At 73.1% G+C, this 57671-nt stretch carries 46 protein-coding genes and 1 pseudogene (1 of these 47 running past the window's edge); 22 read left to right on the top strand and 25 right to left on the bottom strand.

Features of this window, described 5'->3' with window-relative positions; genetic code table 11:
* Positions 1–314 precede the first annotated feature (314 nt).
* From AB0H82_RS29280 to AB0H82_RS29290, 3 genes are all read left to right on the top strand, one after another.
* Positions 315–2540, top strand: coding sequence for an acetate--CoA ligase family protein (locus tag AB0H82_RS29280; RefSeq protein ID WP_362997951.1), 2226 nt, complete (start codon positions 315–317; stop codon positions 2538–2540).
* A 67-nt stretch (positions 2541–2607) separates the two neighbouring features.
* Positions 2608–3429 carry an enoyl-CoA hydratase-related protein gene (locus AB0H82_RS29285; RefSeq protein ID WP_362997953.1) on the top strand — a complete coding sequence of 274 codons (822 nt, stop codon included), beginning with the start codon at positions 2608–2610 and terminating at the stop codon, positions 3427–3429.
* A gap of 43 nt (positions 3430–3472) precedes the next feature.
* On the top strand, positions 3473–4099 hold the full coding sequence (locus tag AB0H82_RS29290; RefSeq protein WP_362997955.1) for a flavin reductase family protein: 627 nt from the start codon (positions 3473–3475) through the stop codon (positions 4097–4099).
* Between the two features lie 22 nt (positions 4100–4121).
* Here AB0H82_RS29290 and AB0H82_RS29295 read toward each other — a convergent pair whose 3' ends face one another.
* Positions 4122–5435 (bottom strand): MFS transporter, encoded by a 1314-nt coding sequence (locus AB0H82_RS29295; RefSeq protein ID WP_362997957.1) that lies wholly within the window; start codon positions 5433–5435, stop codon positions 4122–4124.
* A 71-nt stretch (positions 5436–5506) separates the two neighbouring features.
* On the opposite strand from AB0H82_RS29295, the gene AB0H82_RS29300 reads away from it, so the two are divergent.
* Positions 5507–6496: a helix-turn-helix domain-containing protein gene (locus AB0H82_RS29300; RefSeq protein WP_362997959.1), complete on the top strand. Its 990-nt coding sequence runs from the start codon at positions 5507–5509 to the stop codon at positions 6494–6496.
* Here AB0H82_RS29300 and AB0H82_RS29305 read toward each other — a convergent pair.
* From AB0H82_RS29305 to AB0H82_RS29320, 4 genes are all read right to left on the bottom strand, one after another.
* Positions 6428–7597: an MFS transporter gene (locus AB0H82_RS29305; protein WP_362997961.1), complete on the bottom strand. Its 1170-nt coding sequence runs from the start codon at positions 7595–7597 to the stop codon at positions 6428–6430. The two genes, AB0H82_RS29300 and AB0H82_RS29305, sit on opposite strands and share 69 nt — an antisense overlap.
* Before the next feature lie 1075 nt (positions 7598–8672).
* Entirely contained in the window at positions 8673–9722 is a 1050-nt protein-coding gene (locus AB0H82_RS29310) for a Zn-dependent alcohol dehydrogenase (protein ID WP_362997963.1), read from the bottom strand.
* Positions 9723–9734: 12 nt separating this feature from the next.
* Entirely contained in the window at positions 9735–10970 is a 1236-nt protein-coding gene (locus AB0H82_RS29315; RefSeq protein ID WP_362997965.1) for an acyl-CoA dehydrogenase family protein, read from the bottom strand.
* Positions 10971–10982: 12 nt separating this feature from the next.
* A complete protein-coding gene (locus AB0H82_RS29320; protein ID WP_362997967.1) occupies positions 10983–11894 on the bottom strand; it encodes an SDR family NAD(P)-dependent oxidoreductase in 912 nt (303 codons plus the stop codon).
* An 83-nt stretch (positions 11895–11977) separates the two neighbouring features.
* On the opposite strand from AB0H82_RS29320, the gene AB0H82_RS29325 reads away from it, so the two are divergent.
* Positions 11978–12904 carry a cyclase family protein gene (locus AB0H82_RS29325; RefSeq protein ID WP_362997969.1) on the top strand — a complete coding sequence of 309 codons (927 nt, stop codon included), beginning with the start codon at positions 11978–11980 and terminating at the stop codon, positions 12902–12904.
* Positions 12905–13496: 592 nt separating this feature from the next.
* Here the strand turns inward: AB0H82_RS29325 and AB0H82_RS29330 are convergent.
* The 3 genes and pseudogenes from AB0H82_RS29330 to AB0H82_RS29340 all read right to left on the bottom strand — a co-directional run.
* A pseudogene (locus AB0H82_RS29330) lies at positions 13497–13913 on the bottom strand (ATP-binding protein); the annotation flags it as partial.
* Positions 13914–14377: 464 nt separating this feature from the next.
* The gene (locus AB0H82_RS29335) at positions 14378–15253 is read right to left on the bottom strand and encodes an acyl-CoA dehydrogenase family protein (protein ID WP_362997971.1); all 876 of its coding nucleotides are present in this window, start codon (positions 15251–15253) and stop codon (positions 14378–14380) included.
* An 8-nt stretch (positions 15254–15261) separates the two neighbouring features.
* On the bottom strand, positions 15262–16404 hold the full coding sequence (locus AB0H82_RS29340; RefSeq protein WP_362997973.1) for an acyl-CoA dehydrogenase family protein: 1143 nt from the start codon (positions 16402–16404) through the stop codon (positions 15262–15264).
* Between the two features lie 160 nt (positions 16405–16564).
* Here AB0H82_RS29340 and AB0H82_RS29345 point away from each other — a divergent pair, with 160 nt between their 5' ends.
* Positions 16565–18142 (top strand): AMP-binding protein, encoded by a 1578-nt coding sequence (locus AB0H82_RS29345; protein WP_362997975.1) that lies wholly within the window; start codon positions 16565–16567, stop codon positions 18140–18142.
* Positions 18143–18170: 28 nt separating this feature from the next.
* Here the strand turns inward: AB0H82_RS29345 and AB0H82_RS29350 are convergent, their stop codons facing one another.
* The gene (locus tag AB0H82_RS29350; RefSeq protein ID WP_362997977.1) at positions 18171–18683 is read right to left on the bottom strand and encodes an EF-hand domain-containing protein; all 513 of its coding nucleotides are present in this window, start codon (positions 18681–18683) and stop codon (positions 18171–18173) included.
* A 141-nt stretch (positions 18684–18824) separates the two neighbouring features.
* Positions 18825–19199 carry an STAS domain-containing protein gene (locus AB0H82_RS29355; protein WP_362997979.1) on the bottom strand — a complete coding sequence of 125 codons (375 nt, stop codon included), beginning with the start codon at positions 19197–19199 and terminating at the stop codon, positions 18825–18827.
* A gap of 287 nt (positions 19200–19486) precedes the next feature.
* On the opposite strand from AB0H82_RS29355, the gene AB0H82_RS29360 reads away from it, so the two are divergent.
* Both AB0H82_RS29360 and AB0H82_RS29365 read left to right on the top strand, forming a co-directional pair.
* Positions 19487–20083 (top strand): sigma-70 family RNA polymerase sigma factor, encoded by a 597-nt coding sequence (locus AB0H82_RS29360; protein ID WP_362997981.1) that lies wholly within the window; start codon positions 19487–19489, stop codon positions 20081–20083.
* Entirely contained in the window at positions 20080–21402 is a 1323-nt protein-coding gene (locus AB0H82_RS29365; protein WP_362997983.1) for a zf-HC2 domain-containing protein, read from the top strand. The genes AB0H82_RS29360 and AB0H82_RS29365 overlap by 4 nt, the downstream gene beginning before the upstream one ends.
* A gap of 19 nt (positions 21403–21421) precedes the next feature.
* Here the strand turns inward: AB0H82_RS29365 and purU are convergent, their stop codons facing one another.
* Positions 21422–22303 (bottom strand): formyltetrahydrofolate deformylase, encoded by an 882-nt coding sequence (purU, locus tag AB0H82_RS29370; protein WP_362997985.1) that lies wholly within the window; start codon positions 22301–22303, stop codon positions 21422–21424.
* Between the two features lie 86 nt (positions 22304–22389).
* Positions 22390–22890 carry a hypothetical protein gene (locus AB0H82_RS29375; RefSeq protein ID WP_362997987.1) on the bottom strand — a complete coding sequence of 167 codons (501 nt, stop codon included), beginning with the start codon at positions 22888–22890 and terminating at the stop codon, positions 22390–22392.
* Between the two features lie 118 nt (positions 22891–23008).
* Between AB0H82_RS29375 and AB0H82_RS29380 the strand changes: the two genes are divergently transcribed.
* Positions 23009–24283, top strand: coding sequence for an ABC transporter substrate-binding protein (locus tag AB0H82_RS29380; protein WP_362997989.1), 1275 nt, complete (start codon positions 23009–23011; stop codon positions 24281–24283).
* Between the two features lie 15 nt (positions 24284–24298).
* Here AB0H82_RS29380 and AB0H82_RS29385 read toward each other — a convergent pair whose 3' ends face one another.
* Together AB0H82_RS29385 and AB0H82_RS29390 are read right to left on the bottom strand one after the other, a co-directional pair.
* A complete protein-coding gene (locus tag AB0H82_RS29385; RefSeq protein ID WP_362997991.1) occupies positions 24299–27097 on the bottom strand; it encodes a hypothetical protein in 2799 nt (932 codons plus the stop codon).
* A gap of 158 nt (positions 27098–27255) precedes the next feature.
* Positions 27256–28647 carry a transcriptional regulator gene (locus AB0H82_RS29390; RefSeq protein WP_362997993.1) on the bottom strand — a complete coding sequence of 464 codons (1392 nt, stop codon included), beginning with the start codon at positions 28645–28647 and terminating at the stop codon, positions 27256–27258.
* A gap of 315 nt (positions 28648–28962) precedes the next feature.
* Here AB0H82_RS29390 and AB0H82_RS29395 point away from each other — a divergent pair, with 315 nt between their 5' ends.
* The 4 genes from AB0H82_RS29395 (at position 28963) to AB0H82_RS29410 (ending at position 33867) form a co-directional block, all read left to right on the top strand.
* Positions 28963–29622: a bifunctional DNA primase/polymerase gene (locus tag AB0H82_RS29395; protein WP_362997995.1), complete on the top strand. Its 660-nt coding sequence runs from the start codon at positions 28963–28965 to the stop codon at positions 29620–29622.
* 81 nt (positions 29623–29703) lie between these two features.
* Positions 29704–30480 (top strand): ABC transporter ATP-binding protein, encoded by a 777-nt coding sequence (locus AB0H82_RS29400; protein ID WP_362998084.1) that lies wholly within the window; start codon positions 29704–29706, stop codon positions 30478–30480.
* Positions 30477–32075: a transporter gene (locus AB0H82_RS29405; protein ID WP_362997997.1), complete on the top strand. Its 1599-nt coding sequence runs from the start codon at positions 30477–30479 to the stop codon at positions 32073–32075. The genes AB0H82_RS29400 and AB0H82_RS29405 overlap by 4 nt, the downstream gene beginning before the upstream one ends.
* A 400-nt stretch (positions 32076–32475) precedes the next feature.
* Positions 32476–33867 carry a PAS domain-containing protein gene (locus AB0H82_RS29410; RefSeq protein ID WP_362997999.1) on the top strand — a complete coding sequence of 464 codons (1392 nt, stop codon included), beginning with the start codon at positions 32476–32478 and terminating at the stop codon, positions 33865–33867.
* Positions 33868–33873: 6 nt separating this feature from the next.
* Here the strand turns inward: AB0H82_RS29410 and AB0H82_RS29415 are convergent, their stop codons facing one another.
* Entirely contained in the window at positions 33874–34638 is a 765-nt protein-coding gene (locus tag AB0H82_RS29415) for an SIS domain-containing protein (RefSeq protein WP_362998001.1), read from the bottom strand.
* Positions 34639–34798: 160 nt separating this feature from the next.
* On the opposite strand from AB0H82_RS29415, the gene AB0H82_RS29420 reads away from it, so the two are divergent.
* Together AB0H82_RS29420 and AB0H82_RS29425 are read left to right on the top strand one after the other, a co-directional pair.
* Complete coding sequence (locus AB0H82_RS29420; protein WP_362998003.1) at positions 34799–35491, top strand: metal-dependent transcriptional regulator; 693 nt, start codon at positions 34799–34801, stop codon at positions 35489–35491.
* Positions 35492–36549: 1058 nt separating this feature from the next.
* Positions 36550–37413 carry an alpha/beta hydrolase gene (locus AB0H82_RS29425; RefSeq protein ID WP_362998005.1) on the top strand — a complete coding sequence of 288 codons (864 nt, stop codon included), beginning with the start codon at positions 36550–36552 and terminating at the stop codon, positions 37411–37413.
* Here the strand turns inward: AB0H82_RS29425 and pdxH are convergent.
* Positions 37403–38038: a pyridoxamine 5'-phosphate oxidase gene (gene pdxH / locus AB0H82_RS29430; RefSeq protein ID WP_362998086.1), complete on the bottom strand. Its 636-nt coding sequence runs from the start codon at positions 38036–38038 to the stop codon at positions 37403–37405. The two genes, AB0H82_RS29425 and pdxH, sit on opposite strands and share 11 nt — an antisense overlap.
* Positions 38039–38276: 238 nt before the next feature.
* Here pdxH and AB0H82_RS29435 point away from each other — a divergent pair, with 238 nt between their 5' ends.
* On the top strand, positions 38277–39377 hold the full coding sequence (locus AB0H82_RS29435) for a citrate synthase 2 (RefSeq protein WP_362998006.1): 1101 nt from the start codon (positions 38277–38279) through the stop codon (positions 39375–39377).
* A 124-nt stretch (positions 39378–39501) separates the two neighbouring features.
* On the opposite strand, the gene AB0H82_RS29440 is transcribed toward AB0H82_RS29435, so the two are convergent.
* The 9 genes from AB0H82_RS29440 to AB0H82_RS29480 all read right to left on the bottom strand — a co-directional run bounded on the left by AB0H82_RS29440 (position 39502) and on the right by AB0H82_RS29480 (position 52633).
* A complete protein-coding gene (locus tag AB0H82_RS29440; protein WP_362998008.1) occupies positions 39502–40110 on the bottom strand; it encodes a TetR/AcrR family transcriptional regulator in 609 nt (202 codons plus the stop codon).
* Positions 40098–40832, bottom strand: coding sequence for an enoyl-CoA hydratase family protein (locus tag AB0H82_RS29445; RefSeq protein ID WP_362998010.1), 735 nt, complete (start codon positions 40830–40832; stop codon positions 40098–40100). Before AB0H82_RS29445 ends, AB0H82_RS29440 begins: the two co-directional genes overlap by 13 nt.
* 22 nt (positions 40833–40854) lie before the next feature.
* On the bottom strand, positions 40855–42021 hold the full coding sequence (locus AB0H82_RS29450) for an acyl-CoA dehydrogenase family protein (RefSeq protein ID WP_362998012.1): 1167 nt from the start codon (positions 42019–42021) through the stop codon (positions 40855–40857).
* Complete coding sequence (locus AB0H82_RS29455; RefSeq protein WP_362998014.1) at positions 42018–43886, bottom strand: biotin carboxylase N-terminal domain-containing protein; 1869 nt, start codon at positions 43884–43886, stop codon at positions 42018–42020. The genes AB0H82_RS29450 and AB0H82_RS29455 overlap by 4 nt, the downstream gene beginning before the upstream one ends.
* A gap of 12 nt (positions 43887–43898) precedes the next feature.
* Complete coding sequence (locus AB0H82_RS29460; protein WP_362998016.1) at positions 43899–45497, bottom strand: carboxyl transferase domain-containing protein; 1599 nt, start codon at positions 45495–45497, stop codon at positions 43899–43901.
* 16 nt (positions 45498–45513) lie between these two features.
* Positions 45514–47262 (bottom strand): acyclic terpene utilization AtuA family protein, encoded by a 1749-nt coding sequence (locus tag AB0H82_RS29465; protein WP_362998018.1) that lies wholly within the window; start codon positions 47260–47262, stop codon positions 45514–45516.
* Positions 47263–47578: 316 nt separating this feature from the next.
* A complete protein-coding gene (locus AB0H82_RS29470) occupies positions 47579–48376 on the bottom strand; it encodes a TIGR03084 family metal-binding protein (protein WP_362998020.1) in 798 nt (265 codons plus the stop codon).
* 137 nt (positions 48377–48513) lie between these two features.
* A complete protein-coding gene (locus tag AB0H82_RS29475) occupies positions 48514–49539 on the bottom strand; it encodes an EamA family transporter (protein WP_362998022.1) in 1026 nt (341 codons plus the stop codon).
* A 229-nt stretch (positions 49540–49768) separates the two neighbouring features.
* Positions 49769–52633 (bottom strand): FAD-binding and (Fe-S)-binding domain-containing protein, encoded by a 2865-nt coding sequence (locus AB0H82_RS29480; RefSeq protein WP_362998024.1) that lies wholly within the window; start codon positions 52631–52633, stop codon positions 49769–49771.
* A gap of 157 nt (positions 52634–52790) precedes the next feature.
* Here AB0H82_RS29480 and AB0H82_RS29485 point away from each other — a divergent pair, with 157 nt between their 5' ends.
* From AB0H82_RS29485 to AB0H82_RS29510, 6 genes are all read left to right on the top strand, one after another.
* Positions 52791–54413, top strand: a complete 1623-nt coding sequence (locus AB0H82_RS29485) for an ATP-binding protein (RefSeq protein ID WP_362998026.1) — start codon at positions 52791–52793, stop codon at positions 54411–54413.
* Positions 54410–54856, top strand: a complete 447-nt coding sequence (locus AB0H82_RS29490; RefSeq protein WP_362998028.1) for a roadblock/LC7 domain-containing protein — start codon at positions 54410–54412, stop codon at positions 54854–54856. The genes AB0H82_RS29485 and AB0H82_RS29490 overlap by 4 nt, the downstream gene beginning before the upstream one ends.
* The gene (locus AB0H82_RS29495; protein WP_362998030.1) at positions 54853–55209 is read left to right on the top strand and encodes a DUF742 domain-containing protein; all 357 of its coding nucleotides are present in this window, start codon (positions 54853–54855) and stop codon (positions 55207–55209) included. The genes AB0H82_RS29490 and AB0H82_RS29495 overlap by 4 nt, the downstream gene beginning before the upstream one ends.
* Positions 55210–55276: 67 nt before the next feature.
* The gene (locus AB0H82_RS29500; protein ID WP_362998088.1) at positions 55277–55897 is read left to right on the top strand and encodes an ATP/GTP-binding protein; all 621 of its coding nucleotides are present in this window, start codon (positions 55277–55279) and stop codon (positions 55895–55897) included.
* Positions 55894–57168 carry a cytochrome P450 gene (locus AB0H82_RS29505; protein WP_362998032.1) on the top strand — a complete coding sequence of 425 codons (1275 nt, stop codon included), beginning with the start codon at positions 55894–55896 and terminating at the stop codon, positions 57166–57168. Before AB0H82_RS29500 ends, AB0H82_RS29505 begins: the two co-directional genes overlap by 4 nt.
* A protein-coding gene (locus tag AB0H82_RS29510) for a cytochrome P450 (RefSeq protein ID WP_362998034.1) crosses the window boundary here: on the top strand, positions 57165–57671 show its 5' portion. It continues 711 nt past the right edge of the window; 507 of the gene's 1218 nt are visible here — the first part of the coding sequence; the start codon lies at positions 57165–57167; its stop codon lies beyond the right edge, outside the window. Before AB0H82_RS29505 ends, AB0H82_RS29510 begins: the two co-directional genes overlap by 4 nt.

The following is a 57671-nucleotide window of genomic DNA, read 5'->3' on the forward strand; positions in this document are numbered from 1 at the left end:
GGTCACTCATGACCACCAGCCCTCACTGTGCATAGTCGGTGCCTCGTCCGTCCCTTGGCCCGTACCTGGCCCGCGCCCGGCCACCGGGGCCCGAGGCCCAAGGCCGATTCGCGACCTTGGCACCGCACGGATTCTGCGCTTCCGTAGACGAGACGAGGCACAAGAGCAAGCAACCGCCCCACCACCGCCCGCACAGCCTTTACGTGCAGCACCGTTCCTGACACGGCGTCAGTTCAGTAACCTGACTGGGCGTCAGATAAAGGGCGCCGGGCAAGGCGCCAGGTATGTGCTGTCACACAGGAGCGGGCGGACCGATGCTTGGATCGACTCACGGCACCTTCACCACCGACCCCCGCCGCGCCCATGTGGTGGCCTGCGGCGAACTCCCTCCCGGCGCCGTCCACGGCCGGGCCGTCACGGCGGACGACCTGGACGTCAGCGGGCGGCCGCTCTACTCCGGCGTACCCGATCTGGACCGCTTCTTCCGCCCGAACTCCGTCGCCGTCGTCGGCGCCTCGGACACCGAGGGGCGCCCCAACACCGGCATCACGCGCCAGCTCATCGCCTGGGCCGAGCGCGTCGGCGCGCGCCTGCACCCGGTGCACCCCACGCGTCAGTCGGTCTTCGGCATCCCCTGCTTCCCTTCCGTCGCGGACCTGCCGGAACAGGTCGACCTGGCCGTCCTCCTGGTCGGCGACCCGCTGCCCGTCATCGAGCAGCTCGCCGAGGAGAAAGTGCGCTTCGCCGTCGCCTTCGCCTCCGGGTTCGCCGAGACCGGCGAGGAGGGCGCGGCCGCCCAGGCGCGCCTCGCCGCCGCCGTCCAGCGCTCGGGCCTGAGACTGCTCGGCCCGAACACCAACCTCAACGCCTTCGAGCACTTCCGTGAAGACCTCGAAGGACCCGCCATCGCGCTCATCACCCAGTCCGGCCACCAGGGTCGCCCCGTCTTCGCCCTGCAGGAGCTCGGCGTCCGCCTCTCCCACTGGGCGCCCACCGGCAACGAGGCCGACCTGGAGACCTCCGACTTCCTCTCCTACTTCGCCGAACGGCCCGAGGTCGGCGCCATCGCCTGCTACGTCGAGGGACTCAAGGACGGCCGCGCCTTCCTGCTCGCCGCCGACCGGGCGGCCCGGCGCGGCGTGCCCGTCGTCGCCGTGAAGGTCGGCCGCACCGAGACCGGCGCCCGCACGGCCGCCTCACACACCGGCAAACTGACCGGCACCGACGCGGTGGTGGACGCGGCGATGCGGCAGTTCGGCGTGATCCGCGTCGACGGACTCGACGAACTCCAGGACACCGCCGCCCTGTTGGCGCGGGCCCGCAGGCCACGGGCGGACGGGGTCGTCGTCTATTCGATCTCGGGCGGCACGGGCGCGCACTTCTCGGACCTGGCGACGGAGGCCGGCCTCTCCCTGCCCACGCTGTCCGCCGCCAAGCAGGCGGAGCTGCACCAGTGGATACCCGACTACCTGAACGTCGCCAACCCCGTCGACAACGGCGGGCACCCCGTCGGCGACTGGCGCGGCCGCAGGATCATCGACGCGATCCTCGACGACCCGCAGGTGGGGGTGTTGATCTGCCCGATCACCGGCCCCTTCCCGCCGATGAGCGACAAGCTCGCGCAGGACCTGGTGGACGCGGCGGAGCAGACGGACAAGCTGGTGTGCGTGGTGTGGGGCTCGCCCGTCGGCACCGAGGACGCCTATCGCAAGACGCTCCTCGGCTCGTCCCGCGTCGCCACCTTCCGCACCTTCGCCAACTGCATCACGGCGGTGCGCGCGCATCTGGACCACCACCGCTTCACGACCGGCTACCGCTCCCCCTTCGACGAGGCGCCGCGCACGCCGTCCCCCTCCTTCCGCAAGGCGCAGGCCCTGATGCGGCCCGGCCAGCAGCTCAGCGAGCACGCGGCGAAGCAGCTGCTGCGCGCGTACGGCATCAGGGTGCCGCGGGAGCAGCTGGTGACCAGCGCGGCGGCAGCCGTCCGGGCGGCCGGACTCGTCGGCTACCCGGTCGTCATGAAGGCGTCGGGGCCGCAGCTCGCGCACAAGACCGAGCTGGGCCTGGTGAAGATCGGCCTGACCTCGGCGAGCCAGGTGCGGGACGCCTATCGGGAGCTCACGGACATCGCCCGCTACGAGGACGTCCCGCTGGACGGCGTCCTCGTCTGCCAGATGGTCGAGCCGGGCGTCGAAATGGTCGTCGGCGTCACGCACGACCCGCTCTTCGGGCCGACCGTGACGGTCGGTCTCGGCGGCGTACTCGTCGAGGTGCTGCGGGACGCGGCCGTGCGGGTGCCGCCCTTCGGGGAGGACCAGGCGAAGGCGATGCTGTCCGAGCTGCGCGGGCGCGCGCTCCTCGACGGGGTCAGGGGGGCGGCTCCCGCCGACGTCGACGCGCTCGTGGAAGTCGTCCTGCGGGTGCAGCGCATGGCACTCGAACTCGGGGACGACATCGCGGAGCTGGACATCAACCCCCTGATGGTGCTGCCGCGGGGGCAAGGAGCCGTCGCCCTCGACGCACTCGCCGTCTGCCGGTGACCCACGGCGTGCCCACGCCCGCACCCATCCCAGCACCCGCCCCCGTACAAAACGGAGCCACTCCCCCATGACAGCCTCCCCCGAACCCGCCGAACCCCTCGACTCATTGATACGGCACACCACTGACAACGCCGTCTCGTGGATCACGCTGAACCGGCCGGAAACCCTGAACGCCCTCACCCCTGACCAGCGCGAACGCGTCATCACGCTGCTCGGCGAGGCCTCCGACGACCCCGCCGTGCGAGCCGTGGTGATCACCGCGACCGGCAAGGGTTTCTGCGCGGGCGCCGACCTGCGCGGGTCGTCCGGCGACCCCGGCGAGCGCGTGGCCGGGGACGTCGCCCGCACCATCCGGCAGGGCGCGCAGCGGCTGATCGCGGCGGTCCTCGACTGCGAGAAGCCGGTGATCGCCGCGGTGAACGGCACGGCGGCCGGCATCGGCGCGCATCTGGCGTTCGCCTGTGACCTGGTCATCGCCGCCGAACCGGCGCGATTCATCGAGGTGTTCGTGCGCCGCGCCCTCGTGCCGGACGGCGGCGGCGCCTATCTGCTGCCCCGCCTCATCGGACCGCAGCGGGCGAAGGAACTGATGTTCTTCGGGGACTCCGTGTCCGCCGCAGACGCCGAACGGATGGGGCTCGTCAACCGCGTCGTACCGGCCGACGAGCTGGAGAAGACGGCACGTGAGTGGGCGCAGCGGCTCGCGGCCGGGCCGACCCGCGCCCTCGCCCTGACCAAGCACCTGGTCAACGCGTCCCTGGAGTCGGACCGCGCGACGGCGTTCGCGGCCGAGGCGGCGGCCCAGGAGATCAACATGACCACGGCGGACGCGAACGAGGGCGTCACCAGCTTCGTCACCCGCCGCACCCCGTCGTACCGGGGCCGCTGACCCCTTCCCATCTGACACCTCGTCAGCTTCAATGGGTGATGTGATGGGACACGCAGGGATGGCGGCCACCGCTGTTCGATACCTCAGGTCGGTCGGGGCCCGCACCACCACGGCCCCCGTCGAGGCGCTACCCCGCCCTCAGCTGCGAGCGGTCGGCGACGACGAGCGGGCACCGCTCGACCGCGGCGAGTTCCGGCGCGTGCTCGGGAACTTCGCGACGGGCGTCACGGTGATCACGTCCCCGCCCGCGGAAGACGCCGGGGGAATCGACGGTCCCGCCGGCTTCGCCTGCCAGTCCTTCGCCTCCCTCTCCCTGGACCCGCCCCTGGTCTCCTTCATGGTGGCGCGTACGTCGACGACGTGGCCGCGCATCGCACGCGCGGGCGTCTTCTGCGTCAACATCCTCGGCGCCGACCAGGGCGAGCTCTGCCGCGCCTTCGCGGTGAGCGGCGCCGACAAGTTCGCCGGGGTGGAGTACGACGCGGCGCCGGTCTCCGGTTCGCCGCGCCTGGCCGGGGCGCCGGCCTGGGTGGACTGCACGATCCAGGCCGTGCACACCGGCGGCGACCACCTCATCGTCGTGGGCCGGGTGGACGCCCTCGGCGCGACCGGGGACGACGCCGACCCGCTGCTGTTCCACCGGGGCACGTTCGGCCGCTTCACCCGCTGACGCCCCACGGACCGCGCACCCCTCAGGCAGCCACCGCCACAGGCTCCGACTCACGCCGCCGGATCACCAGCGCCATCAGCGCCGCCGCCGCACACAGCGCCCCGGAGGCGTACCAGACCACGTCGTACGACCCGAAGGCGTCCCGTGCCACACCCCCGAGGAACGCGACCAGTGCGGCGCCCACCTGGTGCGAGGCGAGGACCCAGCCGAAGACGATCGCGCTGTCGTCGCCGTACTGCTCGCGGCAGAGGGCGAGGGTCGGCGGGACGGTGGCGACCCAGTCCAGGCCGTAGAAGACGATGAAGAAGATCATCGGCGGGTGGACGGTCGGCGCGAGCAGGATCGGCAGGAAGAGGAGCGAGACGCCGCGCAGGGCGTAGTAGACGGCGAGTAGCCGCCGCGCGTCGAAGCGGTCCGTGAACCAGCCCGACGCGACGGTCCCGATGATGTCGAAGACGCCGATGACCGCGAGCAGGGAGGCGGCGGCCGTGACGGGCATGTGGTGGTCGTGCGCGGCGGGCACGAAGTGGGTCTGGATGAGGCCGTTCGTCGAGGCGCCGCAGATCGCGAAGGTGCCCGCGAGCAGCCAGAAGGGGCCCGTGCGGGCGGCCTTGAAGAGGACGGTGACCGCGCGCCGCGCCGCTCCCGGGACGGGCGCGGGCTTGGGCACGAACTCGTCCGAGCCGTAGGGCTTCAGGCCGACGTCGGCCGGGTGGTCCCTGAGCAGCAGCCAGACGAAGGGGACGACCACCAGGGCCGCGAGGGAGACCGTCACGGTGGCGGGCCGCCACTTGTGCGTCTCGACGATCCAGGAGAGGAGCGGCAGGAAGATCAACTGCCCCGACGCGGACGCCGCGGTGAGGATGCCGGTGACCAGACCGCGCCGTTGGGTGAACCACCGGTTGGTGACGGTGGCGGCGAAGGCGAGCGCCATCGAGCCCGAGCCGAGCCCGACGAGCAGCCCCCAGCAGAGCAGCAGCTGCCACGCCGAGTCCATCCACACGGTCAGTCCGGACCCGCACGCGATCACGACGAGCGCGACCGCGACGACCTTGCGGATGCCGTAGCGGTCCATGAGCGCGGCGGCGAACGGCGCGGTAAGGCCGTACAGCGCGAGGTTGAGGGAGACCGCGAGCCCGACCGTGCCGCGCGACCAGCCGAATTCGTCGTTCAGCGGGTCGAAGAGGAGACCGGGCAGAGAGCGGAACGCGGCGGCGCCGATGATCGTCACGAAGGTGACGGCGGCGACGAACCACGCGCGGTGGATACGGGGAGTACGACGCTTCGGCGTGCTCGGCGGGGCGTTCCGTGCCGACGTCTCGGTTGTCTGGGTCACGTCATTCAGAATCCGAAATCGGTCCGCTCCGAACGAGTGGCCCGAGGGACAGCATTCGCTAGGATCGGGCCATGCCCTCTTCGCCTGACCGGCACCGCGTCGTCGTCCTCGCCCTGGACGGCGTGATCCCCTTCGAACTGGGCATCCCGCAGCGCATCTTCAAGGGCGCGCGCACCCCGGAGATGCGGCGCCTGTACGACGTCGCGACCTGCTCGGTCCGCCCGCCGGGCCCGATCCGCACGGACGCCGACTTCTCGATCCTCGTCGAACACGGCCCGGAGGCGCTGGCCACCGCCGACACCGTCGTGATCCCGGCGTCGTACGAACTGGGCCCGGTCTACGAAGAGGGCCGCCTCACCGAAGAACTCGCCGCCGCCCTCGCCCACATCAAACCCGGCACGCGGCTGGTCTCCATCTGCACGGGCGGATACATCCTGGCCGCCGCCGGCCTCCTCGACGGCCGCCCCGCGACCACGCACTGGTCGTCGGCCGACCACTTCCAGCGGCTCTTCCCCAAGGTCGAAGTCGACGCGGACGTGCTGTTCATCGACGACGGCGACATCCTGACCTCGGCGGGCGTGGCCTCGGGCATCGACCTGTGCCTCCATGTCGTACGCCGGGACCACGGCACCGCCGTCGCCAACGAGGTGGCCCGCCGCACCGTCGTACCGCCCCACCGCGACGGCGGCCAGGCGCAGTACATCCAACGGCCGATCCCCGAACCGCAGTTGGCGACAACGAGGACCGCGCGGGCCTGGGCCCTCGGCCGCCTCGACCAGCCGCTGCAACTGCGCGACATGGCGGAGCAGGAGTCGATGTCGGTCCGCACGTTCACCCGGCGGTTCCGCGAGGAGGTCGGCATCAGCCCCGGCCAGTGGCTGACGCAGCAGCGCGTGGAACGGGCGCGCCACCTCCTGGAATCCACCGAGCTCTCCGTCGACCAGGTGGCGCGGGACGCGGGGTTCGGCACGGCCCAGTCGATGCGCCAGCACCTACAATCCGCCCTCGGAGTCACCCCCACCGCATACCGCCGCACGTTCCGCGACGTCCCCGCCGCCTGAACTCCCACCCTCCAGAGGCTTCGCCTCCCCCAGCACCCCGACCACGGTCAGTACGACACCGAGCGCCACCCCCGCCAGAATCGCCGTCGACGGCGAGACGACACTCAGCAGCCCCCCGGCCAACGAGCCACTCGCGGCGTATCCGGCGCCCACGGCCGCGTACATCACCGAGTAGCCCGCGGCGAGGGCGCTGGGCGGCAGCAGCTCGCGCAGCGAGAGGTTCCGGGTGAGCATGGCCCCGGCCTGCAACACCCCGGCCACCCCGAGCACGCCGAACATCCATCCGACCCCCGGTACCACGGCGACAAGCCCCAGACACCCGCAGAGACCGAACATCAACACCATGCTCTGCGTCCGCAGCCGCCCCGGCCACCGCCGCAGCCCGTACACGAACGACCCGCAGGCCGACCCCACCGCGAGCCCCGCGAGCAGCGGACCGGCCCACCCCACACCGATGCCCCGCTGCTCCAACAGCGCGGGCAGCACCAGCTCCGCGAGAGCGAGCATCGACAGGCTGGCCGCTCCCGTCACGAAGACGGGCCAGGCCCGCACGAGAATCCGCGCCATGGACTCGCCGCCCCGGTCGTCCGCGTCCGACTCCCACCCGGCGGGCAGCATCCACAGCCCCGCCACGGACGCGGCCATCAGCAGCCCGGCCAACAGCAGCGGCAACACCGCGGAGACCCCCAGCGCGAGCCCGGTGACGGCGGCAGGCGCGACCGCCCAGATCGCGAAGGTCAGCATCGACTCGACCGCCAGCGCCTGGGCGACGGCCTCCGCCGGCACGAGGCCGGTCAGCAGCGCGCGCAGGCCGCCCGGCGCGGCGGCGGGCCCGGCACCCGCGAGGAAGGCAAGCCCGCCCAGCACGACGGGGTGCGCGCCCGGCAGGGCACCCAGCCCCACGAAGGCGAGGGCCCCCACGCCGAGTCCCACAGCCAGCTGCGGGCGCGCTCTCTCCGCCCGTATCCGCATCCCGAGCAGCGGGGCGCCGATGATCTCTCCCACGACGTACGCCGCGGCGAGCACCGCGCCCAGTACATAGCCGCCGGGACGCTCCCGCACGAGGAACACGAGGGCGAGGGGCGCGGCCGCCACGGGCATCCGCGCCCCCACCGCCACAATCCCCCACCGCGCGACGCCCCCTGAAACAACCTCCCGATACCCCATCCCCCGAAGCTAACGACCCCCTCCACCCCACCGCCTCCAAATATCCGGGGGCTCCCCCGCGACGTCCCCCGAGGCACAAGCCCCAAGCCCGCCGCTTCGCGGCGGATGTCCCCCACCCACCCACCCGTTTGCCCCGCAACGTCCAGCGGGAGTAGGGGCGGTGGGCGGGGACGCCCCGCGACGTCCAGCGGGAGAAGGGGTGGGTGGGCGGGGGTTGTCCTACGACATCCAGTGGAGCTAGGGGTGGGTGGGCGGGGGTTGTCCTACGACATCCAGTGGGAGAAGGGGTGGGGTGGGCGGGGGTACCCCGCGTCGTCCAGCGGGAGAAGGAGCGGGGGCGGGGGTTGTCCTACGACGTCCAGTGGGAGTAGGGGCGGTGGACGGGGGCGCCCCGCTACGTCCGGCGGGAGAAGGAGTGGGCGGGGGCGGGTTGCCCTACGACGTTGAGCGGGAGTAGGAGCAGGTGATGGGAGTCCCACGGGGCCGCAGGCGCACGCGCTCGCGAGGGGACGTGGGGGTATGTGCGAACGGAGCACTGAGGAGTCTGTGGCGTCTTTGGACTTGAGGCGTGGCGCAGGGATAGCGAGTACGCACATACCCCCGCGGCCCCGCCCCACGGACGAGCCATAGGCGCAGACCCCAGCCCATGAAGAACCCGCAGTCGCAGACGCAGACCCCCGCCCACGACGCCCCTCACGCCCAGACCCCAGCCCACGACACCCCGCACGGCGCAAACCACAGCCCACGACAACCGGCAGGCGCAGCCCCGGCCCACAGCGCCCCGCAGGCGCAAACCACAGCCCACAGCGACCCACAGGCGCAGCCCCCGGCCCACAGCGCCCCGCAGGCACAGACTTCAGCACACAGAGCCGCAGGCGCAGCCCCCGGCCCACAGCCCCCCGCAGGCGCAGACTTCAGCCCACAGAGCCGCAGGCGCAGCCCCCCCCCCGGCCCACAGCGCCCCGCAGGCACAGGACCGCCCAAGGCGCCCCCGCCAGACAACGCGCCCTCAGAACGTCAGAACCCCCCGCGCCACCCGCCCCGCCCCCGCATCACCCACCGCCTTCTCGAAGTCCTCCAGCGGATACGTCGCCGTCACCAGCTCGTCCAGCAGGAGCTGCCCGCTGCGGTACAGCTCCGCGTAGAGGGAGAAATCGCGCTGGGGGCGCGAACTCCCGTACCGGCAGCCCAGGATCGACTTGTCCAGGAACATCGACGCGACCACGAAGGACGCCTCAGCCGTGGCCCCCGGCATCCCGAGCAGCACCGCCTGCCCGTGCCGGTCCAGCAGATCCACCGCTTCCCGCACCAGCTCCACCCGCCCCACACACTCGAACGCGTGGTCGGCCCCGTCCGGCAGCACATCCCGGACCCCCTCCGTGGAGGGCAGGAAGTGCGTCGCCCCGAACGTCCGCGCCACCCCCTCCTTCGCCGGATTCGCGTCGACCGCGACAATCGTGCCCGCTCCCGCGATCCGCGCCCCCTGCAGCACATTGAGCCCGATCCCGCCCGCGCCGATCACCACCACCGAGTCCCCCCGGCCGACCCGGGCGCGGTTGAGCGCGGCGCCCACCCCGGTCACCACGGCGCACCCGATCAACGCCGCCGACGTCAGCGGCACATCGTCCGCGATCTTCACGGCCTGCACCGCCTTCACGAGGGTCCGTTCCGCGAAGGCGGAGTTCGCCGCGAACTGGTACACCGGCTTCCCGCCCCGGGAGAACGGCTGTTCCGGCATCCCGATGGCCCGCCGGCACATCGTCGGCCGCCCCCGGTGACACTCCCCGCAGGTCCCACAGTTGGCGATCGTGGAGAGAGCCACATGGTCCCCGGGCGCCACATGAGCCACCCCCGCCCCCACCGCCTCCACGACCCCCGCCCCTTCATGCCCGAGCACCACCGGCGACGGAAACGGAATGGTCCCGTCGATCACCGAGAGGTCGCTGTGGCACAGCCCCGCCGCGGCCACCCCGACGAGGACCTCCCCGGGCCCCGGCGCGCGTATCTCCAGGTCGTCGACGACCTCGGCCCGCGTCCCGTCGAAGACAACACCCCTCATCACGCACACCCCTCACCGAGGCCCCCTGGCCTCTCTCGGCAGACCGAGCACGCGCTCGGCGATGATGTTCCGCTGCACCTCGTCGGACCCGCCGTAGATGGTGTCGGCCCTGCTGAAGAGGAAGAGCCGCTGCACGGCGTCGAGTTCGTACGGCGCGTCCGGTGACCAGTCCCGCGGCCCCACGGCGGCACCAGCCCCCCGCACCTCCATCGCGAGCTCCCCGAGCCGCTGATGCCACCGCCCCCACAGCAACTTGGCCACACTCGGCGCCCCCGCGCCCGCACTCCCCGCGCCCGCACCCCCCGGGCCAGCCCTGCCCCCACCCCCCAGCGTCCGCAACGCGTTCCACCGCATCACCCGCAACTCCGCCCACTGCCGCACGATCCGCTCCCGCACCACCGGGTCCCCCGCCGCCCCGGAGCCCACGGCCTCCCGCACCACCCCCGCCAGCTCCTCCGCGAACCCGATCTGCTGCACGAGCGTGGACACGCCCCGCTCGAACCCGAGCAGCCCCATGGCGACCCGCCACCCGTCACCCGCACCGCCGACCACATGGGCGGCACGCGCGCGTGCCCCGTCGAAGAAGACTTCGTTGAACTCACTCGTGCCGGTCAGCTGCCGGATGGGCCGCACCTCGACGCGCCCCGGCTGGTCCATCGGTACGAGCAGGAACGACAGGCCGTGGTGCCCCCGGGAGCCCTCCTCCGTCCGCGCCAGCACGAAGCACCAGTCGGCCTCCCGCGCCAGCGACGTCCAGATCTTCTGCCCGCTGATCCGGTACCCCGGCCCGTCCCGCACCGCCCGCGTCCGCACACCCGCCAGGTCGGACCCGGCCCCGGGCTCGCTGTACCCCTGGCACCACAGCGCCTCGCCCCGGGCGATCGCGGGCAAGAACTCGTCCCGCTGCTCCCGGCTCCCGTACGCCAGGAGCGTCGGCGCGAGCAGGTTCTCCCCGATGTGCCCGTACCGTCCGGGCGCCCCGGCCCGCGCGTACTCCTCGGCCCAGACGACCTGCTGGGTCAGCGTGGCTTCCCGATTGCCGTACGAAGTCGGCCCCCACCCCAGCCCGATCCATCCCCCCTTCCCCAGCTCCCGCTCCCAGGCGCGCCGCACCGCCCCGTCCTCGTGCTCGCTGCCGGGTCCGCCCCGCCCCACCACGGCGGCGAACTCGCCGGTCAGGTGCTCCGCGAGCCAGGCCCGCGCCTCCGCGCGGAACTCCTCGTCCTCGGGCCCGAACCCGAAATCCACAGCCCCGCCCGCCTACGCGTTCGGACGTTTCTTGCCGGCCGCCGCCTTCGCCATCGCTTCCAGCCGCTCCAGCATCGGCATCGGGTCGGTGCCCACCGTCCCCGGCAGGAAGTCCGCGATCCTCTCCGGGGTCCACGCCCCTTCGGCGTACCCGGCGCGCAGCTCACGCGGCTGTGCCCATACGGCGATCTTGGGCCCGGCGATCGTGTAGACCTGCCCGGTGATCTCCTCCTCGCGCGCCCGGTCGCTCAGCAGGTAGACGACCAGCGCGGCGACGTCCTCCGGCTCGCCGATCTCCGTCAGCTCCATCGGTACGTTCGCGGACATCCGCGTCCGCGCGACGGGCGCGACCGCGTTGGCCGTCACCCCGTACTTGTGCAGCCCCAGCGCGGCACTCCGCACCAGCGAGATGATTCCGCCTTTCGCGGCGCTGTAGTTGGCCTGTGCGACGGACCCCTGGTGGTTGCCGCTGGTGAAGCCGATCAAGGTGCCGGAGCCCTGCTTCCGCATCACCGCCGACGCGGCGCGGAAGACGGTGAAGGTGCCCTTCAAATGGGTGGCGACGACCGGGTCCCACTCCTCCTCGGACATGTTGAACAGCATCCGTTCGCGCAGGATCCCGGCGACGCACACCACTCCGTCGACGCGCCCGTACTCGGCGAGCGCGACGTCGACGATCCGCTGTCCCCCGGCCATGGTCGAGATGTCGTCGGCGACGGCGACGGCGTCCCCGCCGGCCGCCTCGATCTCCTTGACGACCGCGTCGGCCACCGCGCTGGTCGGCTCGGCGCCTTCCATGGAGACGCCGTAGTCGTTCACGACGACCTTCGCCCCCTCGGCCGCGGCGGCGAGCGCGACGGCCCTGCCGATACCGCGCCCGGCGCCGGTCACGGCCACCACCTTGCCTGCCAAGAAGTTCCCCACGCCGGCCCCTTCCCGCGGTTTCTGACGGACCGTTAGATTCTATGGCCCGTCGGACGGCGGAAGACAAGACCCAGGGAGGGACCGTGTCACTGCCCCCGGAGTTCCACGACATCGCCAAGCGCGTCAACAACTGGGGCCGCTGGGGCGCCGACGACGAGCTCGGCACCCTCAACCTCGTCACCGACGAGGTCGTCCGCGCGGCCGCCGCCGAGATCCGCTCCGGCCACCGCGTCCCGCTCGCGCTCCCGCTCAAGGAAGACGGCGTGCAGACGGGCCTGATCCCGGGCCGGGTCAACCCCCTGCACACCATGGTGCAGATCAACCAGGAGCTGTTCGGCCCCGGCACGGTCGCCACCAGCGACGACGCGGTGACGATGGGCCTGCAGGCGGCCACCCACTGGGACGCCCTCACCCACGCGTCACACTCGGGGCGGATCTACAACGGGCGCCCCGCGGACAGCATCACCGCCCACACGCGGGCCCGGTTCAGCGGCATCGACAAGGTCCCGCACGTCGTCTCGCGCGGCGTCCTGCTCGACGTCGCGCGCGCCAAGGGCCTCGACCGGCTGCCCGGTGACCATGCCGTCACCCCGGAAGACCTGGACGAGGCCGCGGAGTTCGGGGGCGTCACGGTCGGCGCGGGCGACATCGTGCTCGTGCGCACGGGGCAGATCCAGGTCTGTCTCGCGGGCGACAAGCACGCGTACGGATATCCGTCACCGGGTCTCTCGCTGCGTACGCCCGAGTGGTTCCACGCGCGGGACGTGGCGGCGGTCGCGAACGACACCCTCACCTTCGAGATCTTCCCGCCGGAGGTCGAGAACCTGTGGCTGCCCGTGCACGCGCTCCACCTGGTCGAGATGGGGATGCTGCAGGGCCAGAACTGGAATCTGGAGAACTTGTCCACAGCCTGTGCACAAGCTTCCCGCTACACCTTCCTGCTCTCCGCGATGCCCGAGCCGTTCGTCGGCGGGACGGGCACACCGGTGGCGCCGGTCGCCGTGCTGTGAACGCCACTTTCGCACCGGACGGCGGCGCGGCGGCTTCCGCCCCGAGCGCGCCGCCGCGCACGCCGCCGTCCGGTTCCGGCACTCGGTCCCGTCCTGTGCACCTGCGCGGCCACGAAGGGACTGACGCCGAACGCGCGACCCACACTTCGTCAAGGATCTCCGTCACCGGGCACCCTCGACGTCCCCTCGCAGCGAATCGCTGCACACAAGCGTGATCAATCGGACACGTCACGTCAACACCCTTCCGGTAATTGGTGACTTATGCCCCTTTTGTCACACCCGCGCACGGGTGCGCGCACCGTGGCATACGGCGGCGCACAGGGGGCTCTCAGACCGTTTCGTAGGCGACATCGACGTCGCCGTAAGCCGCCCGGTTGTAGACCGTCCTGCCGTAGACGGCGCCCGCTCCGTCACACGCCGTCACGCCGTGAGGCGCCACGCCGTGGGCCGTGACGTCACAGACCGTCGCGTCGTAGGCCACGGCATCACAGGACGCCGCGTCGCAGACCGAGGTGTCGTAGGCCGCCGCGTCGTAGGCCGCCGCGTCATGGGTCGTTCCCTCGAACGCGACCGCCGCGACACCGGGCTCGCACCGGTCCACCTCGCACCAGATGCTCTTGCCCGTGCCCTCCGGCCGCCAGCCCCAGCGGTCCGCGAGGCCGTCGACGAGCTCCAGGCCGCGGCCGTTGGTGTCGTCGCCGTGCGCGTGCCGCTGTGCGGGCGGCCGTGCGCTCCTGTCCACCACCTCGACCCGGACCGTCCCCGCGCCTTCGCCCGCGTCGGCCGCGCCGGCCGGGGGGCCGGGGAGGAGCATCCGCAGCACGGCCGGACACCCGGTGTGCACCACGGCGTTGGTCACGAGCTCCGAGATCAACAGGATCAGGGTCTCGGCAACCGGCTCATCGGCTTCTATCCCGGAGCCCGCCAGTCGGGAACGGGCCCAACGCCTGGCCCGCCCCACTTCCGCGGGGTCGGCCCCGACCTCCAGCTGAACTTGAAGCACCTGCACCGCTCACACCATCCGAACCGGCGGACACATCGCCTCGCGACTCCACAGGGTCACCGAACGTGATCCCCTTGGGAGACAGCATGATTGACGTTCAGTCACCCCAACAAGCGCTTCGGGCATATTCCAGCGCGAAGGAGTACGCGTGCTGCATACTGTGCGACGCGCGCCGCGGGGGGTCGAACAGACAGCGGCATAACCCCGCCCTGTCCTGCGAGCGGCGCGCATTGCCGGGTCCGGGGCCGCCCCATGGGCAGCACCGGCATGGCTCGGCCTCTGAACCACTCGCATCTCACACAAGGTACCCGAGCCGGACACCGACTCCATGCCGTGACGAGTCTCCCGTAGGACACAACCCGATATCGACGCTGAGTAGTCTTCGCGCGGGCGGGCCTCACCCCGCGAAAGACCGTGACAAAGCGGCCGATATTGGGCAGACCAATGGTGGCGTTGCACCTCCGCACACCTCAGAGCGCCGCGGCCAGCTCCTCCTCGGCGTCCCGCGCCGACCGGCCCAGCTCGGCCCGCACCCAGGCCCGCTTGAGGTGCAGATGTACCTCGGACTCCCAGGTGAAGCCCATGCCGCCGTGCACCTGGAGGCAGTCGCGCGCGTTGCGCACGGCCGCGTCGTCGGCGAGCAGCTTGGCGGCCGTGGCGTCGAGCGCGTCGCCGGTCACGGCCGCCGCGTACACGGCGCCGCGGGCCAGCTCGGCGCGTACGAGCATCTGCGCGCAGAGGTGTTTCACCGCCTGGAACGCGCCGATCGGCCGGCCGAACTGTTCGCGCCGCCGGGCGTGTTGGACGGCCGTCTCGCAGCTGCGGGTTGCGCTGCCCAGTTGCTCGGCCGCGTAGAGGAGGACTGCCGGGGCTTCGCGTGCTTCCTGGGCTGCCCGGGCGGCGGGGTGTCCGGCGGTCGGCACCGGCACCCGGTGCAGCGGCGTCAGCGGGTCGACGGACCGCAGGGGTACGGCGCCGGTGGCGTCGCCCCGCACCACGTCCGCCTCGGCCAGCCACGGCACCAGGGAGCCGTCGACCTCGGTCACGACGGTCTCCCCCGTCGCGGCGCCCGGCACGACGCCCGCCGCGAGGAACGACGCCACCGCGGGCCCCGGCAGCAGCACGCGCCCCGCCTCCTCGAAGACCAACACGGCCTCCGGGAGCCCGAGTCCGACCCCGCCCGCCGCCTCGGGCAGCGCGAGCGAGAAGAAGCCGGCCTTTCCCAGTTCGCGCCAGAGCTCGCGGTCCAGGCGGTCCGTGGCGTCCCGCAGGGCGAACCGTCCGTGCAGCAGCTGCCGCATGCCGTCCCGCAAAGCCCGCTGGTCATCGGTCAGTTGGAAGTCCATACGGACCCTCACCGGCCCTTAGGGAGGCCGAGGATCCGCTCGGCCACGATGTTCTGCTGGATCTGCGAGGTTCCCGCGGCGATCGTGTACGAGAGCGAGGAGAGCCGGTCGAGGGTCCACTCGTGCCGCAGGTCGAGGGAGCCGGGCCCGAGGACGTCGGCCGCGGCGTCGTACAGCTCCTGGCGCGCGTGCGAGTAGCGCAGCTTGAAGACCGAGCCGCCCACGCCGGGCACCCCGCCGGTGCGCTGCGCCTCGCTCACGTTCCACTGGATGAGCCGCCACAGCGCCGAGAACTCGGCGCTCAGCCGGCCGAGCCCGCGGCGCAGCGCCGGATCGTCCCAGCGGCCGTTGGAGCGGGCCTCGCGGGCCAGCTCGCCGAGGACGCGCCGGCAGGCCACCACCTCCCCGACGAAGGCGGTGCCGCGCTCGTACGAGAGGGTCACCATCGTGACGCGCCATCCGTCGTTCTCGTCCCCGACGCGGTTCGCCACCGGCACCCGCACCTCGTCGAGGAACATCTCGGCGAACTCGGTCGAGCCCGCCAGCGTCCGCAGCGGGCGCACCGTGATCCCGGGGGCGTCCATCGGCATCGCGAGCCAGGTGATGCCCCGGTGCTTGGGCACGGCTTCGCTGACGGGGGTGGTGCGCACCAGGAGCTCGCACCAGTCGGCCACCTCGGCGTGGGAGGTCCAGATCTTGGACCCGCTCACTACGTAGTGGTCGCCGTCGCGCCACGCGCGCGTGCGCAGCGATGCGAGGTCGGATCCGGCGTCGGGTTCGCTGAATCCCTGGCACCACACCTCGTCGCCGCGCAGGACGGGCGGCAGCCACCGTTCGCGCTGTGCGGGTGTGCCTTCGGAGGCGATGGTGGGTCCCGCGTGGAGCAGGCCCACGAAGTTGGCGCCCACGTAGGGGGCGCCCGCCTTCTCCGTCTCCTCCAGGAAGATGAGCCGCTGTGTCGGGGACGCGTCCCAGTGGACCTCTCCGTAGCCCGCGTCGTGGAGCATGCGCTGCCATGCGGTGTCGTAGGCGCGGCGGCCCGGCCAGTCCTGGGGGGAGGGCTTGGCGGGAAGTGTCGGCAGCACCGCGGTGAGCCACTCGCGCAGCCCGGCCCGGAAGGCTTCCTCCTCGTCGGTGTACGTGAGGTCCATGCGGCTCCTACGCGTCCGGGAAGCGACCTGACGAGCCGTCAGGTGACGTCTGACCGCAGGCTAGCCCCGCACCCCTGGACCGACAAGGCGCCGGGGCTTACGCTCTCGGCACGATCTGACTGACCGTCAGCTCTGCCGTACCGGGCCGGGAGGGGATCGCATGAGGACGTCGGAGGACGACACCGCGTACGAACTGGGCGCGTCCCGCACTCTCTGGGAGCTGATCGCGCGCCGCGCCGACCTCACCCCCGAGCGGCCCGTCCTCATCCAGGCCGCGGCCCATCCCGCGGACGACCGCACGCTCACCTTCGGTGAGCTGCGGGACCGTGCCGAGCACGTCGCCGCTGGCCTGTACGAGAGGGGGGTGCGGCCCGGCACGGTCGTCGCCTGGCAGCTGCCGACCCGTATCGAGACGGCCCTGCTGTCGTTCGCGCTCGCCCGCCTCGGCGCCGTCCAGTCGCCCGTCATCCCCTTCCACCGGGACCGCGAAGTCGGCTTCGCGCTGCGGGAGTCGAAGGCGGAGTTCTTCGCCGTGCCGGGGGTCTGGCGCGGCCACGACCACATGGAGATGGCGTACCGGCTCGGCGCGGGGCGCGACTTCGAGGTGTTCGATGCGTACGCGTCGCTGCCCGAGGCCGACCCGGCGGTCCTGCCCCCGCCGCCCTCCGACGGCACGTCGGTGCGCTGGATCTACTGGACGTCGGGCACCACGTCCGACCCCAAGGGCGTGCTGCACACGGACCGGTCCCTGATCGCGGGCGGCTCGTGCCTGGCCCACGCGCTGCGGCTGCGGGCGTCGGACGTCGGCTCGATGGCGTTTCCCTTCGCCCACATCGCGGGCCCCGACTACACCGTGATGCTGCTGCTCTACGGTTTCCCCGCGGTGATGTTCGAGCACTTCGCGCTGCCCGCCTCGCTCGACGGCTACCGGCGGCACGGTGTGACCGTGGCGGGCGGGTCGACGGCCTTCTACTCGATGTTCCTCACCGAGCAACGCCAACTGCCCGAGGGGCAGAAGGTCATCCCGACCCTGCGCCTCCTCGCGGGCGGCGGGGCGCCCAAGCCGCCGGAGATCTATCACGCCGTCGTACGCGAGATGGGCTGCCAGCTCACGCACGGGTACGGCATGACCGAGGTGCCGATGATCACCATGGGCGCTCCGGACGACACCGCGGAGAACCTCGCGACGACCGAGGGGCGGCCCCCGGAGGGCATGGAGATCCGCATCACGGACGCGGAGGGCAACGAACTGCCGCCCGGCACGGACGGCGAGGTGCGGCTGCGCGGCGAGGCCGTCTGCCAGGGCTATGTGGACCCGGCGCAGAGCGCGGACGTCTTCGACGCCGACGGGTTCCTGATCACCGGGGACCTCGGCCACCTCAGGAAGACGGGCCATCTGGTCCTCACCGGGCGCGCGAAGGACGTCATCATCCGCAAGGGGGAGAACATCTCCGCCAAGGAGATCGAGGATCTGCTCCACCAGCATCCGGCCGTGGGCGAAGCCGCGGTCGTCGGGCTGCCCGACCCGGAGCGCGGCGAACGGGTCTGCGCGGTGGTCGAACAGCGCGCGGGGACCGGCGTGCTGACGCTGGAGGCGGTCACCGCGTACCTGCGCGGGGAAGGCCTCGCCACCTACAAGCTGCCGGAACAGCTGGAGGTGGTCGAGGCGCTTCCCCGCAACGAGACGCTGCGCAAGGTGCTCAAGTACAAGCTGCGGGAGCGCTTTTCCCCGGCCTGACGCCTACTCGGACACCTGGCGGCGGGTGCTACTCGGGCACAGTGAAGTACTGGGCGAAGGCCGTCACGATCTCCTCCTCCGAGACCCGGCCGTCCCGGTCCACGTCCAGGGCCGCGGCGACACCCTCGGCGACGTCCTCGGGCACGCCGAGCGCCTTGAGGGCGCGCTTGGCCTCCACGGGCGTCACCGCGGCGTCCGCGTCACCGTCGGCGACGTCGATCGCCGCGTGCAGGAACGGCCGGGCGATCTCGGCGAACCGGTCCGGGTTGTCCCGCAGCCGCTTCACCGCGCCGCCCACGAACTCGTCGCGGGTGATCCGCTGGTCGCCGTCGCGGTCCGCGATCCCGGCCATGCCCTGCCAGAACGCTTCGGCTCCGATGTAGAGGGCCTGCCCCTTCTCGGACCGCGCCGTCGCGCCGAACTCCGCGCACAGGGCCGCCGCCGCCGTACTGAAGTCCTCACGGGAGATGTAGCCGTTGCCGTCCTGGTCGAAGGTGGCGAACCGGGCCGCGATCCTACGCTCGTACTCGGCACTGTCCATGATCTTCGGGCCGCCTCACTTCCGCGGTTGGATACTTGCTCGGGGTGGTTCTCCCCGGCTGCGAGCGTACGTGGTCGACGGCCGCCCGGAGGCGGGAAAGCGGAGCTGTTCCGCGGGCAGTTGCTGCGGCCGGGAGCCGTCCTAGGCGGAGAGCGGTGCCGCGCCGTCGTCCAGGGCCGCGGGCACGTCCGGGAAGACCTCGAAGAGCCTGCGGACGCCGAGCGCCGCGAGGACCCGGTTGACGTGCGAGCCGTCCTCGGCGCCCTGGGCGGGCAGTATCAGCCGCAGCCGGCCCTGGAAGGAACGGATCAGCCGTCGTGTGGCGATCAGCACACCGACGCCGCTGGAGTCGCAGAACAGTACTTCGGAGAGGTCGAGCACGATACGGCGGCGGCCGTCGGCCACGGCGTCGTGCACGCGCTGGCGCAGCACGGGCGAGGTCAGCAGGTCCATCTCACCGGAGACGCACAGCACGGCCCAGCCTGCCTGCTCGCTCACTGTCACCTTGAGCGTCACGCGCCACGCCTCTCGCTCGCCCTCGCCTGCCCCGCCGTTGCGGAGAGATCCGGAAGCAGTCCTTACGTTTCGTTCAGCTTCGGCTGCCCCATCGCTGCCTCCATGAAACACCAGCAGGCCACCGTCAATATCATCCGGCCTCCGCCGGAGTGCGGGCTTTGCCGCAATCGAGAGTGTCCTGTCAGCGGCGCCGACTACATTCGTGGGAGAGGGACAGCAGCATGAGCGAAGAACTCGAAGTACCGTTCGAGTAGCGAGAACAACGGGCAAGCGCACGAGGGGGCCGCATGCCGAAGGACGCGCCGCGGCGCTGGGACCGCCGGATGCAACAGCGGCTCGCGCACGGAGAAGCCGCCGCGCTGGGAGAGCTCTACGACCGCTTCGCCTCGCTCGTGCACGGCCTCGCGCACCGCGTCCTCGGCGACGTGAGCGCCGCCGACCGCGTCACCCGCGAGGTCTTCGGCCACGTCTGGGAGAACCCCGACGCGTACGACCCGCGCCAGGGCCCCCTCCGCTCCTGGATCGCCACGCTCGCCCACCAGCAGGCCGTCCGCAGGCTCCGCCAGACCGAGTCCGCCGCACTCGCCCGCGGCGGCGAGGGCACCACGGAGGACCTGGAGCGCAAGGTCCGCCGCGCCTCCGCCGCGGCCCGCGCGGACTACATCGTGACGGCCATGCCCACCCCGCTGCGGGCCGCCCTTGAGCTCGCCTACTTCCAGCGCCGTGACTACCGCCAGACGGCGGCCGACCTCGGCGTCACCGAGGACGAGGCCCGCCGCAGGCTCCGCCTCGGCCTGCAGCTCCTCGCCACGGCCAACGACACCCCCGCTCCCTCCACCGGCCTGCCCCACGACACCTCGCCCGGCCCCGGAGCCGCGCTGTGACCGGCGCCGACCGCCCCGAGCCGCTCGACGGGCCCGACGGCACCGGACCCGACCGCCCCGACCGCCCCGACGGCACCGCGCCGCGCATACCGACACCGCGCGCCTCCATAGAGGACACCGGACAGGCCTTGCCCGACCTGCCGGAGCCGCCGCCTGCGCCCGCGCCGCTCGTCCTGGAGCACCGCGTCCTGAAGTCCCTGCTCGGCGCCTGGGCGCTCGCCGCCTGCTCCGCGGAGGAGGCCATCGCCGTCGAGGAGCACCTGGGCGGCTGCGGCCCTTGCGCGGAAGAGGCGCTGCGGCTGCGTGACGCGGTCGGCCTGCTCCACCCCGAGGAGAGCCTCGACCTCGACCCGGGCCTGCGCACCCGCGTCCTGGAGAGCTGCCTCGGCCGCCGCCCGCCCCGCATCCCGGTGCCCGAGTGGGCCGTTCCGTACGACGCGGAGACCGCCCGCCTCGACGCCCTCCTCCAGGACATCGGCGACGCGGAGTGGCACGCCCCCGTGCGGCTCCGCTGGTTCGAGGAGGAGGGCCCGGCCAGCAGGAAGACCACCGTGGCCGGGGTCATCGCGCACCTCCTCGCGGTCGACGGCATGGTCGGGCTCGCCCTCGGCCTCGACGACCCGCTCGGCCCCGAGGCCGGCGTCCCGCTGGACCCGGCCCACCGCACCGAGGCGTACTGGCGCGCTTCGTACTTCCCGCCCACACGCGCGGTGCGCACCCCCTGGCGCGACCAGACGCACGAGCTGGTCCGCACGGTGTCGTTCGCGGGCGGCGGTTCGGGCCGGCTCCCTGTGCCGTACGGGACGGTGGCCGCCCCGGACAGCGGCGCCGGTCCCGGACCGCGGCAGACCGTCGAGCTGCCGCTGCGCGACTCGATGGTCGACCGCGCCTTCGAGTGCTGGATCCACGCGGGCGACATCGCCGACGCCGTCGACTATCCGTACGCGCCGCCCGCGCCCCGGCACCTCCACCGCATGATCGACCTCGCGGCCCGGATGCTCCCCGGCACGCTCGCCGAGCGCCGCCGCTCCGGGCTCGCGACGCCGCCCCGCCAGCTCGTCGCGGCGGGCGCGCCGGGCCGCAGTCTGCGCCTGGAGATCGAGGGGCTCGGCGGCGGCGAGTGGCTCATCCCGCTCGACTCCCCCGCGGCGACCGGGTCGCGGGAGCACGAGGTGGCCCATGTGGCGCTGGACGGCGTCGAGTTCTGTCGGCTCGCGGCGGGCCACGTCTCGCCGGAGGAGGCGGCCGCCGGCCAGGACGGCGACCGCGAGGCGATCCGCGACGTACTGTTCGCGGCGGCCTCACTGAGCCGGATGTAGCGCGGCCGGACAGGAAGGGTTACGCGAAGACCACCGTGCGGCGGCCGTTCAGGAGGATCCTGCGCTCGGCGTGCCACTTCACGGCCCGCGCAAGCGCCTGGCACTCCACGTCACGGCCGACCGCGACCAGCTGGTCGGGGGTGACGTCGTGGCCGACGCGCTCGACCTCCTGCTCGATGATCGGCCCCTCGTCGAGGTCGGCCGTCACATAGTGCGCGGTCGCGCCGATCAGCTTCACACCGCGGGCGTGCGCCTGGTGGTAGGGCTTCGCGCCCTTGAAGCTCGGCAGGAAGGAGTGGTGGATGTTGATGATCCGCCCGCTGAGCTCCTTGCACAGGTCGTCCGAGAGGACCTGCATGTAGCGGGCGAGGACGACCAGTTCCACGTTCTCCGCGCGCACGATCTCCAGGAGCCGCGCCTCGGCCTGCGGCTTGGTGTCCCTGGTCACCGAGATGTGGTGGAAGGGGACGCCGTACGAGGCGACGAGCTCGGAGAAATCCGTGTGGTTGGAGACGACCGCGGCGATCTCCACCGGCAGCGCGCCGATCCGGGAGCGGAACAGCAGGTCGTTCAGGCAGTGGCCGAACTTGGACACGAGCAGGACCACCCGCATCCTGTCCTCGGCGCGGTGGATCTGCCAGTCCATGTGGAAGGAGTCGCCGATCGCGGCGAAGCTCGCCCGCAGCTTGTCGACGGTCACCGGGGCCTCGGCCGAGAAGTGCACGCGCATGAAGAACAGACCGGTGTCGTGGTCGCCGAACTGCTGGCTGTCCTCGATGTTGCAGCCGGTCATGAAGAGATAGCTCGACACGGCGTGCACGATGCCCTGCTTGTCGGGGCAGGAGAGGGTGAGGACGTACTGCTCAGCGGGGGCGGCGGGCGCGGTGGACTGCTCGTTCATGCGGCCAAGGTTCCCACAGCGGGGACCGCGGACGGCAATCGTCCCGCGGGTCGGACCGTGTCGCCCCGGGAGCGTGGAGAGGACCGTCAGGCGGACCGCGTCATGATCCGCAGCACTTCGAGCGTCTGCGGCGGTACGTCCGGGTCGTCCCCGTCGCCCGCCGCGAGCCGGACGTGCGCGTCGCGCGCGGCACGGACCGCCTCGGGCCAGCCGGGGTGCTCCAGATAGACGGAGACCAGCGCGTCGGGCCCGACCTCGTGCATGATCCGCAGGACCCGCAGCACGGCCGTGTCGACGAGGGCCGCCTCCTGCGGGTCGCGGAAGATCGTGCCGACGTACTTCTCGGCGGACCAGTTGTCCAGCCACGTGTCCTCGACCAGCCGGTACACGGCGTCGGTCACATCCCCGTACTCGTCACGCCCCGCGAGCCAGCACTCCCGCTGGAACGCGGGGTCGGAGAGCATGTGCAGCGCGGAGCGCACATTGCTGCGCCAGCGCCACCACGGCATGTCGTTGGTCGGCATGCCACCCATGGTGCTGGAGCGACGGCCGCGACGGGAAGACTTCTCCGAACCTTGCACGGTCATGGATCGTACGTTCCCACCGCGCGCACGCGAACCGGACCCCGCCCGTTCACCTTCATGTCACTGTCCGTTGAGAACGCGTCACTCCACGGTTGGCCACGTCACGGAATCGTGCAGGGACATGACCGGCTGGCGACGCACCTTCCTCCCCCGCCCCTCCCGAACCGCAGCACTCTCGGCGGCCGCTGTGGCGGCGTGTACGTCCCTGATATCCGGCTGCGGGGTCATCCCCGGAACCACGGGGGGTTCCGGGGACGACCCCATCACCGTCATGACGTGGGCCCCCGAGAAGACCAAGGCCACCAACAAGCCCGGCGTCCCCGCCATGGCGCAGGCCTACGCCCGCTGGGTCAACGCCCACGGCGGCCTCGGCGGCCGCGAGCTGAAGGTCCTCACCTGCAACGACCACAACGACTCGGTGGGCGCCGCGAACTGCGCGCGCGAGGCCGTCGAGAACGACGTGGTGGCGGTCGTCGGCGCGTACAGCCAGCACGGCCGCTCCTTCCTCGGCCCGCTGGAGGTCGCGGGCATCCCCTACATCGGCGGCTACGGCATCACCGACGACGAATTCAGCAGCCCGCTCTCGTACCCCGTCAACGGCGGCGAGCCCGCCCTCCTCGCGGGCAACGGCCGGCAGCTCGCCGCCCGCTGCGAACGCGTCTCCCTCGTCCGCCCCGACACCCTCGCCGGCGACGAGCTGCCCAAGCTCCTCAACCAGGGCCTCGCCGACGGCCACCACAAGCCCGTCTCGGACATCCGCGCGCCCGAGGACGGCACCGACCTCACTCCGCAGGCCGAGCGCGCCCTGAAGGACGCGGGCGCCTCCGACGGCTGTGTGACCGCCGCGCTCGGGGCGCGCACGGACACCTTCTACGACTCGTTCCGGCGCACCAAGGACGACTATCCGCCGGTACGGATCTCCTCGGTCCTCGGCAGCGTCGACCAGTCCCTCATCGACCGCACCGGCGGCGCGAACGGTCCCTACGAGGGGGCGTACGTCACCGGCTGGTACCCGGCGGCGGGCGACGCCAGGTGGGACCGGATGCGGGACGTCATCCGCGAGCAGGCGTTCGGCGACAACCGGGTCGACCCGGCGGACGCGGGCGTCCAGACGACGTGGATCGCGTACACCGTCCTGAAGCAGGCCGTCGAGTCGCTCGACGGCGAAGAGGTGACGTCCCGCACGCTGCGCCGCGCCCTCGACGGTGGCCTGCGCGTCGAGACGGGCGGCCTCACCCCGCCGCTGAGCTGGCGCTTCGAGGACCTGCTCGCCGCCAGCGAGTACCCGCGCCTGATCAACTCGGGCGTCACGTTCCAGGTGGTGCGGGACGGGCGGCTCGTCCCGGCCCGCGAGGGCTTCGTGAACGTGGAGAAGACACTGGAGCAGACGGCTTAGCGGGTACTCGACGCGCTAGAGCTGGGTCTTGGTGCGCTCGGTCAGGCCGTACTTCCGCGCGATGGCGTTCCAGTGGTTGGCGGCCTGCTCCTTGGCCGTCGTCGCCGCGCCGCTCTGCCGGTTGCCCGCCACGGTCTGCGAGGTGTTGCGGGCGTGGCCCTTCCTGCAGCCCTTCTTGCCCGCCACCTGGTCCGCCCACGCGGCGTAGTGGTTGTCCGCCGCGGCGGACGCCTTCCACGCCCTGTTGAGGGAGGCGGTCAGCTGGTCGTTGGCCGGGAGTTTGTCGACCTTCAGGGCGGCGAGCCGGGTGACGAGCCCGTTCCGCTGCCGGGCCGCGCCGCGCAGGTCCTTCGCCGACTGGCTGAGGTTCTGGCACTTTCCTACGTTGCGTACGGCGGCGATGACCGTGTCACGGCTGTCGTTGCTGTCGGCGAGCAGCTTGTCCAGGGCGACGGCCTGGTCCTTGGCGGGGTCGGCGGTGGGCGAGGGCCGCTCGTCGGGTTCGGCGGAGGCGGAGACGGGCTTGCCGTCGTCGCTCTTCTCCTCGTCCCCACCACCGGAGCTGAGCAGCGCGCCCGCGCCGACGCCGAGCAGGGCGATGCCGACGCCGACGGCGGCGATCAGCGGCACCTTCGATCCGGTGCGGTTGCGGCGGCCGCCGGCCGCGGGTGCGGGTGGGGGCGGGGGCCCCTGCGCCTCGACGCGGGGCATCTGCTGAGTGGAAGCGGGACCTTCGGCCCCGGCCTCGGCCTCGGTACGGAAGAGGCTGTCGAACTCGGCGGGCGGCTGCCGGTCGCCGGGGGCGCCGGGCCGGATGCCGTACGGGGCGGCGGCCGGCTCGGGCGGCGCGCCATCGGCCGGGACGGGCGCGATGAACTGGGTGGGATCACTGTCGGACGCGGCGGCCGGGGTGCGACCGAGGAACTGCGTGGCATCGGCGGCGGGAGCCTCGGGCGGCAGCGCACCGGGCCCCACCGGGGGTATGTACTGCGTGGCCCCCTCGTCCTGCACGGGGGGTATGTACTGCGTCGCCTCACTGTCGGAGGGCGCCCCCGGCGCGGCGACGGGCGGCAACGGCATGCTCTGCGGTGCGGGGGTGACGGGGGGCAACGGCTGAGCCCCCTGAGGCGCAGCATGCGCCCCATGCCCCCGCCGCAACGCACCTGCCCCACCATGCCCCTGCCCCTGGCCCTGCCCCGGCTGCCCCGGCGCGGCATGCGCACCGTGTCTCCCCTGCGAGGCCTCCCCCTCCCGAGGCGCCCCCTCTCGCCCTCCGTGCGCCGCCTGCGCCCTGTGCGCGCCCTGCCCCGCCCCGGCCCCGTACGCCGCCCCACTCTGCTCCCCGTACGGCCCCGCCTGACCGCTGTAGCCGGACCGAGACGCACCGGTCCCCGGCTGCGCGACACCGGTCCCCGGCTGCGGGTAGCCGTACCCGGGCTGCGGGGCACTCTGGCCCTGCTGCGGGTAGCCGTACCCGGGCTGGGGACCGCCCTGACCCGCCTGCGGGTAGCCGTACCCGGGCTGCGAAGCGCCCTGGTTCGTCGGCGGGGCGCCGGGTCCTGACTGGGGAGTGCCCGGGCTCGCCAGCTGGGCGCCGGGCCCTGACTGCGCGGCACCGGATCCCGACTGCTGGACGCCGTATCCGGGCTGTGCGGCGCCGGGCCCCGGCTGCTGGGCGCGGTGGCCGGCCTGTGAGGCGCTGGAACCCGTCTGCGGGGTGCCGTGACCCGCCTGGTGGGGGCCCTGGCCCGACTGCGGGTAGCCGTACCCCGACCCCTGGGGGCCCTGGCCGGACTGCGAGGCGCCAGGCCCGGCCTGCTGCGTTCCGTACCCGGCCTGCGCGGCGCCGGGCCCCGACTGCTGGGGGCCCTGACCCGCCTGCGGGTAGCCGTACCCGGCGTGCGCGGCGCTGGGCCCCGACTGCTGGGCGCCGTAGCCGGACTGCGAGGCACTGGGTCCCGCCTGCGGAGTACCGGGCCCCGCCTGCTGGGGCCCCTCCCCCTGCTGCGGGTAGCCGTATCCCGGCCCCTGGGGGCCCTGGCCGGACTGCGAGGCGCCGGGCCCCTGCTGCGGCACGGCCTGTCCCGTTCGTGAAGCATCCGCTCCCAGCTGCGGGTAGCCGTACCCCGGCTGTGGAGTGCCCGGACCCGACTGCTGCGTGCCGTAGCCCGGCTGCGAAGCGCCCTGGCCCGCATGCTGGGCGCCATAGCCCGGCTGCGCGGCACCGGACCCCGGCTGGGGCATGGCCTGCCCGGCCCGCGAGGCATCAGCCCCCGACTGCGGGGTGCCCGGACCCGACTGCTGGGCGCCATAGCCCGGCTGCGAAGCGCCCTGGCCCGCATGCTGGGCGCCATAGCCGGCCTGTGAGGTGCCAGGCCCCGGCTGCGGCATGGCCTGCCCGGCCCGCGAGACATCAGCCCCAGGCTGCGGGTAGCCGTACCCCGGCTGCGAAGCGCTCGGGCCTGCCTGCGGGTAGCCGTAACCGGGCTGCGGGGCCCCCGGGCCCTGCTGCGGGTAGCCGTAGCCGGGCTGCGGAGTGGTCGGGGCCACCTGTGAGGGGGCGTAACCCTGTTGCTGGCCGGCGTATGAGGCGTCGTGTGTGGGGGTGGTCTCCGGGGGGAGGGGCTGGGCCGGGGGGGTGGGGGTTTCGGGGCCCCAGGGGTGGCCCCAGGGGGTGCCCTCCGGCGGGGCGCTGTGGCGGCCGGTGGTGGGGAACAGCGGCTCGCCGCCGTCCGCGGGCAGCACGACGCCCTCGTGGGCGGGCCGCTGCTGCGGATCGGAAGAAGCAGCGCCCTGACCGCTCTGCTGCGTCACCGGGACTCCTACACCTGGGGGGACCTACGGAACCGTCGGGTCACGCTACCGGGTCGCCACATCCCTCTGCCACGCAGCTCAGAACGCCGCCCTCCGCTCGACGTCGGCTGTAACAAAACCTCCCGCCCCGGCGCTGTTCAGGGGCGCGCCGCGCCGGATCACGCCGCCTGGACGTCGACGCGTGCCCCGAACTCCCGTACCACCGGCTCCTCCCGGTAGGGCTCAAGGCGGTCCTGGAAGTCCTCCAGGTACTCCGCGCCGCGGTTGGACCGCAGCGTGCCGAGGAGTTCGACGGCCTTCAGGCCCGTGTGGCAGGCCTGTTCCACCTCGCGCCGCTGCACCTGTGCCGTGGCGAGGAGGACGAGGCCGATCGCACGACGGCGCGCCCGTGTCTCCGGGTGCCCGTCCAGGGACTCCTGGGCGCTGCGCGCCGCCGCGTCCGCCTGGCCCAAGTCCCGGTGACAATGCGCCATTTCATCGGCCAGATATGCGTGGTCGAAGTGCCGGATCCACACCGGGTCGTCACCGGAGTCGGCGGTGCTGCCGGACGCGCGGTCCATCGCATCGGTCGCCCGCCCCGCCACGACCTGCGTGGCCCGCGCGTCGCCGAGCAGCGCGTGCCCGCGCGCCTCGGCGGCGTAGAACATCGCCTCCGCGCGGGGCGTGACCCTGCCGCGCGTCCCCTCCTGTGCGGCCCGCGCCAACTGCGCGATCTCGCGCGGGTTCCCGAGCTGCGCGGCGAGGTGGCTCATCGACGCCGCGAGGACGTACCCGCCGTATCCGCGGTCGCCCGCCGCCTGGGCCAGGCGGAGCGCCTGGATGTAGTAGCGCTGGGCGAGGCCCGGCTGGCCCGTGTCGACGGCCATGTACCCGGCGAGCTCCGTCAAGCGGGCCACCGCGGCGAACAGTTCGCGTCCCACCGCCTCCCGGTAGGAGCCCGCGAGGAGTCCGGAGACCACGGAGTTGAGGTAGTGGACGACGACCGGCCGCACGTGGCCGCTGCCGAACTGGTGGTCCAGCTGGGTCAGCGCCTCCGTCATCGCCTTGACCGCGGCCACGTCCGCCATGCCGACGCGCGGCCCGGCGGCCCTGCCGACCTGCGAGTCGGGCGACGAGATCAGCCAGTCGCGGCTGGGCTCGACGAGCGCGGACGCGGCCACGGACGACCCGGAGAGGAAGTCCCTGCGGCCCACGTCGCTGCGCCACAGCTCGCAGACCTGCTCGATGGCGCCGAGAACGGTCGGCGAGAACTGCAGCCCCACGCCGGAGGCGAGGTTCTTGCCGTTCGCCATGCCGATCTCGTCGATGGTGACGGTGCGGCCCAGCTTGCGGCCGAGTGCTTCGGCGATGATGCCGGGCGCCCGGCCGCGCGGCTGCTGCCCGCGCAGCCAGCGGGCCACCGACGTCTTGTCGTAACGCAGGTCGAGACCGTGTTCCGCACCGCACATGTTGACCCTGCGGGCCAGTCCGGCGTTGGAGCAGCCGGCTTCCTGGATGAGCGCCTGCAGCCTTTCGTTGGGCTGTCGCGCGACGAGCGGCCTTGCGGCCATGGCGTACCCCCTTGTGCACCGTGGACCATCGGATCGGTCGGCCTCGGTGGGCCGCCTCACGATGATCAATGCCCTTGAGGCAAGGCGAAGATGCGCCACAAAAGAAGCAAAAGAAGGCATAAAGAACTATAAGAACTACAAATGCTTCTCCGAGGCGTTCTCTGACTGCCCGTGACCTGGTTACCCGCACCCGGGAGCCATTCCTCCTGCGCGCCCCCACCCATGCACCCATGCGCCCCAGCCGCAGGATCGATGCTCCTCCCCCGCCCGCGCGTGCGCCCGTAACCCGCGGTGGCACCGGGAGTTGAGACCTCCGTGGAAGAGACCATCGGAGTCACGTCAGCCGCGCAGATCCCGAAGCAGCGCGGAGAAGCCTTGCTGGACACGGCCGTGCGGTACGCGGAGGAGCGTCACTGGGACGTGTTTCCGGGGACCTGGCTGGAGTCCGCCGAAGGGGTCGAGCGGTGCTCGTGCGGGGACGTTCCGTGTGATGCGCCCGGCGCACATCCCGCCCGGGAGGACTGGGCGACCCAGGCCACGGGCAGCGCGACGGTCGCCCGACGGCTCTGGCAGAAGCAGCCCAAGGCGTCGATCCTGCTCCCGACGGGGCGCACGTTCGACGCGATCGACGTGCCCGAGACCGCAGGCTTCCTCGCCCTGGCGCGCATGGAGCGCATGGAGCTCACGCTGGGCCCCGTGACCCGCTCGCCCGACCGCCGCATGCAGTTCTTCGTGCTGCCGGGCGCCACCGCCAAGGTCCCCGACCTGGTCCGCAAGCTGGGCTGGCCGCCGGCCGCCATCGACCTCGTCCCGCTCGGCGAGGGCACCTATGTGGCCGCGCCCCCGACCCGCTTCGGCACCTCGGGCGCGGTCCAGTGGGCCTGCCGCCCCACCGCCGCCAACCGCTGGCTGCCGGACGCCGAGGAGATCATCTCCCCGCTGGCGTACGCGTGCGGCAGGGAAGCGCGCCGCTGAGCGGCCGACCGCCCCCTGTGCCGCCGCCGACGTATCGTGCGGACCACGGCGGAAGCGGTGGAAGCGGCGAAGGGCGGCACGGTGACCGAGGCGGCGGCGGTACGGATCCAGGGGCTCTGGAAGCGGTTCGGCGAGCAGGTCGCGGTGGCCGGCATCGATCTGACCCTGCCCGCGGGCAAGTTCATCGGTCTCGTCGGGCCCAACGGCGCGGGCAAGACCACCACCCTCTCCATGGTCACCGGCCTCCTCAGGCCCGACCACGGCACCGTCGAGGTCGTCGGCCACGACGTGTGGCGCGACCCCGTCGAGGTCAAGGCCCGCATCGGTGTCCTGCCCGAGGGCCTGCGCCTCTTCGAGCGGCTCTCGGGGCGCGAACTCCTCGCGTACACCGGAAGGCTGCGCGGTCTGCCCGGCGCCGAGGTCGACAAGCGCGCCACCCAGCTCCTCGACGTACTCGACCTCGCGGGCGCCCAGCACAAACTCGTCGTCGACTACTCGACCGGCATGCGCAAGAAGACCGGCCTCGCCGCGGCGCTGCTCCACAACCCCGAAGTCCTCTTCCTCGACGAGCCGTTCGAGGGCGTCGACCCCGTCTCCGCCCAGACCATCCGCGGCGTCCTGGAGCGCTACACCGCCTCCGGCGCCACCGTCGTCTTCTCCTCGCACGTCATGGAGCTCGTCGAGTCGCTCTGCGACTGGGTCGCGGTCATGGCCGCGGGCCGCATCCGCGCCCACGGCACCCTCGCGGAGGTGCGGGGCGAGGCACCCTCACTGCAACAGGCCTTCCTCGAACTCGTCGGCGCGAACAGCCGCGACGCGAGCTCCGACCTCGACTGGCTGGGCGGCGGCCTCCGATGACGGCACCGACCCCGGCGATCACCCCCGTGCTCGTACGCCTCAAGCTGTCCCTCCTGCGCAACGGCCTGCGCCAGTCGGCGGGCCGCCGCGCCGCCTACATCGCGTCCGTCGCCGTCTCGCTCCTCTTCGCCGCGCTCCAGCTGCTCGGCCTCGTCGCCCTGCGCGGCAACGCGCACGCCGCCACCGTCTGCGTCCTGCTAGTCGGCGTCCTCGCCCTCGGCTGGGCCGTCATGCCGCTCTTCTTCCCCAGCGGCGACGAGACGCTCGACCCGATGCGCCTGGTGATGCTGCCGCTGCGCCCCCGTCCCCTCGTCCGGGCCCTCCTGGTGGCGTCCCTCGTCGGCATCGGCCCCCTGTTCACCCTGTGCCTCGCGGCCGGTGCGACGGTCGCCCTCGCCCACGGCGCGGCGGCAGCCGCCACCGGCGTCCTCGCCACCGCCCTCGCCCTCCTCCTCTGCGTGGCGCTGGCCCGCGCGGTCGCCGCCGCCAACATCCGGCTCCTCACCAGCCGCAAGGGGCGCGACCTCGCGGTCCTCAGCGGCCTCGTCATCGCCGTCGGCGCGCAGGCCGTCAACTTCGGGGCGCAGAAGCTCGGTTCGTCCGGCCTCGACACGCTCGACCCGGCGGCGGGCGTCGTGCGCTGGATCCCGCCGGCCGCGGCGCTCGGCGCGGTGGACTCGGTGAGCGGGGGCGCGTACGGGACGGCGGCGGCCCAGCTCGCCCTCTCCGCGGCCGCCCTGCTGGCGCTCCTCGCCCTCTGGCAGCACAGCCTCACCCGCCTGATGACGACACCGGACGGCTCCACGCTCGCCGCGGCGGCCCCCGACAAGGGCACCTCCCGCACCTCCGGCGCCCTCGGCGCGCTGCTCCCCGCGGGCCGCACCGGCACCGTCATGGAGCGCAGCCTCCGCTACGTGTGGCGCGACCCGAAGACCAAGGCGGCCTGGGTGACGTCCCTCGCCATCGGCCTGATCGTGCCGCTCTTCAACGCTCTGCAGGGCACCGGTTCCGTCTACTTCGCGTGCTTCGCGGCGGGGATGCTCGGCATCCTCATGTACAACCAGTTCGGCCAGGACACGTCCGCGTTCTGGATGGTGGCGATGACGATCTCCTCCACGCGCGACGCGTACGTGGAGCTGCGCGGCCGGGCCCTGGCGCTGCTGCTCATCACCCTTCCGTACGCCGCGCTCGTCACCGTCCTCACCACCGCGATGCTCGGCGACTGGCCCGCGCTGCCGGAGGTCCTCGGCCTCTCCTTCGCCCTGCTCGGCGCGATGCTGGCCACGGGCGCGTGGTCCTCGGCCCGCTTCCCCTACTCGATCCCGCAGGAGGGCTACAAGAACGTCGCCCCCGGTCAGGCGGGACTCGCCTGGATCTCCATCTTCGGCGGCATGGTCGCGGCGGCCCTCCTGTGCGCCCCCGTCCTGGCCCTCACGATCTGGCTGCACGCGTCGGGCGCGTCCTCCTGGAGCTGGGTGCTGCTTCCGCTGGGCGCGGCGTACGGCGCGGTGGTGACGGAGCTGGGCACGCGGCTCGCCGCGCCGCGGCTCGCGCGGCACCTGCCGGAGATCCTCACGGCGGTCAGCAGGGGCTGAACGCCCCGGGGGCCTGTGCACGCAGACGACCCGCGAGCCGTGGTTCCTGCCGCCGGGGCGGAGGAAGCCGGCCGGACGTACCGGCGGCTCGCGGGTCGGGTGACCGCTTGGGAATAGGGCCGGCTGCGCGCACATCACACGCGCTGGTCCGGCGCCGAATTCGAGTTGCGACGTCGGGCCGCTAGCCCGCAGTCACCTCACGCGTCCGGTTTCCATACATCTGCCGAACCACCTCCCTTCTCGTGTGCACGCCACCCTAGAAACCGTCCCGGGGGCCGCACAACCGAATTTCCCCGCACGATTTTCCGCACGACTTCCGGGAACTTCCTGTGGGGTGCGTCACGTTCCAGTTGAATGATCTGACATGCGGTACAGGCAGACGGCCTGTAGGGGGTGCCACGTGAGTGCTTCGCGGCAGAGCGGAACCACTGACGAACTGGGTCCTGAAGAACCCGAGCCCGGCGGGGCCGAGTTGCTCGCGGCACTGCTCGACGGGATGGACGCGGCGCTGTGCGCGTTCGACGCCGACGGTGTGGTGACGCACTGGAACCGCGAGGCCGAGCGGATCCTCGGCTGGTCGGCGGCGGAGGCCGTCGGGCGGCGCGGGTTCGCGGGGTGGGCGGTGCGGGCCGCGGACGCCGGGGAGGTCGAGGAGCGGCTGCTGTCCGCGATGGACGCGCCGGGGCGGCAGGTGCACGAGTTCGCGCTCGTGACGAAGGACGGCGGGCGGGTGCTCGTGCGGATGCAGTCGGCGGCCGTGCGGGGCGGAGACGGCAAGCCCTCGGGGGTGTACTGCGCCTTCAGCGAGGTCCACGCGCAGATAGACCTGGAGCGGTCCATCGCGCTCAGCGAGGCCCTCTTCGAGAGCGCCTCGTGGGGCGTGGTCCTTGTCGACGCGGACCTGCGGCCCGCCGTGGTGAACGAACACGCCGCCCGCGCCTTCGGAGTGGGCCCCGCCGCCGTCCTCGGGCGGCCCCTCGCCGATCTGCTCGGGACGGGCGTCGAGGAGCTGGAGAGCGCGCTGACCCATGTACTGGCCGAGGGGACGCCGCCAGCGCCCGCCGAGATGTGGGTGTCGGTGCGGGCCGGGGCCGGTCAGTCCGAAGCCGGGCAGGGCGGCGGGGGTGAGCGGCGCTGCTGGCGCAGCGGCTTCCTGCGGCTGGCGTCGCCGCTCGCGGAGGAGCCCGTGCCGCTCGGCGTCGGCTGGCTCTTCCTCGACGTGACCGAGGCCAAGCAGGCCGAGCAGGAGGCGTCGCAGCTGCGGTTCCGCTCCCAGCAGCTGCACCGGGCGGCGCGGGCCACCGCGGAGTGCGAGAGCCCCATGGAGGCGGCGACGGTCCAGCTCGACTTCGCGCTCGCCGGGTTCGCCGACCACGCCCTGGTGGACCTGGTGGCCGGCGGGGACCCGGTGCGGCTCGTGCGGGTCGCGGCGACGCCCGCGGGGCCGCCTGGACCCTGCCTGCCGGTCGCCACGGCGGGCGTCCCCGTCCGCTACCCCGAAGGGCACCCCGCCCCCCAGTGCGTGGAGCGCACCGGATCGGTGCGGGCCAGCGCGGGGGCGGCGGCCGCGCCGGAGCGGGCGCGGCAGTGGGCGACGGTGCGGCAGTGGCCCGAGGAGTCGGTGCACGCCCTGTGCGTGGTGCTGCGGAGCCGGGGCCGCACGCTGGGCGTACTGACCTTCCTTCGCGGGGCGGCACGCGGCCAGTTCGACCGGGGCGACGCGACGTACGCGGAGAGCGTCGCGTCCCGGGTCGCCGCGTCCCTGGACCTGGCACAGACCCTGGAACCCTGAGCCAGATCAGTGCCGGTAGAAGATCCGGTCTCCGTACTCGCGGAAGACTCGTCCGTTCCAGTCGTGGCCGCCGTCCACGTTCCCCGACCTGAGGAGCGGTGGCTGGATGCCGCGCTCGGCGAGGTTCTCGACGGCCGCGGCGGTCATGGCCTGCATCAGCGCGTTGGTGACGACGCTGGAGGCGGGCCCGAACGGGGCGTCGACCCCGTCGAGGGAGAGCTCCGCGTCGCCGACGCCGATCTTGGAGTCGACCACCACGTCGCAGTGGTCCTTCAGGAAGGTGCCGGAGACGTGCCGCGACCTGGTCTCCGTCGCGTACGCCACCGACGTGACGCCGATGACCTTCAGGCCGAGGGCGCGGGCGTTCATGGCCATCTCGACCGGCAGCGAGTTCCGTCCGGAGAGCGAGACGATCACGAGTACGTCGCCGGGGCGGGCCGGCGAGGAGTCGAGGACGGCGCCCGCGAGGCCGTCGACCCGCTCCAGGGCTGAGCCCAGCGTCGCGGGCATCACGTCGACGCCGACCACTCCGGGCACGGCGAGGAGGTTGACGAGGGCGAGGCCGCCCGCGCGGTAGACGACGTCCTGCGCGGCGAGGGAGGAGTGCCCGGCGCCGAAGGCGAAGAGGCGGCCGCCGGACTCGACCGCGTCGGCGAGCAGCGTGCCCGCCTCCGCCACGTTCCCGGACTCTTCGTCGCGGACCCTCTGGAGCAGTCCGATCGCGGCATCGAAGTACTGACCTGCCGACTTGCTCTCGCTCTTCGAGCTCATTCGCATCACGTTGCGGTCTGGACCAGTGCCCTGTCAACACCGTCGCAGGCCCTCACAGGCCGGTACTGGGCGGGAATTCCACCGGCGCGACACGGTTGTCAGTGGTATGCGTCAGAATTGAGGGCAGGGCCAGCGCACGAGCGAATTCTGAGGGGCACCCATGTCGGGGCTGATTGACACCACTGAGATGTATTTGCGCACCATCCTCGAACTGGAGGAGGAAGGTGTGGTCCCCATGCGCGCCCGGATCGCCGAGCGGCTCGACCAGAGCGGACCGACGGTGAGCCAGACCGTGGCGCGCATGGAGCGCGACGGCCTGGTGGCGGTCGCCAGCGACCGGCACCTGGAGCTCACCGAGGAGGGCCGCCGCCTGGCCACCCGTGTGATGCGCAAGCACCGCCTCGCGGAGTGCCTGCTCGTCGACGTGATCGGGCTGGAGTGGGAGCAGGTGCACGCCGAGGCCTGCCGCTGGGAGCACGTGATGAGCGAGGCGGTGGAGCGCCGCGTCCTTGAGCTCCTCCGCCACCCCACCGAGTCTCCGTACGGGAACCCGATCCCGGGCCTGGAGGAGCTGGGCGAGAAGGACGGCGCGGACCCCTTCCTGGACGAGGGCATGGTCTCCCTCACGGAGCTCGACCCGGGCTCCGAGGGCAAGACGGTCGTGGTCCGCCGCATCGGCGAGCCGATCCAGACGGACGCGCAGCTGATGTACACGCTGCGGCGGGCCGGCGTGCAGCCGGGCTCCGTGGTGAGCGTGACGGAGTCGGCGGGCGGTGTCCTGGTGGGCAGCAGCGGCGAGGCCGCGGAGCTCACCTCGGAGATCGCGTCACACGTCTTCGTCGCCAAGCGCTGAGACCGCCCCCCACCGGGGGTCACTTTCTCCGCTGCGGGACGCCTCCCGGGCCGGGGCACCTTCCCCGCCGTGGGGCGGCTTCCGCTGCGGGGCACCTTCTCCGTCGCGGGGCGCCTTCCGCTGCCGGTCACCTTCCCCGTCGCGGGGCGCCCTCCGCTGCGGGGCCGCGCCCGCTCCGGGGCGCCTTCTCCGTCGCGGGGCGACTCCCGCTGGGGGTCACCTTCTCCGCTGCTAGGCGGCTGCCCCTCCGGGGCACCTTCCCCGTCGCGGGGCGCCTTCCGCTGCGAGGCCGCGCCCGCTGGGGGGGGCACCTTCTCCGCTGCGGGGCGCCTCCCCCGTCGCCGGGCGCCTCCCGCTCCGGGGCACCTCACCCGTCGCGGCGCGCCCTGCGCTGCGGGGCGCCTTCCGCTGCCGGTCACCTTCCCCGTCGCGGGGCGCCCTCCGCTGCGGGGCCGCGGCCGCTCCGGGGCACCTTCTCCGTCGCGGGGCCGCCGCCTCCCGCTGGGGCCACCTTCCCCGTCGTGGGGCGCCTTCCGGCGTGGGGCCGTTCCCGGCGTGGGGGCAACTTCTGTTGTGCGTGAGGTAGTTGACGGGTGCTCACGGACGCCGCGCGATTTTGCGGAGTCCAAGATTCAGTGTGCGGAATCGCAGCGCGCGAGCGTTTTGCGTGCGAGGCTGTCGCGAGAGGCATATGACCTGAGGGCTCTTGACCGTGTCGGTGCCGGGCCCGGCCGGCCGGAGAGGGGGCTGGAGGATGCGCCCGTCCGGTGCGTCTGGTGAGGGCCCCGGCGCTGATGAGCGCCGGGGCCTGTCCTCCCCTGTACTGACCCGGAGCCCCGAGCTCTCAGGGTCATTCCCCTCGGACCGAACTCCCCGAGCGGTCCGCCTCCCGATGAAGATCTCCCCTCGGCCACGCCTGCCAATCCTTGAGCGTGGTCACCCGAAGGTGGGGTGTTATCGGCGAACCGGCCGATTTCGAAAGGGAGTTCGATAGCGTGCGGGGTGTGAAGCAGGGCCAGGCGTGAAACCCGAGCGGGACCGAGGGGGTGCCAGGAACCATGGTGCGGCGCATCGACGTGACGGGCGCAGGTGGCGTACGCCTCGCCGCCTGGGAGTACGCCGACCCTCCCAAGCTCAGGGAGGCCGAGGGAGCGTCCGGCGGAGTGCTGTTGCTGCACGGCCTGATGGGCCGCGCCTCACACTGGGCGGACACCGCCCGCTGGCTCGCCGAGCGCCACCGCGCGGTCGCCCTCGACCAGCGTGGCCACGGCAGGAGCGAGAAGCCCGCCGACGGCCCCTACACCCGCGATGCCTACGTGGACGACGCCGAGGCCGCCCTCGTCCAGCTCGGCCTCGCCCCCGCCGTCCTCATCGGCCACTCCATGGGCGCCCTCACCGCCTGGCAGCTCGCCGCCCGCCGCCCCGACCTCGTCCAGGGCCTCGTCATCTGCGACATGCGGGCCTCCGCGCTCGGGGCCGCGTCCCAGCGCGACTGGGAGGACTGGTTCAAGTCCTGGCCGGTGCCGTTCGCGACGCTCGCCGACGTACGCAAGTGGTTCGGCGAGGACGATCCCTGGGTGGAGCGCCCCAACCCCGCGCGCGGTGAGTTCTTCGCCGAGGTGATGGCCGAGGGCCCGGACGGCTGGCGGCCCGTCTTCGACCGCGCCCAGATGCTCAGCTCCCGCGAGACGTGGGTGCACGACGCGCACTGGGAGGAGCTCATCCAGGTCCGCTGCCCCGCGCTCGTCGTGCGGGGCCAGGACGGCGAGCTCGGCCGGGCCGAGTCCCAGGAGATGGTCCGCGTGCTGCCCCGCGGGGAGTACGCCGAGGTGGCCGACGCGGGGCACCTCGTGCACTACGACCAGCCGGACGCGTGGCGCGCCGCGGTGGAACCGTTCCTGGACGGGGTCCTCACGGGCTGAGGCGTTCCACCCGCCAGCCCCCGCCGTCCTCCGTGCGCACATACCGCAAACGGTCGTGCAGGCGGTCCGTCCTGCCCTGCCAGAACTCCACCGCCCGCGGTGTCACCCGGAAGCCGCCCCAGTGCGGCGGCACCGGGACCTGTTCACCCTCCGGGTAACGGGCCGCCAGATCGGCGTAGGCGCGGTCGAGTTCGGCGCGCGAGGCGAGCACGGAGGACTGCGCGCTGGCCCAGGCGCCGAGCTGGGAGCCGTGCGGGCGGGTACGGAAGTACGCGACCGTCTCCTCGCGCCCGACGCGCTCCGCGGTGCCGGAGACGATCACCTGGCGGGCCACGGCGTGCCAGGGGAAGAGCAGCGAGACGTACGGATTGGCGGCGAGCTCACGGGCCTTGCGGGAGCCGTAGTTGGTGTAGAAGACGAAGCCTCGCTCGTCGAAGCCCTTCAGGAGCACCGTGCGGGAGCTGGGCCGGCCCGCCTCGTCGGCCGTCGAGACGACCATGGCGTTCGGCTCCGGGACGGCGTCCCTGTCGCGTGCCGCCTCCTTGAACCAGAGGGCGAACTGGTCCATGGGCACGGCGGGCAGCTCGGCCTCGGAGAGCCCTCCGGTGACGTACTGCTCACGCATGTCGGCCGGTTCCGGGAGGGGGACACTCGAATCGGTCACCCGGTCATCTTGCCGTACTTGCCGCGCGGCGCGCCGAGGTGACGTGTGGCACTGAGTGCCGCATACCGTCGCCAAAGGTGGCACCAAGGGATATCGTCCTGCTGCCGTATCGGTTGGGTGACCACCAGCCTCACGGGGCATCACCGGGTTACCGTTCCGGACCGCGAGCCATGTCGAATCCATCTTGAGGAGCCGCCTGATGTCCGACTTCGTACCCGGTCTCGAAGGAGTCGTCGCGTTCGAGACGGAGATCGCCGAACCGGACAAGGAAGGCGGCGCGCTCCGCTACCGCGGCGTCGACATCGAGGACCTGGTCGGCCACGTCTCCTTCGGGAACGTGTGGGGCCTGCTCGTCGACGGCGCCTTCAACCCCGGTCTGCCGCCCGCCGAGCCCTTCCCGATCCCGGTGCACTCCGGCGACATCCGCGTCGACGTCCAGTCCGCCCTGGCGATGCTCGCGCCCGTCTGGGGCCTGCGGCCGCTGCTCGACATCAGCGAGGAGCAGGCCCGCGAGGACCTGGCGCGCGCCGCCGTCATGGCCCTCTCGTACGTCGCCCAGTCGGCCCGCGGGCAGGGCCTGCCGATGGTTCCGCAGCGGGAGATCGACAAGGCCGGGACGGTCGTCGAGCGGTTCATGAAGCGGTGGCGCGGGGAGCCCGACCCGAAGCACGTGCAGGCCGTCGACGCGTACTGGACGTCGGCCGCCGAGCACGGCATGAACGCGTCCACGTTCACCGCCCGCGTCATCGCCTCCACCGGCGCGGACGTCGCGGCGGCGCTGAGCGGGGCCGTCGGCGCGATGTCCGGGCCGCTGCACGGCGGTGCCCCGTCCCGGGTCCTCGGCATGATCGAGGAGATCGAGCGCACGGGGGACGCCGTCGCGTACGTGAAGCAGGCCCTGGACAAGGGTGAGCGGCTGATGGGCTTCGGGCACCGGGTGTACCGGGCCGAGGACCCCCGCGCGCGCGTCCTGCGGCGCACCGCCCGTGAGCTGGGGGCGCCCCGCTTCGAGGTCGCGGAGGCCCTGGAGAAGGCGGCCCTCGACGAGCTGCACGCCCGCAGGCCCGACCGGGTCCTCGCCACGAACGTGGAGTTCTGGGCGGCGATCGTCCTCGACTTCGCCGAGGTGCCCGCGCACATGTTCACGTCGATGTTCACGTGCGCGCGGACCGCGGGGTGGTCGGCGCACATCCTTGAGCAGAAGCGGACGGGGCGCCTCGTCCGGCCTTCGGCGCGGTACGTGGGGCCCGGCAGCCGCGCCCCGCAGGCGATCGAGGGCTACGACGAGATCGCTCGCTGACGTCGTCGTGCGCTGACCTCGTCGTGCGCTGACGTCCCGGGGCGCTGCCCCGGACCCCGCTCCTCAATCGCCGGAGAGGCTGATTTCCACCTCGTCCGGCGATGGGGGCGGGCTCGGGGAAGTCTCAGAGCAAAGCCCCCTCCACCAGCACCGTCCACTGCGCCACCACCCTCTCCCTCCTCGCCCCGTCGTCCGTCAGCAGGTTCGCCAGGCCCAGGCCCCGTGCCATGTCCAGGAGGCCCTGGATCGTTTCGCGGACGCCGGGGCGGGACTCGTCGGCGTCGAGGAGTTCCACCGCGATGCGGTGTGTCTCGCGGCCCACGCGGGATTCGAGTTCCGTGACGCGGGAGCCGAGCTGGGGCTCGTTCGACGCGGCCACCCAGAGGTGGAGCGCCGCGCGGAAGAGCGGGCCGGTGTAGAGGTCGACGAGGGCGGCGACGACGGAGGCCCTGTCCTGTGCGGGCAGGGCCCGCAGCGCCGTGGAGCGCTGCTCGGCGACGTACTCGACGGCCGCCGTGAACAGGTCCTCCCGGGTGGGGAAGTGGTGCTGGGCCGCGCCCCGCGAGACGCCCGCCCGCTCGGCGACCACCGAGACCGTGGAGCCCGCCCAGCCGTGTTCGGCGAGGCAGGACACCGCGGCCTCCAGGAGTTTCTGCCGGGTCGCGCGGCTGCGGTCCTGCTTGGGCGCGCGCTCCTGCTTGGGTGCCTGGCCGGCGGCGGTCACAGCACCCATGGGCGCTCCCGTCGTTCGAGGAACGCCGTCATCCCCTCGCGCGCCTCGGCCGAGCCGAAGAGCCGCGCGGACAGGGCCGTGAGGGCGTCCGATTGGTCGTCGAATGCGTCGAGCACCCTAGCCGTGAGCAGCTTCTTCGTCTCGGCCAGGGCGCCCGGCGCCGCCGCTCGGAACCCGTCGAGCATGGTGCCGAGTGCGGTGCCGGCGTCCGTCGCGGCGACCGTGACGAGGCCGATCCGGGCCGCCTCCGCCGCGTCGAAGCGCTCCCCGGTGAGGTAGTAGCGGGACGCGGCGCTCGGGTCGAGGCGGGGCAGCAGGGGCAGGGAGATCACGGCGGGGGCGACGCCGATGTGCACCTCGGTGAACGCGAACGACGCCCCCGGGCCCGCGACCGCCACGTCGCAGGCGCCGAGCAGCCCGAGCCCGCCCGCCCGCACGTGCCCGTCCACCCGCGCGGCGACCGGTTTGGGGAGCGCCACGAGCTGCCGGAGCAGTGCCACGAAGTCCCGCGGGTCGGGCGGCGCCTTCAGGTCGGCGCCCGAGCAGAACGTCGTACCGGTGTGGGTGAGGAGGACCGCGCGCGTGCCGGGGTCCTTGCCGAGGTCGGCGAGCGCCTCGGCCAGGGCGCCCACCACCTCCGCCGAGAGCGCGTTGCGCCGCTCGGGCGCGTCCAGGGTGACGGTGGTGATGCCGCGCACCGGTGAAGAGACGGAAAGACTCACGGAAGGCGCTCCTCATCAGGACTCAGTAGGACTTGGGCAGGCCCAGCGTCTGGTGCGAGACGTAGTTGAGGATCATCTCCCGGCTCACCGGGGCGATCCGCGCCACGCGGGACGCCACGATCAGCGAGGCGAGGCCGAACTCCTTGGTGAGGCCGTTGCCGCCCAGCGTGTGCACGGACTGGTCGACGGCCTTCACGCAGGCGTCGGCGGCGGCGAGCTTGGCCATGTTGGCGGCCTCGCCCGCGCCGACGTCGTCCCCCTCGTCGTACAGCCGGGCCGCCTTCTGCATCATCAGGCGGGCGAGTTCGAGCTCGACGTGGGACTGGGCGAGGGGGTGCGCGATGGCCTGGTGGGCGCCGATCGGCGACTTCCACACGCTGCGTTCCTTGGCGTACTCGACGGCTCGGGACAGCGCGTAGCGGCCCATGCCGATCGCGAACGCGGCGGTCATGATGCGCTCCGGGTTGAGGCCCGCGAAGAGCTGGAGGAGCCCCGCGTCCTCGTCGCCGACTAGCGCGTCGGCGGGCAGCCGCACGTCGTCGAGGGTGAGCTCGAACTGCTTCTCGGCGGCCTGGAGTTCCATGTCGATCCGGCGCCGCTCGAAGCCGGGGGCGTCGCGCGGGACGATGAACAGGCACGGTTTGAGGTTGCCGGTCCGCGCGTCGGACGTACGGCCCACGATGAGCGTCGCGTCGGCGATGTCGACGCCGGAGATGAACACCTTGCGGCCGGTCAGGAGCCAGTCGCCGGAGTCGGGGTCGCGGCGGGCCGTGGTGGTGATGCGGTGCGAGTTGGAGCCCGCGTCGGGCTCGGTGATCCCGAACGCCATGGTGCGGGAGCCGTCGGCGAGCCCCGGCAGCCAGGTGCGTTTCTGCTCCTCGGTGCCGAAGCGGGCGATGACCGTGCCGCAGATCGCGGGCGAGACGACCATCATGAGGAGCGGACAGCCGGCCGCGCCCAACTCCTCCAGGACTATGGCGAGTTCGGAGATCCCTCCACCCCCTCCCCCGTACTCCTCGGGCAGGTTGACGCCCAGGTAGCCGAGCTTGGCGGCGTCCGCCCACAGCTCGTCGGGGTGACCGCCGGCGCCTGCGACGCGGGCCAGGTAGTCGCGGCCGTACCGGCGTCCGAGTGCGGCGACGGCGGTGCGCAGGGCCTGGTGTTCTTCGGTTTCGAGGACGGTACTCATGACGACTCTCCCTCTTGTACGACGGCGAGCAGCGCGCCGACCTCGACCTGGCGGCCGGGCACGGCGTGCAGGGCGGTGAGCGTTCCGGCGGCGGGGGCGCAGATGCGGTGCTCCATCTTCATGGCCTCCAGCCAGACGAGGGGCTGCCCGGCCGTGACCGGCCGCCCCTCGGCGATTCCTTCGGCGACGCGGACGACGGTGCCGGGCATCGGGGCGAGCAGCGATCCCGGCGCGCGGCGGGCGGTGGGTTCGGGGAGCAGCGGCAGCGGGGTGAGGGCGGTGTCCCCGCAGGGGGTGCCGACGTGCACGCGGCCGTCGTACCGCGCGACCGTGTACGTACGTCGTACGCCGTCCACTTCGAGTACGACGAGAACGTCCGTCGCACTGATCACGTTCACGCCGTCGGCGGCCGGCCCCTGCCGGGTGTGGTGGTAGCGCACTTCGTGCTCGGTGCCGTCGGGTTCGGTGCGGTAGCGCTTGAGGTGGGGCTGGGAGCGGAGGTTGCGCCAGCCGCCGAACCGGGAGCGGCCGTGCGCGTCGGCGAGGGCGGCGGCCAGGGGGGCGTGCGGGTCGGGCATGGGGGCCGTGAGTGCGGCGACGTGCCGGTCGTAGAAGCCGGTGTTCATGCGGGCCTCGGTGAACTCGGGGTGCCGCAGGGAGCGTACGAGCAGGTCCCGGTTGGTGACGGGGCCGTGGACGGCGGCGCGTTCGAGGGCGCCCGCGAGTTTGCGCAGGGCTTCGGCGCGCGTCGGCGCGTACGCGACGGCCTTGGCGAGCATCGCGTCGTAGTGCACGCCGATGGTGTCGCCCGCGGCGTACCCGGTGTCGAGGCGTACTCCGCCGGGCACGTCGATGCGGTGCAGGGTGCCGGTCTGCGGGGCCCAGTCGGCGGCCGGGTCCTCGGCGTAGAGGCGGGCCTCGACGGCGTGGCCGTGCGGGGCCGGCGGGTCCTTCTCCAGGGCGAGGCCTTCGGCGACGCGGATCTGCAGCGCCACGAGGTCGAGGCCGAACACGGCCTCGGTGACAGGGTGTTCCACCTGGAGCCGGGTGTTCATCTCCAGGAAGTGCGCCCGCCCTCCGGCCACCAGGAACTCGACGGTCCCGGCGCCGCGGTAGTCGGTGACGCGGGCGGCGCGCACGGCCTGTGCGTGCAGTTCGGCGACCAGGTCCGGCGTGAGGCCGGGGGCCGGGGACTCCTCGATGACTTTCTGGTGCCGGCGCTGGAGGCTGCAGTCGCGGGTGCCGAGCGGCCACACGGTGCCGTGCGCGTCGGCCATGATCTGCACCTCGACGTGCCGGCCGCCCTCGACATAGGGCTCGACGAACACCTCCCCGTCCCCGAAGGCACTGGCGGCCTCGGCCCGCGCCGCCGCCAGCTCACCCGCCAGATCGGCCAGGTCCCGTACGACGCGCATGCCGCGCCCGCCGCCGCCCGCGGCCGCCTTCACGAGGACGGGCAGGTCGGCCTCGGTGACGTCCCCGAGCGGCTCGACGCCCATCAGTTCCTTGGCGCGTGTCTTGGACGCCATCGCCTCGATCGCGGCGGGCGGCGGGCCGATCCAGACGAGCCCGGCGTCCAGGACGGCCCGCGCGAAGTCGGCGTTCTCGGAGAGGAAGCCGTAGCCGGGGTGGACCGCGTCGGCGCCCGCGGCCTGCGCGGCCTTCACGACGAGGTCGCCGCGCAGATACGTGTCGGAGGGCGCCGCCCCCGGCAGCCGTACCGCCGTGTCGGCCTCGCGTACGTGCAGGGCGTCCGCGTCGGCGTCGGAGTGCACGGCGACCGTGGCGATGCCGAGCTCGCGGCAGGTGCGGAAGACGCGGCAGGCGATCTCGCCCCGGTTGGCCACCAACAGGGTGGAAATCATGGGGTGTTCTCCTCACATCCGGAAGACGCCGAAGCCGCCGCGCGCGCCCTCGTAGGGGGCGGTGTGGATCGCGGACAGGCAGAGGCCGAGGACGGTGCGGGTGTCGCGCGGGTCGATGACCCCGTCGTCGTAGAGCCGCCCGGACAGGAACATCGGCAGCGACTCCGCCTCGATCTGCTGCTCGACCATGGCGCGGAGCCCGGCGTCGGCCTCCTCGTCGTAGGGCTGCCCCTTGGCGGCGGCGGAGGCGCGGGCGACGATCGACAGGACGCCCGCGAGCTGCTGGGGGCCCATGACGGCGGACTTGGCGCTGGGCCAGGCGAAGAGGAAGCGCGGGTCGTAGGCGCGGCCGCACATGCCGTAGTGCCCCGCGCCGTACGAGGCGCCCATCAGGACGGAGAGGTGCGGCACCCGCGAGTTGCTGACCGCGTTGATCATCATGGCGCCGTGCTTGATGATGCCGCCCTGCTCGTACTCCTTGCCGACCATGTATCCGGTGGTGTTGTGGAGGAAGAGCAGCGGGATGTCGCGCTGGTTGGCCAACTGGATGAACTGGGCGGCCTTCTGGGACTCCTCGCTGAACAGCACGCCCTGCGCGTTGGCGAGGACGCCGACGGGGTAGCCGTGCAGGGCGGCCCACCCGGTGACGAGCGAGCTGCCGTACAGCGGCTTGAACTCGTCGAAGTCGGAGCCGTCGACGATGCGGGCGACGACCTCGCGCGGGTCGAACGGCTTCTTCAGGTCGCCGGGGACGATGCCGAGGAGCTCCTCCTCGTCGTACTTGGGCGGCTCGGCGGGGCCCGGGTCCGCGTACGCCTTGCGCCAGTTGAGCCGCGCCACGACCCGGCGGGCCCGGCGCAGCGCGTCCCGCTCGTCCTCGGCGAGGTAGTCGGCGAGGCCGGAGGTGCGGGCGTGCATCTCGGCGCCGCCCAGCGACTCGTCGTCGCTCTCCTCGCCGGTCGCCATCTTGACCAGCGGCGGACCGCCGAGGAAGACCTTCGCCCGCTCCTTGACCATGATCACGTGGTCGCTCATGCCGGGTACGTAGGCGCCGCCGGCCGTGGAGTTGCCGAAGACGACGGCGATGGTCGGGATCCCGGCGGCCGAGGACTGCGTGAGGTGTTTGAAGAGGGCGCCGCCCGGGATGAAGATCTCCTTCTGGGAGGGCAGGTCGGCGCCGCCGGACTCCACGAGGTGGATGGACGGCAGCCGGTTCGCGTGCCCGATCTCGTGCGCCCGGAAGGCCTTCTTCAGCGTCCACGGGTTGGAGGCGCCGCCCCTGACCGTCGGGTCGTTGGCGGTGATCAGGCACTCCACGCCCTCGACGACGCCGATGCCGGTGACCATGGAGGCGCCGACGGGATAGTCGCTGCCCCAGGCGGCGAGCGGGGACAGCTCAAGGAATGGTGTGTCGGGGTCGAGGAGCAGCTCGATCCGCTCGCGGGCGAGCAGCTTGCCGCGCGCGCGATGCCGCTGGACGTACTTTTCTCCCCCTCCCTCCAGCGCCTTGGCCTGCTCGGCGTCGAGTTCGGCGAGCCGGTCCAGCATGGCCTGCCGGTGCTCGGCGTATTCGGCGCTCGCGGGGTCGAGCGCGGAGGCGAGGACGGTCACAGCAGTACCTCCCGTGTCACAGCAGTACCTCCGGTATGTCGAGGTGGCGGGCGCGCAGCCACTCGCCGAGGCCCTTGGCCTGCGGGTCGAAGCGGGCCTGCGCGGCCACGCCCTCGCCGAGCAGCCCCTCGACGACGAAGTTCAGGGCGCGCAGGTTGGGCAGGTCGTGGCGGGTGACGGGCAGCCCCGCCGTCTCCGGGAGGAGTTCGCGCAGCCGGTCCACCGTCAGCTCGTGGGCGAGCCACCGCCACGCGTCGTCGGTGCGCACCCACACGCCGACGTTCGCGTCTCCTCCCTTGTCGCCGCTGCGGGCCCCGGCGACGAGGCCGAGGGGGGCGCGGCGGGTGGGGCCGGGCGGGAGGGGTGCGGGCAGCGGCGGGGCTTGCGGGTCTTCCAGTACGAGGGTGTCGGCGCCGGACGGGACCGGGCGCCGCTCCCCGTCGGGCAGGACCGCCACGTGCTCGACGCTGTCCCGCTCGACGTACGCCGCCTCGAAGACCCCGTACGGGGAGCCCTTGCCGGGCGGCGCCGTCACGTGGAAGCCGGGGTAGCCGGAGAGGGCCAGCTCGATCGCGGCGCCGCTGAGCGTGCGGCCGACCGTGTCGGCGTCGGTGTCGCGCACGACGAGGCGGAGCAGGGCGCTGGCGCTCTCCTCGGTGGGCGCGTCCTCGCGGTCGGTGCGGGCGAGCTCCCACCGCACCTGTGCGGGGCGGGACTTGCCGCGGTCGAGGGCGTCCTCGATCTGGGCGCGGACGAGGGCGGCCTTGGCGTCGATGTCGAGCCCGGTGAGGACGAAGACGACTTCGTTGCGGAACCCGCCGAGCCGGTTGAGGCCCGCCTTGAGGGTCGGGGGCGGTGCCTCACCGCGCACGCCGTCGATCCGGACGCGGTCGGGGCCGGCCTGGGTGAGGGTGACGGTGTCGAGACGGGCGGTCACGTCGGGCCCCGCGTACCGGGCGCCCTGCGTCTCGTACAGGAGCTGCGCGGTGACGGTCCCGACGTCGACGAAGCCGCCGGTGCCGTCGTGCTTGGTGATGACGCACGAGCCGTCCTCGTGGATCTCGGCGAGGGGAAAGCCGGGGTGACGCAGAAGGCCCAGGTCCCTTCCCCCCTCCGCGAAGAAGGCGTAATTGCCGCCGGTGGCCTGCGCGCCGCACTCCAGGACGTGCCCGGCGACGACGGCGCCCGCGAGCCGGTCGTACTCCGTAGGCCCCCATCCGAAGTGCGCGGCGGCGGGCCCGGTGACCAGGGCGGCGTCGGTGACGCGCCCGGTGACGACGATGTCGGCGCCCGCGTCGAGGCACGCGGCGATGCCGGCGCCGCCGAGGTAGGCGTTGGCGGTGAGGGCGCCGGGGAAGCGGGGGCCGAGGTCGTCGCCCTCGACGTGCGCGACCCGCGTCTCCCCGAGCCCGAGCCGCCCCGCCAACTCCCTTACCTCGTCGGCGAGTCCGGCCGGATTGAGCCCACCCGCATTGGCGACGATCCGCACGCCCCGCTCCCGCGCGAGCCCGAGGCACTCCTCCAGCTGCCGCAGAAAGGTCTTGGCGTACCCGCGCCCCGGGTCCTTGAGCCGGTCCCGCCCGAGGATGAGCATGGTCAGCTCGGCGAGATAGTCCCCGGTGAGGACATCGAGCTCCCCACCGGTCAGCATCTCGCGCATGGCATCGAACCGGTCCCCGTAGAAACCGGAGGCATTGCCGATACGCAGGGGCCGTGGGTGTGGGGGTACGGGTGTGCCTGTGGCGGTGGGGGGCGCTGAGGTCACTGTCCGGGTCCCTTCGGTGGGTGGCCGGGGCGGGGCGGCCCCGCGAGAGCTGGGACGAGGGCCGGGTGGCGGCCGGTCCGGCCGGGCGGACCCGCCGGCGCCCGGGTGGAGCCCGGCCGGCCGTCGGGGCGAGGCGGCCTCGCGCGGACGGCGAGGTCGTGGCCGGGCAAGGCGGCGCGGGTCACTGAGCGAGGGCCTTTCGGAGGCGTCCTGGGCCCGGTGGGCCCGCGAAGGCCTGGGCGATTGCCCAGCCAGCGGTCTGCGTCGGGGCCCTCGACGCGGACGGCGAGGTCGTGGCCGGATAAGGCGGCGCGGGTCACTGAGTGGAGGTCTTTCGCGGGCGTCCTGGGCCCGGTGGGCCCGCGAAGGCCTGGGCGATGTCCAGCCAGCGGTCGGCGTCCGGGCCCTCCGCGTGCACGGCGACGTCGGCGCGGTGGGCGCGCTGGGTGACGAGCAGGCAGAAGTCGAGCGCCGGGCCGGTGACGCGTTGCGCGGCGGCCTCGGGGCCGTACGACCACACCTCGCCCGTCACCGGTGAGGTCAGTTCGACCCGGAACTCCTCGTCCGGGGCGCTCAGTCCGCGTACGGCGAAGGCGAAGTCACGCGCCCGCACCCCGATCCGCGCCACATGCCGCAGCCGGTCGGTCGCGGCCCGCGCCACGCCGAGCGCGTCCGCCACGTCCTGGCCGTGCGCCCAGGTCTCCATGAGCCGCGCCGTCGCCATGGAGGGGACGGCCATGGGCGGCCCGTACCAGGGCAGGCGCGTACCGGCGGGAGCCTCGCTCAGGAGCCGCCACAGCTCGTCGCGCCCGGCCCGCCAGCGGGCGAGCAGTTCGGCGGGCGGCAGTGCGGCGCCGTCCGCCGCGCCCTCGTCCACGAACGTGCCGGGTGCCGCCGCGGCCTTCTCCACCTCGGCGGCGAAGGCCTCCGGGTCCGTGGCGGCGAGCAGCGCGGCCCGGTCCGTCCAGGTCAGGTGCGCGATCTGATGGGCCACGGTCCAGCCGGGCGCGGGCGTCGCGAGGGACCATCGCTCCCGGCTCAACCCCGCCACGAGGCGGTCGAGTTCCTCGCTCTCGGCGCGCAGGTCGTCGAGCACGGGCAGGGCATCGGACACGGAACGCTCCCCTCGGGGCACGGTCGGGTCTCCCCTGCTCCAATACTCCAAGGCTCGCGCGGTGAGACGGAGTCAGGAACTCGGGGAGGTGCCTCGGAGCATGGCAGCGCTCATAGAAACAAGCAAGCGTGCTTGCATTACTTTTCGGACGGCCGTCCGACGGGTTCGGCGCCCGCGGCGGCGGCGCGGGCAGGGTCGGCGGGGGTCGGCGCGACCGCCGCCGCCACCGGATCCGCCCCCGCGCGCACCCGCCGCCGCCCCACCTGCGTCCGCACCGCGCCCATGCTCGCCGCGATGACCAGACTGATGGCGACGGCCTCGACGGCGGAGAGGGCCTGGCTCAGGACGAGGAATCCGGCGACGGACGCGATGGCCGGTTCCAGGCTCATCAGGACCGCGAAGGTGTGCGCGGGCAGCCGCCGCAGGGCGAGGAGTTCGAGGGTGTACGGCAGTACGGACGACAGGACCGCGACGGCCGCGCCGAGCGCCAGCGTGCCCGGCTGGACCAGCCGCGACCCGGACGCGGCGATGCCGAGCGGCAGGAAGAGCACCGCGGCGACCACCATGGCGAGGGCAAGACCGTCGGCCTGCGGGAAGCGCCGTCCGGTGCGCGCGCTGAAGAGGATGTACATCGCCCACATCGCGCCGGCGCCGAGGGCGTAGGCGACACCGACCGGGTCGAGGCCGTCGAAGCCGCCCCCGCCGCCGAGCAGGAAGACACCGCAGAGGGCGAGCCCCGCCCACACCAGGTTCACGGCGCGGCGCGAGGCGAGGACGGAGAGCGCGAGCGGGCCGAGGACTTCGAGGGTGACGGCGGGGCCCATGGGGATGCGGGCGACGGACTGGTAGAAGAGTCCGTTCATCCCGGCCATGGCCACGCCGAACGCGACGACCGTGCCCCAGTCGGCCCGCGAGTGCCCGCGCACCTTCGGCCGGCACACGACGAGCAGCACGAGCGCGGCGAAGACGAGCCGCAGCGCCACGATGCCGACCGCGCCGACCCTCGGCATCACGCTCACGGCGAGCGCGCCGCCGAACTGCACGGAGATCCCGCCCGCGAGCACGAGTCCGACGGGGCCGAGGGAGCCGATGCGCCCGCGGAGCCCCGGGCCGCCGTCGTGGGTCGCCGTCGGCGCTGCCTGATCGCTGCGGGAGACGTTCACGCGCGAGCCTTTCCCGAGGGGCGGAGTCCTGAAGTCCAATGTGCAACCCAATGTGCAACCCGATGTGAAGTCCATCACGCTGCACTGCAGCATTCAACGTAATGCACTACGTCAGGATTGTGGAGCGCTTTCGCTGCTGTACGCAAACCACGTCCGTACCCACGTCCATATCCGCGTCCATATCCGCGTCCGTATCCGCGTCCATACAGCGAAGCCACGGATGCCTCGTTCACCCGTCGGCGCCGTGGCGCAGCCCCTCCGTCAGTCCCTCCGCCAGCACCTCCGCCAGATGCCGCCCCCGTACGCCCGCCAGCTGCTCCAGCTGCGTCCGGCAGGAGAAGCCGTCGGCCAGGACCACCGCGTCCGCGCCCGCCCCCGCCACCGAGGGCAGCAGCTGTTCCTCGGCGCAGGTCTTCGAGACGTCGTAGTGGCCGCGTTCGAAACCGAAGTTCCCTGCGAGTCCGCAGCAGCCGCCGCTCAGTTCGCCCGTCAGGCCCGCCTTCGTGCGCAGCCGGCGCTCCGCCGCGTCGCCCAGGACCGCGTGCTGGTGGCAGTGGGTCTGGCCGACGACGGGGCGGTCGACGGCCGGGGGCCGCCACTGCGGGGCCAGTTCCTCGACGGCCTGCGCGAAGGTGCGGATCGCGGCGGCGAGCCGGGGGGCGCGGGGGTCGTCGCCGAGTAGTTCGGGCAGGTCCGACGTGAGCGCGGCGGCGCAGCTCGGCTCCAGGACGACGACCGGGACCCCGGCTTCCAGGAGCGGTTCCATCCGGTCGAGGGTGGCGCGCAGGACGGCGCGGGCGCGGTCGAGCTGGCCCGTCGAGACGTACGTCAGGCCGCAGCACACGCCGCGCGGCGGCACCGCGACGCGGAGCCCCGCGTCCTCAAACACGGTCACCGCGGCCTGCCCCACGGACGGCGAGAGGTGCTCGGTGAAGGTGTCGGGCCACAGCACGACATCGGCCCGCTCCCCGACCCGTGGCCTGCGCCCGTTCCTGCTCCCCCACCACTGCCGGAACGTCCGCGGCGCCACCTCAGGAAGTGCCCGCTCCGGGGCGATCCCGCCCAGTCGCTTGGCGAGCGTGGCCAGTGGGCCCACGCGAGCCAGCGCATTGACGAGGCGGGCCGTGCGCGTCGCCGCGACGGCGCGGAGCCAGCGCGGCAGCCACCCCATCGTGTAGTGGGCGGCGGGCCTGCGGCGGCCTTCGTAGTGGTGGTGCAGGAACTCCGCCTTGTACGTGGCCATGTCGACGCCCACCGGGCAGTCCGAGCGGCAGCCCTTGCAGGACAGGCAGAGGTCGAGTGCGTCCCTGACCTCCGTGGAGCGCCAGCCGTCCGTCACCACCTCGCCGGCGAGCATCTCGTGCAGCAGGCGGGCGCGGCCGCGCGTGGAGTGCTCCTCCTCGCCCGTGGCGCGGAAGGACGGGCACATCACGCCGGTGGGGGAGGCCGGGGAGGCGGTACGGCACTTGGCGACGCCGACGCACCGCCTGACCGCCGCCGTGAAGTCGCCGCCGTCGTGCGGGTAGCCGAAGGCAACCTCGACGGGTTCGCGGGGCAGGGGCGCGAACCGCAGGTCGGCGTCGAGGGGCGCGGGCCGCACCAGCATGCCCGGGTTGAGCAGGCCCGCCGGGTCCCAGACGTCCTTGACGCGTTCGAAGAGGCGGATGAGTTCGGGGCCGTACATCTTCGGGAGGAGTTCGGCCCGGGCCTGTCCGTCGCCGTGTTCGCCGGAGAGCGATCCGCCGTGCGCGACGACGAGGCCGGCGAGGGATTCGGAGAAGGTGCGGAAGCGGCCGATGCCTTCGGTGCTGAGCAGGTCGAAGTCGATGCGTACGTGGATGCAGCCGTCCCCGAAGTGCCCGTACGGCGTGCCGCGCAGGCCGTGTTCGGCAAGGAGGGCCCGGAAGTCCCGGAGGTAGGCGCCGAGTCGGGCGGGCGGCACGGCGCAGTCCTCCCAGCCGGGCCAGGCCTCGGACCCGTCCGGCATGCGGGTGGCCGTCCCGCTGGCGTCCTCGCGCACCCGCCACAGCGCCCGCTGTCCCGCCGGGTCGTCGACGACCACGGCGTCCACGGTGTCGGGGGCGGCCGCCCGCACGATCGTGGCGGCACGCGCGCGTGCCTCGGCCGGGGTGTCGCCGCCGGTCTCCACGAAGAGCCAGGCGCCGCCCTTGGGCAGCCCGCTCTCCCGGGCGGCTCCGCGGACGAGGTCGGCGGCCATGCCCTCGACGGTCAGCGGCCCGTGCGGCAGGAGTCCCGCCGCGGCTTCGGCGGCCGCGCTCTCGTCCGCGTAGCCGAGCACGGCGAGCGCCCGCGCGCGGGGCGCTTCGACGAGGCGTACGACCGCTTCGGTGAGGACGCCGAGGGTGCCCTCCGAACCGCAGAACGCGCGGGCCAGGTCCGTGCCGTGTTCGGGGAGCAGCGCGTCCAGGGCGTAGCCGGAGATGCGGCGCGGCAGGTCGGGGAAGCCGGTGCGCAGGAGCGCGAGGTCGCCGTCCACGAGTGCGCGCAGGCCCGTGGGGGCGCTGTCCCAGCCCTGGGCGAGGTGACGGAGTGCGCCCGAACCGTCGACCACGGAGAGGGCGGATACGTTGTCGGCGGTCGTGCCCCAGGCCACCGAGTGGGAGCCGCAGGAGTTGTTGCCGATCATTCCGCCGAGGGTGCAGCGGCTGTGGGTGGAGGGGTCGGGGCCGAAGGTGAGGCCGTGCGGGGCCGCGGCGGTGCGCAGGTCGTCCAGGACGACGCCCGGCTGCACCACGGCCGTGCGGTGGCCGGGGTCGAGGGCGACGACGCGGTTCATGTGGCGGGTGAAGTCGAGGACGACGCCGGTCCCCGTGGCCTGCCCGGCGATCGAGGTGCCCGCGCCGCGCGGCACGACCGGCACGTTCCGCTCGCGGCAGACCGCGAGGACCGCCGCCACGTCGTCGGCGTCGCGCGGGGCCACCACCGCGGCGGGCACCCGGCGGTAGTTGGAGGCGTCCATGGTGTGCAGGGCCCGCGCGGTGACGGACGGGTCGACCTCGCCGCGCACGGCCGCGCGCAGGTCCTGTGCGAGGCCTTCAGGGTCCGCGTCGGGACCCGCGTCGAGATCGCTCATGCCGTCCAGGATGCCCTCGCACAGGCCCCCCGCGACCACCCCGCCCCACCCGATTTTGCACGATCCGGACGGGAAGATTCCCAACCCGGTCGATAACTCTCCTATAGTGATCCCGACTTGAGCAGAGTGTGTCGCTTCCGATCGAGGACCCCGATTGATGACCGCGCAAACCCCCCTCGCGCGCCCCGGGACGAGTGGGGCCTCCCCTGCTCAGGCGGAGACGGGACCGTGGGAAAAACCCCCGCTGCGCCCGACCGCGCTCGTCCTGCTGGCCTGCGCCCTGACCACCGCGGCCCTCACCGGAGCCGCCGTGGCCGTCGCGCCCGGCTCCGTACGGACCCCCCTGGCATGGGGGGCGGGCGCCGCCTCCCTCGCGCTCAGCGTCGCCGTGACGCTCGCCTTCCACTTCTTCCGCGCCGGCGCCCTGCTGCGCCGCCGCGCGGCGGCCGCACGGCAGGACACGGAACGGCTCGTCCTTGAACAGGCCGCCCGCGCCGCGGAGTTCACCCGCGAGCGCACCGCGCTCACCGAGTACTTCGCCCGTGAGCGGAACGAGCTGACCGTGCGGGCCCGCACCGCCGAGTCCGAGCGGGCCGCCGCCCTCGCCGCGTGCGCCAACGCCGCGGGACGCATGCAGGCCCTGGCCACCGGCATGCTCGCCGACCTGCGCGAGATGGAGGGCAGGCACGCCGACGAGGACGTCCTCACCGACCTCCTCCACCTCGACCACAGGACGGCGCAGGCGGGCCGCATCGCCGACTCCGTGGCCGTGCTCACCGGCGCCCGCTCGGGCCGGCGCTGGTCCCGGCCCATCGTCATGGAGTCGATCCTGCGCGGCGCGATGGGCCGCATCGGCGGCTACCAGCGCGTGCGCGTCCACTCGGCCAGCGAGGTCGCCGTCGCGGGCCACGCCGCCGAGGGCGTCATGCACGCCCTCGCCGAGATCCTGGACAACGCCGCGAACTTCTCGCCGCCCACCTCCGAAGTGCACGTCTACATCGAAGAGGTCGCGGCCGGCGTCATCGTCTCCGTCGAGGACAGCGGCCTCGTGATGGGCCCCGTGCAGCAGCGCCGCGCCGAGCGCGCCGTCTCCGGCGAGACGACGGGCCTCACCGGTCTGTCCGGCACCCGGCTCGGTCTCGCGGTGGTCGGCAGGCTGGCCCGCAAGCACGGGCTCACGGTGTCGTTCCGCCCGTCGGCGCGCGGCGGCACGGGCGTACTCCTCCTGATACCCCAGGAGTTGCTCTCCCGCCCCTCGGAGACCGCAGCCGTACCGGCCCCGGCCCAGGCATCGCTGACGGCCGCGTCGTCCACGACCACGGCGGCCCTCCCCGCCGCGACACCCGCACGCACGACAGCCGCGCTCCCGGCCGCGCCCGCGAACGCGCCGGAGGGGACGCGGGGGGATGTGCACACGGAGCACCGAGCCGACGGTGACGTCCAGGAACTCCCGACGCGGCGCAGGGATGGCGAGCACGTCCATACCCCCGCGGTCCCGCACCCACAGCCGGACCCCGGGCACCCGGCACAAGCCGCCCCCGACTCCGCCACCGCCGACGCGCCCCTCCCCAAGCGCCCCCGCGGCCGCACCCTCGCCGCCGCCGAGCGGGCCCGCGCCGACAGCGACACGGGTGAGACGCGCAGGCCCCGCGCCCCCGGCGCCGAGAGCACCGCGGCCCGCTTCAGCAACTTCCGCCAGGCCGTCCGCACCACCCCCTCGGAGCCCACGGACGACGCCCCCGCAATCCCCCAGCACCCGGAAGGCGACACCCCCCGATGACCACCGGCACCTCCCCCGGCAGCACCACCGACGCCAAGCTGACCTGGCTGCTCGAAGGCCTCCTGGAGCGCACCCCCGGCGCCCGGCACGCCCTCGTGCTCTCCCGTGACGGCCTGAAGCTGTGCCGCACCCGCGAGCTCTCCGTCGACCAGGCCGACCAGCTCGCCGCGATAGCCGCCGGCATCCAGTCCCTGTCGCACGGCGCGTCCGCCGAGTTCGGCGACGGCAGCGGCGGGGTCCGCTCGGCGATGGCCGAGTTCTACGGCGGCATCCTCTTCATCGTCGAGGCCGGCGAGGGCGCGCACCTCGCGGTCATCGCCGCCGAGGACGCCGACGCGGGGCTCGTCGGCCACACCATGAGCGAGCTGGTCGAGCAGCTCGGCGAGCACCTGCGCGCCGCGCCCCGCGCGGACGACACCCCCCGCGGCCGGCCCGCGTCATGAGCCGCCCCGGCCGGGACGACTCCCCCGACCGGCTGTACACCCTCACCGGGGGTCGCAGCCGGTCGGCGCCCGACACGCCCTTCGACCTGGTGACCCTCGTCGTCGCCGAGTCCGCTCCGGTCCCCGGCATGCAGTCCGAGCACGCCGCGATCCTGCGGATGTGCGGGCTGCCCACGGCGGTCGTGGAGATCGCCGCCGAGCTCCGGCTGCCGGTGAGCATCACCCGCATCCTGCTGTCCGACCTGCTCGACGCGGGCCGGATCAGCGCCCGCCACCCGCGTTCGGGCCCCACCCACAGCCTTCCCGATTCCGACCTCCTGGAGCAGGTGCTCGTTGGACTCCGCAACCTCTGAACGCAGCGCTGCCGGGGCCACCCGAACAGCCGGGGCCACCCCCACAGCCGGGACCGGCCGAACAGAGCTGACCGCCACCGCCGACAACGGCCTGAAGATCGTCGTGGTCGGCGGCTTCGGCGTCGGCAAGACGACACTGGTCCGCTCCGTCAGCGAGATCCGTCCCCTCAACACCGAGGAGACGATGACGCAGGCCGGCCGGGGCATCGACGAGACGGGCGGCCTCGAAGGGCTGCGCGCCAAGACGTCCACGACCGTCGCCTTCGACTTCGGCCGCATCACGCTCGACGCGCACAACGTCCTCTACCTCTTCGGCGCCCCCGGCCAGGAACGCTTCTGGTTCCTGTGGGACCGCCTCTTCTCCGGCACGCTCGGCGCGGTCGTCCTCGTCGACACCCGCCGCCTGGAGGACTCCTGGTACGCGATCGACCGCCTGGAGCACCACGGCACGCCGTTCATCGTGGCCCGCAACGACTTCGGCGGCCCCGCGCACACCGCCGAGCAGCTGCGCGAGGCGCTCGACCTCGACCCCGGGGTACCGCTCATCGACTGCGACGCGCGGTCCCGCGAGTCCGGCAAGAACGTACTGATCACCCTCGTCGAACACCTCCAGTCGCTGTACGCCGCGCAGTACGCCGCCCAGCGCGCCGCCGCCCAGCCGCACACGCCCCAGGAGACCGCCCAGTGACCTGCCCCGTGACCGGCGCCGGACAGGGCGCCGCCCCCGGCCCCGTCCCGCTCTCCGGCCCGCGGTTCGCCACCGAACCCGCCCGGCTGTACCGGGAGATGCGCCGCGACCACGGCCCCGTCGCCCCCGTACTGCTCGACGGCGACATACCGGCCTGGCTCGTCCTCGGCTACCGCGAACTGCACCAGGTCACCGGCGACCCGCTCCTCTACAGCCGCGACTCCGAGCTGTGGAACCAGTGGCCGAACATCCCCGCCGACTGGCCGCTGCTCCCCATGATCGGCCACAAGCAGCCGTCGATCCTCTACACCGTCGGCGAGCGGCACACCCGGCGCGCCGCGATGATCGCGCACGCCCTCGAAGCGGTCGACCCCTTCGAACTCAAGGCACACGCCGAGACGTTCGCGGACGAGCTGATCGACCGCTTCTGCGGCAAGGGCACCACGGAGATCATCTCCGAGTACGCGATGCTGCTCCCGGTCCGCGTCCTCGCCCGCATCTACGGCTTCTCCGACGAGCAGGGCCCCGGCCTCGTCACCGCCATGAACGACATGATCGACGGCCGCGAGCGGGCACTCGCGGGCCAGCAGCACCTGGCGGGCTCCATGATGCGGCTCATCGCCGACAAACACGCGAAGCCGGACCAGGACGTCGCCTCGTACATGATCGAGACCCAGCAGACCGAAGCGGGCGCGGACTTCACCGACGAGGAGATCGCCCAGGACCTGATGGTGATGATGGCCGCGGGCCACCAGCCGTCCGCCGACTGGATCGGCAACTCGCTGCGCCTGATGCTCACCGACGACCGCTTCGCCGCCTCCCTGTTCGGCGGCCGGCACAGCGTCGCCGAGGCCATGAACGAGGTCCTGTGGGAGGACACCCCGACGCAGAACGTCGCGGGCCGCTGGGCCTCCCGCGACACCCAGCTCGGCGGCCGCCGCATCAACGCCGGCGACCTGCTCCTCCTCGGTCTCGCCGCCGCCAACTCCGACCCGCAGGTCCGCACCGACGGCTCCGCGCTGACCGGCGGCAACAGCGCCCACTTCTCCTTCGGCCACGGCGAGCACCGCTGCCCCTTCCCGGCCCAGGAGGTCGCCGAGGTCATCGCGCGGACCGGCATCGAGGTCCTCCTCGACCGCCTGCCCGACCTCGACCTGGCGGTCCCCGCCGACTCCCTGACCCGCCGCCCCTCGCCGTGGCTGCGCGGCCTGACCGAACTGCCGGTGAGCTTCACCCCGACCCCGACCTCAGCGTTTGGAGACCGAAGATGACGCGCATCGCCCTGGACCCGTTCGTCACCGACCTCGACGGCGAGAGCGCACGGCTGCGGGCGGCGGGGCCGCTCGCGGAGGCGGAGCTGCCCGGCGGCGTACCGGTGTGGGCGGTCACGCACCACGCCGAGGCCCGCCAACTCCTCACGGACAAGCGCCTGGTGAAGGACATCGAGGTCTGGGGCGCCTGGCGGCGCGGCGAGATCCCCGCCGACTGGCCGCTGATCGGCCTCGCCAACCCCGGCCGCTCCATGCTGACGGTCGACGGCGAGGAGCACCGCAGGCTGCGCACGCTGGTCGCGCAGGCGCTGACGCCGCGCCGCGTGGAGCACATGCGCGGCCGCATCGCGGAACTGACGCGGGGCCTCCTGGACAACCTCCCCACGGACTCCCAGGTCGTCGACCTGAAGGCGGAGTTCGCCTACCCCCTCCCCATGTACGTCATCAGCGACCTGATGGGCATCGACGAGGCGGACCACCCGCGCCTGAAGGTCCTCTTCGAC

Source organism: Streptomyces sp. NPDC050732 (assembly GCF_040654255.1).
In the GTDB taxonomy this organism is placed as follows: Bacteria; Actinomycetota; Actinomycetes; order Streptomycetales; family Streptomycetaceae; genus Streptomyces.

Coding starts and splice junctions, on each gene's coding strand:
- AB0H82_RS29280 (WP_362997951.1), top strand. CDS start 315: ATGCTTGGATCGACTCACGGCACCTTCACCACCGACCCCCGCCGCGCC.
- AB0H82_RS29285 (WP_362997953.1), top strand. CDS start 2,608: ATGACAGCCTCCCCCGAACCCGCCGAACCCCTCGACTCATTGATACGG.
- AB0H82_RS29290 (WP_362997955.1), top strand. CDS start 3,473: ATGGGACACGCAGGGATGGCGGCCACCGCTGTTCGATACCTCAGGTCG.
- AB0H82_RS29300 (WP_362997959.1), top strand. CDS start 5,507: ATGCCCTCTTCGCCTGACCGGCACCGCGTCGTCGTCCTCGCCCTGGAC.
- AB0H82_RS29305 (WP_362997961.1), bottom strand. CDS start 7,597: ATGCCCGTGGCGGCCGCGCCCCTCGCCCTCGTGTTCCTCGTGCGGGAG.
- AB0H82_RS29310 (WP_362997963.1), bottom strand. CDS start 9,722: ATGAGGGGTGTTGTCTTCGACGGGACGCGGGCCGAGGTCGTCGACGAC.
- AB0H82_RS29335 (WP_362997971.1), bottom strand. CDS start 15,253: ATGGACTTCCAACTGACCGATGACCAGCGGGCTTTGCGGGACGGCATG.
- AB0H82_RS29340 (WP_362997973.1), bottom strand. CDS start 16,404: ATGGACCTCACGTACACCGACGAGGAGGAAGCCTTCCGGGCCGGGCTG.
- AB0H82_RS29345 (WP_362997975.1), top strand. CDS start 16,565: ATGAGGACGTCGGAGGACGACACCGCGTACGAACTGGGCGCGTCCCGC.
- AB0H82_RS29350 (WP_362997977.1), bottom strand. CDS start 18,683: ATGGACAGTGCCGAGTACGAGCGTAGGATCGCGGCCCGGTTCGCCACC.
- AB0H82_RS29360 (WP_362997981.1), top strand. CDS start 19,487: ATGCCGAAGGACGCGCCGCGGCGCTGGGACCGCCGGATGCAACAGCGG.
- purU (WP_362997985.1), bottom strand. CDS start 22,303: ATGAACGAGCAGTCCACCGCGCCCGCCGCCCCCGCTGAGCAGTACGTC.
- AB0H82_RS29375 (WP_362997987.1), bottom strand. CDS start 22,890: ATGACCGTGCAAGGTTCGGAGAAGTCTTCCCGTCGCGGCCGTCGCTCC.
- AB0H82_RS29380 (WP_362997989.1), top strand. CDS start 23,009: ATGACCGGCTGGCGACGCACCTTCCTCCCCCGCCCCTCCCGAACCGCA.
- AB0H82_RS29390 (WP_362997993.1), bottom strand. CDS start 28,647: ATGGCCGCAAGGCCGCTCGTCGCGCGACAGCCCAACGAAAGGCTGCAG.
- AB0H82_RS29405 (WP_362997997.1), top strand. CDS start 30,477: ATGACGGCACCGACCCCGGCGATCACCCCCGTGCTCGTACGCCTCAAG.
- AB0H82_RS29415 (WP_362998001.1), bottom strand. CDS start 34,638: ATGAGCTCGAAGAGCGAGAGCAAGTCGGCAGGTCAGTACTTCGATGCC.
- AB0H82_RS29420 (WP_362998003.1), top strand. CDS start 34,799: ATGTCGGGGCTGATTGACACCACTGAGATGTATTTGCGCACCATCCTC.
- AB0H82_RS29425 (WP_362998005.1), top strand. CDS start 36,550: ATGGTGCGGCGCATCGACGTGACGGGCGCAGGTGGCGTACGCCTCGCC.
- pdxH (WP_362998086.1), bottom strand. CDS start 38,038: ATGCGTGAGCAGTACGTCACCGGAGGGCTCTCCGAGGCCGAGCTGCCC.
- AB0H82_RS29435 (WP_362998006.1), top strand. CDS start 38,277: ATGTCCGACTTCGTACCCGGTCTCGAAGGAGTCGTCGCGTTCGAGACG.
- AB0H82_RS29440 (WP_362998008.1), bottom strand. CDS start 40,110: ATGGGTGCTGTGACCGCCGCCGGCCAGGCACCCAAGCAGGAGCGCGCG.
- AB0H82_RS29450 (WP_362998012.1), bottom strand. CDS start 42,021: ATGAGTACCGTCCTCGAAACCGAAGAACACCAGGCCCTGCGCACCGCC.
- AB0H82_RS29455 (WP_362998014.1), bottom strand. CDS start 43,886: ATGATTTCCACCCTGTTGGTGGCCAACCGGGGCGAGATCGCCTGCCGC.
- AB0H82_RS29480 (WP_362998024.1), bottom strand. CDS start 52,633: ATGAGCGATCTCGACGCGGGTCCCGACGCGGACCCTGAAGGCCTCGCA.
- AB0H82_RS29485 (WP_362998026.1), top strand. CDS start 52,791: ATGACCGCGCAAACCCCCCTCGCGCGCCCCGGGACGAGTGGGGCCTCC.
- AB0H82_RS29490 (WP_362998028.1), top strand. CDS start 54,410: ATGACCACCGGCACCTCCCCCGGCAGCACCACCGACGCCAAGCTGACC.
- AB0H82_RS29495 (WP_362998030.1), top strand. CDS start 54,853: ATGAGCCGCCCCGGCCGGGACGACTCCCCCGACCGGCTGTACACCCTC.